This is a genomic window from Rhodococcus shunpengi, assembly GCF_048381395.1.
Lineage (GTDB): Bacteria > Actinomycetota > Actinomycetes > Mycobacteriales > Mycobacteriaceae > Rhodococcus.
The window spans coordinates 206,058-263,728 of record NZ_JBLWIU010000012.1 but is presented as its reverse complement, the minus strand read 5'-3'; the positions used below and the strand labels follow the sequence as shown (position 1 = coordinate 263,728).

Annotated in this window: 49 protein-coding genes (1 of these 49 only partly in view); 27 read left to right on the top strand and 22 right to left on the bottom strand. The window is 67.9% G+C overall.

Going from position 1 to position 57,671, the window contains the following annotated elements:
- Window positions 1-486, top strand: partial view of an MDR family oxidoreductase gene (locus tag ACNJ7K_RS06435; RefSeq protein WP_120280976.1) — the final stretch only. 513 nt of this gene lie to the left of the window's left edge; the window shows 486 of its 999 coding nt (coding positions 514-999); the start codon falls outside the window, past its left edge; the stop codon is at window positions 484-486.
- 75 nt (window positions 487-561) lie between these two features.
- Here the strand turns inward: ACNJ7K_RS06435 and ACNJ7K_RS06430 are convergent, their stop codons facing one another.
- The 7 genes from ACNJ7K_RS06430 to ACNJ7K_RS06400 form a co-directional block, all read right to left on the bottom strand.
- Complete coding sequence (locus tag ACNJ7K_RS06430) at window positions 562-2,223, bottom strand: catalase (RefSeq protein WP_120280977.1); 1,662 nt, start codon at window positions 2,221-2,223, stop codon at window positions 562-564.
- Window positions 2,224-2,387: 164 nt separating this feature from the next.
- Window positions 2,388-3,647 (bottom strand): glycosyltransferase 87 family protein, encoded by a 1,260-nt coding sequence (locus tag ACNJ7K_RS06425; protein WP_120280978.1) that lies wholly within the window; start codon window positions 3,645-3,647, stop codon window positions 2,388-2,390.
- Between the two features lie 67 nt (window positions 3,648-3,714).
- A complete protein-coding gene (locus tag ACNJ7K_RS06420; protein ID WP_085468679.1) occupies window positions 3,715-4,431 on the bottom strand; it encodes an SOS response-associated peptidase in 717 nt (238 codons plus the stop codon).
- 81 nt (window positions 4,432-4,512) lie between these two features.
- Window positions 4,513-5,235 carry an ABC transporter ATP-binding protein gene (locus tag ACNJ7K_RS06415; protein WP_085468680.1) on the bottom strand — a complete coding sequence of 241 codons (723 nt, stop codon included), beginning with the start codon at window positions 5,233-5,235 and terminating at the stop codon, window positions 4,513-4,515.
- Window positions 5,211-6,098, bottom strand: a complete 888-nt coding sequence (locus ACNJ7K_RS06410; protein ID WP_085468681.1) for an ABC transporter permease — start codon at window positions 6,096-6,098, stop codon at window positions 5,211-5,213. Before ACNJ7K_RS06410 ends, ACNJ7K_RS06415 begins: the two co-directional genes overlap by 25 nt.
- Window positions 6,099-6,127: 29 nt before the next feature.
- Window positions 6,128-7,477, bottom strand: coding sequence for an LLM class flavin-dependent oxidoreductase (locus ACNJ7K_RS06405; RefSeq protein ID WP_487041374.1), 1,350 nt, complete (start codon window positions 7,475-7,477; stop codon window positions 6,128-6,130).
- Window positions 7,478-7,498: 21 nt separating this feature from the next.
- The gene (locus ACNJ7K_RS06400; RefSeq protein ID WP_085468683.1) at window positions 7,499-8,557 is read right to left on the bottom strand and encodes an ABC transporter substrate-binding protein; all 1,059 of its coding nucleotides are present in this window, start codon (window positions 8,555-8,557) and stop codon (window positions 7,499-7,501) included.
- Between the two features lie 242 nt (window positions 8,558-8,799).
- Here ACNJ7K_RS06400 and ACNJ7K_RS06395 point away from each other — a divergent pair, with 242 nt between their 5' ends.
- Window positions 8,800-10,200: a wax ester/triacylglycerol synthase domain-containing protein gene (locus ACNJ7K_RS06395; RefSeq protein ID WP_487041373.1), complete on the top strand. Its 1,401-nt coding sequence runs from the start codon at window positions 8,800-8,802 to the stop codon at window positions 10,198-10,200.
- Here ACNJ7K_RS06395 and ACNJ7K_RS06390 read toward each other — a convergent pair whose 3' ends face one another.
- Both ACNJ7K_RS06390 and ACNJ7K_RS06385 read right to left on the bottom strand, forming a co-directional pair.
- Window positions 10,201-10,956 (bottom strand): FadR/GntR family transcriptional regulator, encoded by a 756-nt coding sequence (locus ACNJ7K_RS06390; protein ID WP_487041372.1) that lies wholly within the window; start codon window positions 10,954-10,956, stop codon window positions 10,201-10,203. It lies immediately after the preceding gene.
- A 5-nt stretch (window positions 10,957-10,961) separates the two neighbouring features.
- Window positions 10,962-12,329 (bottom strand): phosphotransferase family protein, encoded by a 1,368-nt coding sequence (locus ACNJ7K_RS06385; protein ID WP_159417078.1) that lies wholly within the window; start codon window positions 12,327-12,329, stop codon window positions 10,962-10,964.
- Between the two features lie 190 nt (window positions 12,330-12,519).
- Here ACNJ7K_RS06385 and ACNJ7K_RS06380 point away from each other — a divergent pair, with 190 nt between their 5' ends.
- Both ACNJ7K_RS06380 and ACNJ7K_RS06375 read left to right on the top strand, forming a co-directional pair.
- Window positions 12,520-14,172 carry a thiolase C-terminal domain-containing protein gene (locus ACNJ7K_RS06380; RefSeq protein WP_487041371.1) on the top strand — a complete coding sequence of 551 codons (1,653 nt, stop codon included), beginning with the start codon at window positions 12,520-12,522 and terminating at the stop codon, window positions 14,170-14,172.
- Between the two features lie 46 nt (window positions 14,173-14,218).
- Window positions 14,219-15,448, top strand: coding sequence for a CaiB/BaiF CoA transferase family protein (locus ACNJ7K_RS06375; RefSeq protein ID WP_230789476.1), 1,230 nt, complete (start codon window positions 14,219-14,221; stop codon window positions 15,446-15,448).
- Between the two features lie 49 nt (window positions 15,449-15,497).
- Here ACNJ7K_RS06375 and ACNJ7K_RS06370 read toward each other — a convergent pair whose 3' ends face one another.
- Entirely contained in the window at window positions 15,498-16,184 is a 687-nt protein-coding gene (locus ACNJ7K_RS06370) for a TetR/AcrR family transcriptional regulator (protein ID WP_230789491.1), read from the bottom strand.
- A gap of 229 nt (window positions 16,185-16,413) precedes the next feature.
- Here ACNJ7K_RS06370 and ACNJ7K_RS06365 point away from each other — a divergent pair, with 229 nt between their 5' ends.
- The 11 genes from ACNJ7K_RS06365 to ACNJ7K_RS06315 all read left to right on the top strand — a co-directional run bounded on the left by ACNJ7K_RS06365 (window position 16,414) and on the right by ACNJ7K_RS06315 (window position 28,178).
- Window positions 16,414-16,602: a ferredoxin gene (locus ACNJ7K_RS06365; protein ID WP_016691128.1), complete on the top strand. Its 189-nt coding sequence runs from the start codon at window positions 16,414-16,416 to the stop codon at window positions 16,600-16,602.
- 97 nt (window positions 16,603-16,699) lie between these two features.
- Window positions 16,700-17,560 (top strand): mycofactocin-coupled SDR family oxidoreductase, encoded by an 861-nt coding sequence (locus ACNJ7K_RS06360; protein WP_159417075.1) that lies wholly within the window; start codon window positions 16,700-16,702, stop codon window positions 17,558-17,560.
- 37 nt (window positions 17,561-17,597) lie between these two features.
- Window positions 17,598-19,070: an aldehyde dehydrogenase family protein gene (locus ACNJ7K_RS06355; RefSeq protein WP_230789494.1), complete on the top strand. Its 1,473-nt coding sequence runs from the start codon at window positions 17,598-17,600 to the stop codon at window positions 19,068-19,070.
- 34 nt (window positions 19,071-19,104) lie between these two features.
- Complete coding sequence (locus ACNJ7K_RS06350) at window positions 19,105-20,322, top strand: cytochrome P450 (RefSeq protein ID WP_230789497.1); 1,218 nt, start codon at window positions 19,105-19,107, stop codon at window positions 20,320-20,322.
- A gap of 55 nt (window positions 20,323-20,377) precedes the next feature.
- Window positions 20,378-21,565 (top strand): amidohydrolase family protein, encoded by a 1,188-nt coding sequence (locus tag ACNJ7K_RS06345; protein WP_230789500.1) that lies wholly within the window; start codon window positions 20,378-20,380, stop codon window positions 21,563-21,565.
- A gap of 26 nt (window positions 21,566-21,591) precedes the next feature.
- On the top strand, window positions 21,592-21,852 hold the full coding sequence (locus ACNJ7K_RS06340; protein ID WP_037189688.1) for a hypothetical protein: 261 nt from the start codon (window positions 21,592-21,594) through the stop codon (window positions 21,850-21,852).
- Complete coding sequence (locus tag ACNJ7K_RS06335) at window positions 21,849-22,799, top strand: DUF7065 domain-containing protein (protein WP_487041370.1); 951 nt, start codon at window positions 21,849-21,851, stop codon at window positions 22,797-22,799. Before ACNJ7K_RS06340 ends, ACNJ7K_RS06335 begins: the two co-directional genes overlap by 4 nt.
- Before the next feature lie 56 nt (window positions 22,800-22,855).
- The gene (locus ACNJ7K_RS06330) at window positions 22,856-23,602 is read left to right on the top strand and encodes a Clp protease N-terminal domain-containing protein (RefSeq protein ID WP_487041369.1); all 747 of its coding nucleotides are present in this window, start codon (window positions 22,856-22,858) and stop codon (window positions 23,600-23,602) included.
- Window positions 23,603-23,688: 86 nt separating this feature from the next.
- Entirely contained in the window at window positions 23,689-24,345 is a 657-nt protein-coding gene (locus ACNJ7K_RS06325) for a superoxide dismutase family protein (protein ID WP_085468696.1), read from the top strand.
- A 136-nt stretch (window positions 24,346-24,481) separates the two neighbouring features.
- Window positions 24,482-25,963: a carboxylesterase/lipase family protein gene (locus ACNJ7K_RS06320; protein ID WP_230789509.1), complete on the top strand. Its 1,482-nt coding sequence runs from the start codon at window positions 24,482-24,484 to the stop codon at window positions 25,961-25,963.
- Window positions 25,964-26,060: 97 nt separating this feature from the next.
- The gene (locus ACNJ7K_RS06315; protein ID WP_230789512.1) at window positions 26,061-28,178 is read left to right on the top strand and encodes a catalase; all 2,118 of its coding nucleotides are present in this window, start codon (window positions 26,061-26,063) and stop codon (window positions 28,176-28,178) included.
- 129 nt (window positions 28,179-28,307) lie between these two features.
- Here the strand turns inward: ACNJ7K_RS06315 and ACNJ7K_RS06310 are convergent, their stop codons facing one another.
- The gene (locus ACNJ7K_RS06310; RefSeq protein WP_487041368.1) at window positions 28,308-29,351 is read right to left on the bottom strand and encodes an FAD-dependent monooxygenase; all 1,044 of its coding nucleotides are present in this window, start codon (window positions 29,349-29,351) and stop codon (window positions 28,308-28,310) included.
- 67 nt (window positions 29,352-29,418) lie between these two features.
- On the opposite strand from ACNJ7K_RS06310, the gene ACNJ7K_RS06305 reads away from it, so the two are divergent.
- From ACNJ7K_RS06305 to ACNJ7K_RS06295, 3 genes are all read left to right on the top strand, one after another.
- Entirely contained in the window at window positions 29,419-30,003 is a 585-nt protein-coding gene (locus tag ACNJ7K_RS06305; RefSeq protein WP_487041367.1) for a TetR/AcrR family transcriptional regulator, read from the top strand.
- 301 nt (window positions 30,004-30,304) lie between these two features.
- The gene (gene gltB, locus ACNJ7K_RS06300) at window positions 30,305-34,900 is read left to right on the top strand and encodes a glutamate synthase large subunit (protein ID WP_487041366.1); all 4,596 of its coding nucleotides are present in this window, start codon (window positions 30,305-30,307) and stop codon (window positions 34,898-34,900) included.
- Complete coding sequence (locus tag ACNJ7K_RS06295; protein ID WP_060652370.1) at window positions 34,893-36,344, top strand: glutamate synthase subunit beta; 1,452 nt, start codon at window positions 34,893-34,895, stop codon at window positions 36,342-36,344. The genes gltB and ACNJ7K_RS06295 overlap by 8 nt, the downstream gene beginning before the upstream one ends.
- A gap of 180 nt (window positions 36,345-36,524) precedes the next feature.
- Here the strand turns inward: ACNJ7K_RS06295 and ACNJ7K_RS06290 are convergent, their stop codons facing one another.
- Together ACNJ7K_RS06290 and ACNJ7K_RS06285 are read right to left on the bottom strand one after the other, a co-directional pair.
- Window positions 36,525-37,712, bottom strand: a complete 1,188-nt coding sequence (locus ACNJ7K_RS06290; RefSeq protein WP_159417069.1) for an acetyl-CoA C-acyltransferase — start codon at window positions 37,710-37,712, stop codon at window positions 36,525-36,527.
- A 67-nt stretch (window positions 37,713-37,779) separates the two neighbouring features.
- Window positions 37,780-38,724 carry a winged helix-turn-helix transcriptional regulator gene (locus ACNJ7K_RS06285; protein WP_159417068.1) on the bottom strand — a complete coding sequence of 315 codons (945 nt, stop codon included), beginning with the start codon at window positions 38,722-38,724 and terminating at the stop codon, window positions 37,780-37,782.
- Window positions 38,725-38,933: 209 nt separating this feature from the next.
- Here ACNJ7K_RS06285 and ACNJ7K_RS06280 point away from each other — a divergent pair, with 209 nt between their 5' ends.
- The 4 genes from ACNJ7K_RS06280 (at window position 38,934) to ACNJ7K_RS06265 (ending at window position 43,545) form a co-directional block, all read left to right on the top strand.
- Complete coding sequence (locus ACNJ7K_RS06280) at window positions 38,934-40,154, top strand: acetyl-CoA acetyltransferase (protein ID WP_230789534.1); 1,221 nt, start codon at window positions 38,934-38,936, stop codon at window positions 40,152-40,154.
- 16 nt (window positions 40,155-40,170) lie between these two features.
- A complete protein-coding gene (locus ACNJ7K_RS06275) occupies window positions 40,171-41,688 on the top strand; it encodes a carotenoid oxygenase family protein (protein WP_159417067.1) in 1,518 nt (505 codons plus the stop codon).
- A gap of 43 nt (window positions 41,689-41,731) precedes the next feature.
- Window positions 41,732-42,502, top strand: coding sequence for a YncE family protein (locus ACNJ7K_RS06270; RefSeq protein WP_225623682.1), 771 nt, complete (start codon window positions 41,732-41,734; stop codon window positions 42,500-42,502).
- Between the two features lie 200 nt (window positions 42,503-42,702).
- Complete coding sequence (locus tag ACNJ7K_RS06265) at window positions 42,703-43,545, top strand: cutinase family protein (RefSeq protein WP_487041365.1); 843 nt, start codon at window positions 42,703-42,705, stop codon at window positions 43,543-43,545.
- Between the two features lie 3 nt (window positions 43,546-43,548).
- Here the strand turns inward: ACNJ7K_RS06265 and ACNJ7K_RS06260 are convergent, their stop codons facing one another.
- Window positions 43,549-44,460 (bottom strand): SDR family NAD(P)-dependent oxidoreductase, encoded by a 912-nt coding sequence (locus tag ACNJ7K_RS06260; protein ID WP_120280994.1) that lies wholly within the window; start codon window positions 44,458-44,460, stop codon window positions 43,549-43,551.
- A gap of 36 nt (window positions 44,461-44,496) precedes the next feature.
- On the bottom strand, window positions 44,497-45,138 hold the full coding sequence (locus tag ACNJ7K_RS06255; protein ID WP_159417064.1) for an MSMEG_1061 family FMN-dependent PPOX-type flavoprotein: 642 nt from the start codon (window positions 45,136-45,138) through the stop codon (window positions 44,497-44,499).
- Window positions 45,139-45,314: 176 nt separating this feature from the next.
- On the opposite strand from ACNJ7K_RS06255, the gene ACNJ7K_RS06250 reads away from it, so the two are divergent.
- On the top strand, window positions 45,315-45,797 hold the full coding sequence (locus ACNJ7K_RS06250) for a nuclear transport factor 2 family protein (protein ID WP_159417063.1): 483 nt from the start codon (window positions 45,315-45,317) through the stop codon (window positions 45,795-45,797).
- A 58-nt stretch (window positions 45,798-45,855) separates the two neighbouring features.
- Here the strand turns inward: ACNJ7K_RS06250 and ACNJ7K_RS06245 are convergent, their stop codons facing one another.
- The 3 genes from ACNJ7K_RS06245 to ACNJ7K_RS06235 form a co-directional block, all read right to left on the bottom strand.
- Complete coding sequence (locus tag ACNJ7K_RS06245; protein WP_159417062.1) at window positions 45,856-46,455, bottom strand: histidine phosphatase family protein; 600 nt, start codon at window positions 46,453-46,455, stop codon at window positions 45,856-45,858.
- A 44-nt stretch (window positions 46,456-46,499) separates the two neighbouring features.
- Window positions 46,500-49,832, bottom strand: coding sequence for a bifunctional lysylphosphatidylglycerol synthetase/lysine--tRNA ligase LysX (gene lysX, locus ACNJ7K_RS06240; RefSeq protein WP_404817781.1), 3,333 nt, complete (start codon window positions 49,830-49,832; stop codon window positions 46,500-46,502).
- Between the two features lie 104 nt (window positions 49,833-49,936).
- Window positions 49,937-52,051 carry an MMPL family transporter gene (locus ACNJ7K_RS06235; protein WP_174246957.1) on the bottom strand — a complete coding sequence of 705 codons (2,115 nt, stop codon included), beginning with the start codon at window positions 52,049-52,051 and terminating at the stop codon, window positions 49,937-49,939.
- A 46-nt stretch (window positions 52,052-52,097) separates the two neighbouring features.
- Here ACNJ7K_RS06235 and ACNJ7K_RS06230 point away from each other — a divergent pair, with 46 nt between their 5' ends.
- Together ACNJ7K_RS06230 and ACNJ7K_RS06225 are read left to right on the top strand one after the other, a co-directional pair.
- The gene (locus tag ACNJ7K_RS06230; RefSeq protein WP_159417061.1) at window positions 52,098-52,598 is read left to right on the top strand and encodes a MarR family winged helix-turn-helix transcriptional regulator; all 501 of its coding nucleotides are present in this window, start codon (window positions 52,098-52,100) and stop codon (window positions 52,596-52,598) included.
- A 60-nt stretch (window positions 52,599-52,658) separates the two neighbouring features.
- Window positions 52,659-53,435: a putative protein N(5)-glutamine methyltransferase gene (locus ACNJ7K_RS06225; RefSeq protein ID WP_159417060.1), complete on the top strand. Its 777-nt coding sequence runs from the start codon at window positions 52,659-52,661 to the stop codon at window positions 53,433-53,435.
- A gap of 22 nt (window positions 53,436-53,457) precedes the next feature.
- Here the strand turns inward: ACNJ7K_RS06225 and ACNJ7K_RS06220 are convergent, their stop codons facing one another.
- The 4 genes from ACNJ7K_RS06220 to ACNJ7K_RS06205 form a co-directional block, all read right to left on the bottom strand.
- Window positions 53,458-54,276 (bottom strand): anti-sigma factor, encoded by an 819-nt coding sequence (locus tag ACNJ7K_RS06220; protein WP_120281000.1) that lies wholly within the window; start codon window positions 54,274-54,276, stop codon window positions 53,458-53,460.
- On the bottom strand, window positions 54,269-54,841 hold the full coding sequence (locus ACNJ7K_RS06215) for a sigma-70 family RNA polymerase sigma factor (protein ID WP_024102602.1): 573 nt from the start codon (window positions 54,839-54,841) through the stop codon (window positions 54,269-54,271). The genes ACNJ7K_RS06220 and ACNJ7K_RS06215 overlap by 8 nt, the downstream gene beginning before the upstream one ends.
- A gap of 77 nt (window positions 54,842-54,918) precedes the next feature.
- On the bottom strand, window positions 54,919-55,542 hold the full coding sequence (locus ACNJ7K_RS06210; protein WP_120281001.1) for a DUF1365 family protein: 624 nt from the start codon (window positions 55,540-55,542) through the stop codon (window positions 54,919-54,921).
- Window positions 55,532-56,167 carry an alpha/beta hydrolase family protein gene (locus tag ACNJ7K_RS06205; RefSeq protein ID WP_230789547.1) on the bottom strand — a complete coding sequence of 212 codons (636 nt, stop codon included), beginning with the start codon at window positions 56,165-56,167 and terminating at the stop codon, window positions 55,532-55,534. Before ACNJ7K_RS06205 ends, ACNJ7K_RS06210 begins: the two co-directional genes overlap by 11 nt.
- A 171-nt stretch (window positions 56,168-56,338) precedes the next feature.
- On the opposite strand from ACNJ7K_RS06205, the gene ACNJ7K_RS06200 reads away from it, so the two are divergent.
- Complete coding sequence (locus tag ACNJ7K_RS06200) at window positions 56,339-57,013, top strand: fasciclin domain-containing protein (protein WP_120281003.1); 675 nt, start codon at window positions 56,339-56,341, stop codon at window positions 57,011-57,013.
- 30 nt (window positions 57,014-57,043) lie between these two features.
- Entirely contained in the window at window positions 57,044-57,634 is a 591-nt protein-coding gene (locus ACNJ7K_RS06195) for a lipocalin family protein (protein ID WP_268654956.1), read from the top strand.
- The last annotated feature ends 37 nt before the right edge of the window (window positions 57,635-57,671 follow it).

Below are 57,671 nucleotides of genomic sequence, written 5' to 3'. Positions count from 1 at the left end.
GCCGCTGCCGCGGGACACACGGTCGTCGCCGCGACCGGCCGTCCCGAGACCCACGACTTCCTGAGCGAACTCGGTGCGTCGTCGTTCGTCGACCGTGCCGAACTGCAGGGCAAGGGCCGGCCCCTGGGCAAGGAACGCTGGGATGCCGCGGTGGACGCGGTGGGCGGTTCGACGCTCGTGAACGTGCTGTCGCAGATCCGCTACGGCGGCGCGGTCGCCGCGTGCGGTCTCACGGAGTCACCGTCGATGCCCGATGCCACGGTGATGCCGCACATCCTGCGCGGCGTCGCGTTGCTGGGCGTCGACTCGGTGATGGCGCCGACTCCGCTGCGCCGGTCGGCGTGGGATCGTCTCGCCCGCGATCTCCCTGCGAGCACCCTGGATTCGCTGTCGCGGGTCGAACCGCTCTCGGACGTCCCGCGACTCGCCGAGGAGATCCTGGCGGGCAAGGTGCGCGGCCGGGTGGTCGTCGACGTCACCGCCTGAGAACGGTTCCGGAGAACGACCGGTGGGCAGCCACTTCGACAAGTGACTGCCCACCGGGGCCGAGACGGACGGACGCTACGAGGACGCGTGGACCTCGCGCTCGTTGGGCACGCAATGCGTCATCTGCAATCCGGTCACATCACGGGGACCGTTCTTGCCGAGATTCGCTGCGCGTTGCAGTTCGTCCTCGTCGAGGGTCTGGCTCTGCAACGGCGGTAGATCCCGTATGTCGTCGGCACTGATACCGAGTCCGTCGCCGACGCGTTGTCCGAGCTCGTCGTCGCACATGAAGAAATGCCACACCATCCGCTCCTGCACCTCGCGGACGGCCTGCCCGATACCGCCGACGAGATTCTTCACCAGGTCGTCCTTCTCCCACTGCTCCATGAGCTGGTAGCGCTGGCCGGCCTGCTCGTAGTCGTTGGTACGCGGAATACGTTTGCGCGTGAGACGACCCCGGATTTCCGGCCCCTGATCGTCGTGAGTCGGGAACTCGGCTTCGCGCAGACCGCCGGTGATGGACGGTTCGTAGTTCACGTGCGGGTTGTCGCCGACATCGTCGACGCCGTATGCCATCGGTCCGCCCTGCTGATTGGTGGCCACGTGGGCGTTCTTCGCCGAGTTGACCGGAAGTTGCAGGTAATTGGGCCCCACCCGGTAACGCTGCGTGTCGGAATAGGAGAACGTGCGTCCCACGAGCATCTTGTCGTCGGAGAAGTCGAGTCCGTCGACGAGGACGCCGGTGCCGAAGGAGATCTGCTCGTTCTCGAGGAAGTGGTTCTCGACGTTGCGGTCGATCACCATTCTGCCGACCGGCATGGCGGGGAACTCGTTCTCCGGCCAGACCTTCGTGTCGTCCAGGGGATCGAAGTTCAGCTCCGGATGGTCGTCGTCGCTCATCATCTGTACGCGCAGTTCCCATTCGGGGTGGTCACCGCGCTCGATGGCCTCGTACATGTCCTTGCTGGCATGCCCGAGATCGTGCGCCTGAATGGCTGCCGCGTCGTCCTCGGTCAGGCTCTTGACACCGATCTTCGGAATCCAATGGTATTTCACGAGGTGTGTCACGCCCTCGGCGTTGACCCACTTGTAGGTGTTGACCCCGAAGCCCTGCTGAGTGCGGTAATTGGCCGGAATGCCACGGGGACTGAACAGATTCACCAGCATGTGCATCGCTTCGGGTGTCTGCGACATGAAGTCGAAGATGCGTGCGGGTTCCTGCCGGAAAGTGACGGGGTCGGGCTTCAGTGAATGGATGACGTCGGGGAACTTGATCGCGTCGCGAATGAAGAAAACCGCGAGGTTGTTTCCGACGAGATCCCAGTTACCGTCCTCCGTGTAGAACTTGACCGCGAAACCTCGTGGATCGCGGGCGGTTTCCGACGAGTCGCGTCCACCGATGACCGTGGAGAGCCGGATGGCGACGTCGGTCCGCTTCCCCGGCTCGGCGAAGAGTTTCGCGCGCGTGTAGTTCGTGATGGGTTCATCGCCCCATTTCCCGGTGGCTTCGAAATATCCGTAGGCGACGAAACCGCGCGCGTGCACCACTCTTTCCGGAATACGTTCTCGATCGAAATGGCTGATCTTTTCGAGGAACTGATAGTTCTCCAGCGTCGCGGGTCCGCGGGGGCCCACCGTCCTCTGATTCTGGTTGTCGTATACGGGGTGGCCCTGGCGGTTGGTCAACACACGTCGGTCGTCTCTCCGGGCCGGGCCCTGCGACGAAACATCGGTCACGGTGTTCTCCCTCGGATGCAGTTGATGGGCTTTCTCGTAATCGAGTTGTCACCCGTCCTGTGCGACGGCGACATCCCTCTCACTATTACGTTCTTTCCGGGTTCCCGTCGGCCTTTCGCGAACAACGACCCGGATGCCCGACAACCGGCGCACCCTCTACACGATCAGCGCGCGGTCTCCGCGTTCGGCAGTTGTTCCGACGAGGCGGAGTCCGGATCGGTCCGTGGACCGAAGGCGAGCCAGAGCAGGAATCCGAATCCAGCCGTGACGTAGAGCGTGCCGAGCAGGTGCTGCCATGCGGCCCAGCCGAGTTCGAGATCGCCACCCGTGGGGAACAGATGGTGCGGGCCGATCAGGAAGACGAGCGCGACGCCGGCGGCGATCGCCGTGAGCCTCTGCGCATCGGTTGCGCGCCACGCCGCGAGCGCGAGGGCCGGCAGTGCCGGCGCGACCCACACCCAGTGGTGCGACCACGACACCGGCGACGCCAGCAGCACGGCCGTCGCGTTCGCGAACAGGGCGAGCACGAGATCGCCCTGCTCGAGGGCACGCCGGATGGCCACCACCGCGACCAGCAGCATCACCGCGACGGCGAGCAGCCACAGCACGGACCCCATGAGTTCGGGCGGCCCGAAGCGGGAGATCACGGCCTTGAAGGACTGGTTGGTGGCGAAGTACGCCGCGCCGATCCGGCCGGTGTCGGGCAGGGTGTCCAGCCAGTACTTCGTGGAGGTCGCGGGCATCACGGCGAACGCGAGGGCGGTGAACCCGAAGGTCGACGCGATGATGGTGGCGCTGGTCCGCCGGTCGCGCCGCAGCAGGAACAGCAGCAGGAATGCGATGGGCGTGAGTTTGACGGCGGCGGCCAGTCCGATCAGCATTCCGCGCGGCCACTTCGGGGTCTTCACCAGGACGTCGAGGGCGACGAGCGCCATCAGGACGAGGTTGATCTGCCCGAACGAGATCGTCTCGCGCACAGGTTCGAGCAACAGTGCTCCGGCGACCGCGACCGCCGTGACGATCCATGCCGTTCGCGTCTCGAAGTCCGGGCGGAGCCGGTCCAGCACGACCCGCAGGGTGACGACGAGCGCGGCGACCGAGACGAGGGTGAAGACGATCTTGCCGAACGTCACGGGGATCAGCGCCAGGGGAGCGAAGAGCATCGCCGACAGCGGCGGGTAGGTGAACGGCAACGCGAAGTCGTCGGTCACCGGAGGCATCTGCCCGTAGATGTCGGCGCCGTCGAGCAGCACCCGCGCGCCCATCCGGTAGACCAGGAAGTCGATGAGTTCGCTCCTGACGAGGATCGCGACGAGCACACCCACGGAGACGAGCGACGCGATCACCGCGACGGCGGTACCGCGAGGTCCGGTGAGGAACGGAGGCGTCGTCGAACCGATCGGAGTCTGCCGTGATTGTCGCACCCGGCAACTTTAGTCAATTCCGATAATCGTTCCGGTCCGACGTGGGGAATGCCATACGGCCGGAATGTCACGAATCGACAGGTCGCAGCAGGTCGGGGTTGTTGTTCCGAGGTGAATTGACCGCCGTGCTCACCTCGTATGGTTCGAGCGTCGGTTCGGGAATCGAATTCAGCAGGGCGTCGACGTCGTCGCGGTCGTTCAGCTCGGGATCGAGCCACGGACCGACGAAGGTGTCGGGCAGGATCACCGGCGACCGTTCGTGGATGTGCCCGGCGGCGTCGGTCGCGGGACGGGTGAGCACGGTGCACGTCCACAACCAGCGGTCGGGATGGTCCTCCGGCAGCTCCGGGTTCGGCCACAGCTCGTAGAGCCCGGCCATCGAGATCGGTCCGTCCGCGTGCAGGAAGAACGGGATCTTCTTCCCGTCCTCACCCTTCATCCACTCGTAGTACCCGTCGGCGGGCAGCACGCACCGACGCTTCGCTGCCGCGGCCTTGAAGGCGGGCTTCTGGGTGATGGTCTCGGAGCGGGCGTTGATCATCCGCGACCCGATCTTCGGGTCCTTCGCCCAGAACGGCACGAGCCCCCACTTGATCTGCGAGGACACGATGCGGATCGGCTCGGCGTCCGGTTCCTCGCGCGGCGCTCGCTCGAGCACGACGTTCACGCGCTGGGTGGGCGCGATGTTGTACGACGGGGGCAGTTCCTCACCCACGGCCTCGACGGCGTCGTAGGCCGCGAGCAGATCCCCGCGGGTACTGGTGCTGGCATAGCGTCCACACACGATGCATCTCCCGTCGGCGACTCCGGAGCGACGATTCGATTCTCTCTCATCGGTCGCTCCAGCGGAGACAGTGCAGGTCGCTCAGACGGAGACCTCGACTCCCAGTGCCTCGAGCAGGGTGCGGCGGTACTCCGCGATCTCGACGACGTGATCGGCCCGCGGGTGAGGCAGGTCGATGGTCAGTTCGACGGCGAACGAGCCGTGGTCGAGCACGAGCACTCGGTCGGCGAGGGCGATGGCTTCGTCGACGTCGTGGGTGACGAGCAGGACCGCGGGCCGGTGCTTGGCGCACAGTTCCTGCAGCAGTCCGTGCATCCTGATCTTCGTCAGTGCGTCGAGGGCACCGAACGGCTCGTCGGCGAGCAGCAGCTCGGGTTCGCGCACGAGCGACCGCGCCAGCGACACCCGTTGCTGCTCACCACCGGACAGCTCGGTGGGCCATGCCTTCTCGCGTCCGGCGAGCCCGACCTCCGCCAGGGCGGTGCGGCCGCGCTCGGCGGCGTCGTCGCCGTCGAGACCGAGGATCACGTTGTCGAGCACCCGAGCCCAGGGCAGCAGTCGCGAGTCCTGGAAGACCACCGCCCGCTTCTGCGGCACCTCGAGGGTGCCCGAGCCGGGCACGCCGTGGTCGAGTTCGGCCAGGGCGCGCAGCAGGGTGCTCTTGCCCGAGCCGCTGCGGCCGAGCAGTGCCACGAACTCGCCGGGGGCGATCTCGAGGTCGATGTTGTTCAGCACCGCGCGTCCGTCGAAGCCACGGCTCAGGCCGCGGGTGCGTACGGTCAGTTGCCGATCGTCCTGCGCCATGCCAGCGCCTTCCTCTCTGCCGCACGGACCAGCAGGTCGCTGCCGAATCCGAGGATCGCGTAGACCACCAGTCCGACGATGATGATCTCGGTCATGCCGTAGTTGCGGGCCTGGTACATCAGGTAGCCGATGCCGCTCGAGGCGTTGACCTGTTCGACGACCACCAGGGCCAGCCATGCGATGGTCACCGACAGGCGCAGGCCGGTGAAGAAACCGGGCAGCGCCCCCGGCAGGGCGATGCGCCGGACGAACCGGGCGCGGGACAGATCCAGCGTCTCGGCCAGTTCGACGTAGCGGGCGTCGATGCCGCGCAGCGCCGAGTAGGTGTTGATGTAGACGGGGACGAACACCGACAGGGCGATGAGCAGGATTTTCATCTCCTCGCCGATGCCGAACCACAGGATCGCCAGCGGCATCAACGCCAGGGTGGGGATGGAGCGCTTGATCTGCACCGGGCCGTCGATCAACGCCTCACCGATGCGCGACAGGCCGGCGGCCAGTGCGAGCACCAGTCCGAGGACGACACCGATGACCCCGCCGATCAGGGCGCGCTGGACGGAGGTCCACAGGTTCGACTGCAGTCGTCCGTCGCCGATCAGTTCCCATGCGGTGGTGACGACCGTCCACGGCGCCGAGAGGGTCTTCGGATCGAGCACCCCGGTGGCCGAGGTGACGATCCATGCCACCAGCAGCAGCGCCGGGCCGATCGCCAGGCCGAACTTGATCGGCTTGCCCGGGGCGAGGCGGCTGCGGGTCGTGCGCGGCGACAGGTCGGCCGTCGCGCCGGGATCGGGCTTCTGGTCGGTGTCGGCGTCACCGGCCAGGCCACTGCCGAAACGCCGGGGTTCGACGGAGACGCTCATGGCTCCAGTCCTTTCGTCGGTTCGGTCGGTCAGACGCCGGCGGCAGCGAGCTCGCGTGCGTACTGGCTCTCCGGACGCGGCAGGCCGTAGTGGTCGCGCAGCGTGGTGCCGGTGTACTCGGTCCGGAACAGGCCGCGCTCCTGCAGGATCGGCACCACCTGGGAGGCGAACGCCTCGAGACCCTGCGGGTACTGCGGCGGCATGATGTTGAAGCCGTCCGCGGCACCGTTGGTGAACCACTCCTCGATGATGTCGGCGATCTGCACCGGCGTACCCGCGACGACGTTGTGGCCCCGTGCGCCGGCGAGCTTGTGCAGCAGCTGACGCAGGGTCGGCTGTTCGCGCTCGACGATCTTTGCGAAGACCAGGCGGCGGCTGTTGTCGTTGTCGGTGATGTCGCCTGCGCCGGCGAACAATTCGACCGGCACCTTCTCGTCCAGCTCGAGCCGGGACACGTCGATGCGGCCCATCTTCTGGAGCTGCCCGAGGCCGTATTCGACGATGGTGAGCTCGTTGAACTCGCGCTGCAGTTCCTTCGCCTCGGCCTCGGTCGCACCGATGAACGGGCTCAGGCCGGGAAGGATCTTCACGTGATCGGGATTGCGCCCGAATGCCGCTGCGCGGGTCTTGATGTCGGTGTAGAAGGCCTGGGCGTCCTCGATGCGCTGGTGCGCGGTGAAGATCGCCTCGGCGTAGGTCGACGCGAAATCGCGCCCGTCGTTGGAGGATCCGGCCTGCACGAGCACGGGGCGTCCCTGCGGGGAGCGGGCCGAACCGAACGGGCCGCGCACCTTGACGTAGTCACCCTCGACGTCGATGCGGTGGATCTTGTCCGGGTCGGCGTAGACGCCGGCGGCCTTGTCGAGGACGAGTGCGTCGTCCTCCCACGAATCCCACAGCTTGATCGCGGCGTCGACGAATTCGCGTGCGCGGGCGTACCGTTCGTGAACGTCGGGGTGTTCGGTGTACCCGAAGTTCGCCGCTGCGGCGTCGGTCGCGGTGGTGACGATGTTCCAGGCGGCGCGGCCACCGGAGATGTGGTCGAGGGAGGAGAACAACCGGGCGAGGTTGTAGGGCTCGTAGTAGGTGGTCGACGCCGTGGCGATCAGCCCGAGATGCGTGGTGACCGTGGCCATCGCGACCAGCGTGGTGATCGGTTCGAGGCCGTAGTCGGGACGGTACTTCACCTCGGTGCGCAGGGCCGGGCCGTCGGCGAAGAACACCGCGTCGAGCTTCGCACTCTCCGCGAGGCGGGCGAGTTCCTGGAAGTAGGTGACGTCGTAGAGACGCTCGGGCACGCTGCCGGGATGACGCCACGAGGCCTCGTGGTGGCCGGTCGGGTAGATGAAGGCGTTGAGGTTGAGCTGGCGGTTCGTCATGTCGGATTTCCCCTCGGAAGGTCAGCTGCGGGTGTGGGAGGCGCCGGTCTCGGCGACCGCTTCGGTGACGACCTCGTCGAAACGCAGGTCGAAGGCGTCGGCGGCGTCGACGGGCTTGGGCAGTTCACCGGCGGCATCGATCACGTCGATGGTGTGCTGCTGGATCTCGATGAGCTCCTCGTCGAGGTGCGGGAAGGTGGTGATCCCGGATGTGTCGAGGATGCGCTCGCCGTCCTCGGCCGTCAGGCCCTGGCTCTTCACGAAGTAGGTGTCGATGTACGCGTCGGGGTTGTTGTTGGCCCAGTCGACGGACGTGATGTACGCGGTGACGTAGGCGCGGACCGCCGCGGCGGTCGCCGGGTCCGACAGGGCCTTCTTGCTCGAGTAGAGGTACGAGATGCCTTCGCTGAGGTCCTCGATCTCGGGGCGCGGCAGCGACGTCGCGCCCGGTGTCTGCATGTAGCGGGAGAAGACCGGCTCGCTCATCGGGGCGGCGTCGATCTGGTTGGAGCGCAGCGCGTCCGGGAAGTCCGGCAGCGACATCGACACGAGCTCGACGTCGTCGACCGACAGGCCGGCCTTGTCGAGGCCACGGAGCACGAAGGCCTGCTGCGAGGTGCCTTCGGCGTAGCCGATGCGCTTGCCCTTCAGATCCGCGAGCGTCTCGATGTCCGAAGCGTTCGGAGCGATGCCCATGTTGAGGCTGTTGTTCGTCTGCATGGCCGCGACGACCTGCACGTCGTCACCGGCGACCAGCGACTGGACGGTCATGATCTCGCCGGCCCACGCGACGTCGACCGCGTCGGCTCGGAAGGCCTCGAGGATCGCGGGCGCGCCCTGGAAGGTCGCGAACTCGTACTCGAACGGCAGCGCGTCGAGCTGTCCGGAACCGGTGAGGAGGGACAGCTGCCGCTCACCCTGGTCGGCGATGACGAGCTTGGTGCCCGCGGGGATCTCGGTGGGCAGCGCGCTGTCGGAACCGAGGCCGCCGTCACCCGAGGAACCGGAGCTACATGCCGCGACCGCGGTCAGAAGGAGCGCGATGATGGCCGTCGATCCGGCACGACGTAGACGGGGCATGGACTTCCTCACGGTTCTGGCGATGGGGAGCGATCTTCGACGGCGTCGAAGTCGTCACCGATCCTGTGCGATCCGTCGGCGGGGGACCAGGGTTTGCGTCAGCGTGAGCGAAAGGTCCTCGATCCGGCCCATCGGTGCTGTTCGCGGGCCGATATCGCCGGTATTCGCGCATCGCGGCGGTTACCGTGCGAGGGAGACCGGAGGCGGGGGAGGTGGTGTGCATGGGTGCGGACGATCGGCGCATGTCACAGCCGGATCTGATGTCCTGGCGGATGGAGAAGGACCCCGTCCTGCGGTCCACGATCGTCGCGGTGGCGCTGCTCGACCGGTCACCCGACCAGGAGCGCTTCGTCCGGATGATGGAGCGCGGAACACGTGCGGTGCCGAGCTTCCGTCGCAAGCTCGTCGAATCCCCGTTCGGGCGGACTCCACCACGGTGGGTGGACGACCCCGACTTCGATCTGTCCTGGCATCTGCGGCGCATCGCGCTCCCGCATCCCGGGGGACTGGACACCGTGCTCCCGCTCGTGCGTGCCGCGGCGATGTCGGCCTTCGACAAGGACCGTCCCCTCTGGGAGGCGACGATCGTCGACGGCCTCGACGACGGTCGCGCCGCGATCGTCCTCAAGGTGCACCACTCGCTCACCGACGGTATCGGCGGCATCCAGATCGCGAACGAGATGGTCGACTTCGAGCGCGACGGTACCGACCGCGGGCCACTGCCCGAGGATTCGCCGGCCCCGGCTCCGGCATCGGACCTCGCCGATTCCGTGGGCTGGTACCTCTCGACGGCCGGCGAGATGGTGGGGAGGGGTGTGCCGTGGCTCGTGCGTTCCGGTCTGCGGTCGGTGACGAATCCGGTCGCGGCCCTGCGCAGCGTCGTGGACACGGCCCGTTCGACGGCCCGGTTCGTGCAGCCGGTGTTCACGACGCTGTCTCCGGTGATGGTCGGCCGCAGCACGGTTCGGGAGGTCGCGGCCCTCGATCTGCCGCTCGACGCGTTGCGGCGGGCCGGACGGGCAGCGGACTCCTCGCTCAACGACGCCTTCCTGGCCGGAATCCTGCTGGGGCTGAGGCACTACCATTCCCGTCACGGTGCGCAGGTCGCCGAACTGAGGACGACGCTGCCGATCAGTCTCCGGCGCGAGAGCGACGCGATCGGAGGCAACCGGATCACCCTGGCGCGGTTCGCGCTTCCCCTCGACATCGCCGATCCGGTCGCATCGATGCACCGGGTGGACCGGATCGTCCGGTCGTGGCGGGACGAACCGGCCGTGCCGCTCTCGTCCGCCATCGCGGGTGTGCTGAACGTGCTTCCGGCCGGTGTGCTGGGTGGAATCCTCGAGCACATCGACTTTCTCGCGTCGAACGTCCCGGGTTCCCCGATCCCGCTGTACATGGCCGGGGCGGAGGTGCTGAGGTACTACCCGTTCGCTCCCACCGTCGGCTCGGCCGTCAACATCACCCTGATGTCGCACACGAACCACTGCTGCATCGGAATCAACGCCGACTCCGCCGCCGTCCCCGACCTGCCCGTCCTCGTCGAGTCGCTGGTCGAGGGCTTCGGTGAGGTGCTCGCGGTGGGAGGCGAGGGCACGCGCATCGAGACCACGCTGTCCGCAACGGCGGTCTCGCACCCCTGATCAGTCGAGGAGATCGCGCACCGGTGTGCCGGCATCCCCCTCGAGCGTGAGCAGCCGGGATGCGTACATGTGCCGCTGCCAGTGCTCGAACGCACCGTCGCCGTCGCGTAGGCGCAGCAACCGGATCAGACGCCGCAGCGATCGCACGAGCAGCATGAAGTTCTCCGCGGCATCCGGATTCGCGAGCGACATGCGTTCGCGTGCCACCTCGCCGGTGTGCCGGGCGAAGATCTCGTGGAGCATTCCCGCGATGAGCGCCAGCGTCGCGTTCCCGGACAGTTGCACCATCCGCAGATGGAACCGTGCGGCCGCCACACCGAGATCGCGGGTCGTGAACGCTGCGGGGATCTCCTCGTCGACGAAGCGCTCGAGTTCGTCGAACGCCGCCTCGGTCCCGGTGATCGCGAGGAGACGTGCGGCGGGAGGTTCCACCGCCTCGAGAGCATCGAACACGTCGGCGACTGTGGCACCGGACAATTCGAGCAACAACGATGCCGGTCGCGCGACGACCTCCGAACCCGGAACCCGGACCCGCGCTCCGGCTCGGGAACCTCGCCGCACCTCGACGAGACGTTCGGCCTCGAGCACCCGGACGGCCTCGCGCAGGGTGGGCCGGCTGATCGCGAAGTGCTCCATGAGTTCTGCCTCGTGCGGCAGATGATCGCCGTCGACGAGGGCTCCCTCGACGATCATCCGACGCAGGGTCCGCGCCACCACTTCCGCGGCCTTCGGGCTGCGGATCGCTCGGGTCTCCACGGTGACTACAGGACGTCGAAGTGTCGTTCGGCGAGAACGCCCATGGCCGAACGCAACTGCTGGGTGCGCCCGGCGATCTGGCGGGCGAACACCGTCAGGACGTCGTCGATGGGGATCTCACCGGCGAGGTGCCGTTCGACCAGCACGGTGGTGCCGTCGACGACGGTGTCGGGTCGCGATCCGAGCGCGGTTTCGAGATCGTCCAGATCGCGCTCGGTGATGCGATCTGCGTACCGGTCCGCGTCGCGGAGATACTTCAGGATGCGGGCGAGTCCCTTGCTGCGCTGGATGACGAAGGCGTCCTCGCTGCGCGGCACGATGATGTGCCGGATCTGTTCGAGGGCGGCGTCGTAGAGCCATTCGCGCTCGGTCGATTCCGCCTCGACGTCGTTCGGCGTGTCGAGGTCGATGCCGAGGACGTCGGCGAGGGCCTCGACGAGCAGGCGGCGGTGCAGAAGCCCGTAGGGCAACGCATTTCCCACCTCGGCCAACGGATCCGGATGGGCGGCGTTCCCCTGCCCGAGGATCACGATGCGCAGTTCCGCGAGCACCCGGTAGTAGCGCACCCGATCGAGGTCGACCGTGGTCCCGGATGCGCGTTCGTAGTCGGCGAAGCGATCGTGGATGTCGGTGAACGGCTCCTGGACCGCGCGGGTCGTGACCCAGGCGAGGTCGTCGTGAGGGTCGCCGAGATGACCGAGTTCGAGATCGAGAACTGCGGTGACCCTACCGTTCTCGTAGAGGAAGTTCCCCGGACCGGTGTCGCCCTGGACGATGACGACGGGGCCGTCGACGTCCGGGATGTTCCGCTTCACCCAGGTCAGTGCGAGTTCGATCAGCGGATCGGCCTTCCCGCCGGCGTCGCGGTAGACGGTCTCCCAGGTGTCGATCTCCTGCGCGACCAGCTGTCGCAGTCCCGTCTCCGGATGCTGGTCGGGCAGCTGCAAACGGTGCGGGTCGACGCGGTGCATCTCGGCCAGGATACGCATGAAATCGGAAGCCACCGACACGCGTTCGTCCTCGTCGCGGATCCGGGAGAACCAGGCCTGCCCGGGAACTCGCTCGGACAGGATGGCCTGTTCGGTGGGGTGGACTCCGACGATGCGGGGCACCGGCACCGGGGAATCGGCGAACGCGCGGTAGAAGTGCGCTTCGCGGTGCAGGGTGAACGGGTCTCCGCGTTGCGCCGGATCGAGCCGGTCGTAGCGCAGGAAGAGCGGAAGGATCGTGCCGTCGCCGGTCTCGACGTCCACGATCCACGCCTCGCGGCGGCCGCCGCCCGGTCGCCGGTCGATCTCCACGATGGTTCCGCCGGCCGTCTCGGACACCCACTCCAGCAGGGCCGGTTCGAGTGCGCCTCGGTTCTCGGTCATGTGCGTGCCCTGCTCCTTCGTGCGCTGTCACCCCGATGGTTGTGCACTAGGTTATATATCTCGATGCGGTCTGGGTAGTGTTCGGCACGCTTTCCCACGAGCTTCGGCATGGATGGTGACGTGGGTCATAGTCGGTGCTAGCATCCGTCCCCAAGTTGTCTAACTTGGTGATCGGACAGGGAGGATATCTGTGGGAGCGTCCCGAAGACCGTTGCCTCAACCCACCCTGACCACAGCGGGGTTCTGGGCCTCCGGCGCCGACGGTGTCCTGAGGGTCGCACAGTGCGATGCCTGCGGAAAGCTCATGCATCCCACCGCGGTGCTGTGCTCGGAGTGCGCATCGCGCGAGATCTCGCTGCAGCCCGTCTCGGGTCGCGCCGTCGTCGTCGGCGCGACCGTCAACGCCCAGCCGTGGCTTCCGGATCTCCCACCGCCCTACGTCATCGCGATCGTCGCGCTGGAGGAGGACCCGAGCGTCCGGCTCACGACGAACATCGTCGGATGCGAACCGGGCGAGGTCGCGGTGGGCGACCGTGTGCGGGTCGTCTTCGAACAGGCCGCCGACGACATCTGGTTGCCGCTGTTCGAACCCGACCCCGAGGCCGGCGACGAACCCGGCCCGTTGCCGGAACCCGAGGACGTGCGCGCGCATGTCCGGACCCCGGTCTCGACCGACAGATTCGAGGACCGGGTCGCGATCACCGGTGTCGGCCAGTCCGCCGTCGGCCGACGCCTCATGGTGGATCCGCTGACCCTCACCGTCGACGCGTGCCTGCGCGCCGTGGAGGACGCCGGCCTCACGCTCGCCGACATCGACGGCCTGTCCACTTATCCCGGCGCGGCTCCCGGAGGCATCTCCGAGGGCGGCATCATGCCGGTCGAACAGGCCCTCCGCATCCGCCCGGTGTGGGTGAACGGCGGCGGCGACCTGCCGGGGCAGAACGGTTCGATCGTCGCGGCGATGCTCGCCGTCGCATCCGGTCTGTGCCGTCACGTGCTGTGCTTCCGCACCGTCTGGGAGTCGACGCACTCCGAACTGGTGAAGGCCGGGAAGTGGTCGGGCGGGGGCGGCAGGGCTTCGGGCATGCTCGAATTCCGGCACCCCTTCGGCGCGGTGTCCGCCGCCAACTGGATCGCGTGCCAGGCCTCGCACTACTTTCACCGCTACGGCGACGCCAAGGACGCCCTGGGCGCGATCGCCGTCACGGCCCGCGACCACGCATCGGCCAATCCCGAAGCAGTGTACCGGGATCCGATCACGATGGACGACTACTTCTCGGCCCGCGTCGTCTCGACCCCCTTCGGGCTGTACGACTGCGACGTGCCCGTCGACGGGGCCGTCGCCGTCGTCGTCTCCGCGATCGACGCCGCCGCGGATCTGCGGCACGAACCCGTGCTCGTCGAGGCCGTCGGTACCCAGATCACGGAGAACCTCTCCTGGGACCAGGGCACGCTCACACACCTCCCGCAGTCGCTCGGCCCGGCCGCACACCTGTGGAGTCGCACGGATCTGCGACCCGACGACGTCGACGTGGCCCTGCTGTACGACGGCTTCACGTTCAACGCGCTGTCGTGGCTCGAAGGTCTCGGTTTCTGCGAATTCGGTGGTGCCGCCGACTTCATCGACGGCGGCAAGGGCATCTCCGTCGACGGTGTGCTGCCCCTCAATCCGCACGGCGGTCAGCTGTCGGCCGGTCGCACCCACGGCTACGGCTTCGTCCGCGAGGCGGTGCTGCAGTTGAGGGGACAGGCCCCCGGGGTGCAGGTCGCCGACGCGAAGGTCGCCGTCGTGACCGCCGGCGGTGGCGTGCCGTCCGGCGCGATGCTCCTCCGGACCCGCTAGCGAAGAACATCCCGAACACCCGTACCCGATCAGGTCAGGAGTCGTCATGGACCGTCCCTTGGAGGGCATCCGCATTCTCGAGGTCGCACAGTTCACCTTCGTTCCCGCCGCCGGCGCCGTGCTCGCCGACTGGGGAGCCGACATCGTGAAGGTCGAGCACGCCGAGAACGGTGACGCCCAGCGCGGACTCGTCCGTGTGCTCGGGCTCGACGCGAGCAAGGCGGGATCGTCGTTCGCGCCGATCATGGAAGGACCCAACCGCAGCAAGCGAAGCATCGGAATCGACCTCGCCAACCCCGAGGCGCGACCGGTCCTCGAGGAGTTGATCCGGCGCAGCGACGTCTTCCTGACCAACTATCTTCCCGGACCGCGCGCGAAGCTCTCGATCACCCTCGAAGACGTCCGCGCCATCAACCCGAAGATCATCTACGTCACCGGAAGCGGTTTCGGTACCGAGGGTCCCGACGCCGACAAGGGTGCCTACGACGCCACGGCATTCTGGGCGCGCGGCGGAAGCGCCGACGGTGTCATGCCGCCGGATGCCGACCACATGGCGTTCATGCCGTCCGGCGCGTACGGAGACAACATCGGTGGCATGACCATCGCGGGCGGGATCGCCGCCGCGATCGCCGGCCGGGAACGCACGGGCCAGCCGTCGGAGGTCGACGTCTCGTTGCTCGCGGTGGGAGCCTGGGCCACCCAGTTCTCCGTCAACCTCTCGTTGTTCACCGGTGGTCCGCTGCCGAAGGTGCAGCGCAAGACCGCCGCGCCCGGCAATCCGCTCAGTGGCTCGTACCGCACCGCCGACGGGCGCTGGCTGCAGTTCTCGATGCTCCAGCCCACGCGCTACTGGAACGAATTCGTCACCGCTCTCGGTCTCGAGCACCTCGTCGACGACGAGCGCTTCGCGTCGATGGAGGCGATCTTCCAGCACGCCGAGGAGATCGGTGGCTGGTTCGCCGACGCGATCGCGCAACGCGACTACGACGACTGGCTCGAGGTGTTCGCGTCCCTGACCGGGCAGTGGGCGCCGGTGCAGGACGGTTGGGATCTCGGGCACGACGAAGCGCTCGTGGCGAACGGGCGGATCGTGGAGGTGGTCGACGCCGACGGCAAGCCGCAGAAGCTCGTGGCGAGCCCGGTGAAGTTCGACAACGCGCCGGTGAAGATGACGCGGGCACCCCAGTTCGCCGAACACACCGACGACATCCTGCGCGAACTCGGGTTCGACGACGACAAGCTCATCGAACTCAAGATCGCCGGGGCCGTCACGTAATACGGTCCACGACCATCCCGTGACGTCAGGATCACCCTGTAGCGTCACGTCATTCGGTGGCGTCGTGCCTCAACCTGCGTGCCGCGCGGTTCGCGACGGCGAGCGCCTCGGTGGCCGCCTCGAGGGCCTTCTCGAGGTCCTCGCGTGCGGCATCGCCACCGTCCTCGGAGGGCTGAGGGCGTAGGGCGGGGACGACATATCTGCGGAAGCGCAGGCGTGCGGCCTCGTCGGAGCGCTTGGGGTCCTCGGCCGCGAGAAAGGTCTGCTCGATGAGGTATTCGAGCAATTCCTCCAGCGGGATGTCGGTGCGGATGAGTCCTGCCTCCTGTCCGGTGCGGAGCAGGGGCTCGGAGACCGCCGAGGTGACGGCGAGGATGTCGGGATGGCGCGCCGACGCCGAATGCTGAGCCATGAGAGCGACGATCACCGGGTCCTCGGGGAGTTCCCGGGCGTTGTAGGCCATCGTGTCTTCCATCTTGGCGAAGATGTCGCCGTGGCCGGCCGAGCGGTCGAGTGCGCGTTCGATATGACGCTCGGCGCGAAGCAGCCCTACCTGGACGATCATCTCCTGGGCCCCGCCGAGCTGCCGGAACGCCGTCGCTCGGGAGACACCTGCGCGTTCAGCGATCGCGGTCATGCTCACGGACACGGTGCCGCGGTGCCGGATCTCCTCGTCGGCGGCGCGGACGAGGCGCTCGCGCAAGCTCATCTCGTTGGTCGTCACGGACTCGTCCATCGGCACCACCTCACCCTAACGGTGGTCACTGCACGTCGTCCGGGGCACGCACACCGCGACATAGTAAACTTGGTAAAAAGTGTGATCCAGGTCTCGACTTACGCATCCGATGTTGCTACGGTGTGTCCAATGAGTCTCAGGCAGTGAGACCGATCGGGGGATTCGGTCTCACGATCTGCCGCGACCGTCAGTACTTCGTCTCTTTCGTCCACGTCGAAAGCAGGGCTTCATGAGACTTACGATCGACACCGCCAAATGCTCCGGCCACGCGCGCTGCTGGGAAGCCGCCCCCGAGGTCTTCGATATCGACGACAACGGATACGCCCTACCGCTCGACCGCGAGGTCTCCGAACCCGTCGATGCCGCGGTGCGCGCCGGCGTCGCCGCTTGCCCCGAGCGGGCCATCACGCTCTCCTGAATTCTCGTTACCTATGTGAACAGTCTGCACGACAACCGATCTCGTCCGTTTCTTCACACCTCCCCTCCCACCGGATCCGAAGCAAAGGACACCCCTCATGGGCCGTTTGCAGGACAAAGTCGTCTTCGTCACCGGCGTCGCCCGCGGTCAGGGACGCACTCACGCAGTGCGTCTGGCGCGCGAAGGCGCGAAGATCATCGGCGTCGACCTCTGCGACAACATCAAGACCAACGCCTACCCCCTGGCGTCGCCGGAGGATCTCACCGAGACCACCCGCCTCGTCGAGGAGGCCGGCGGCACACTGCTCACCACCGTCGCCGACGTCCGCGACCGCCAGGCCCTGTTCGACGCCGTGCAGCGCGGTGCCGAGGAGTTCGGCCGGCTCGACGGCATCGTGGCCCAGGCGGGAATCTGTCCCTTGGGAACCGACGATCCGCAGGCCTTCATGGACGCCTTCACCGTCGACTTCGTCGGTGTCGTCAACGCGGTCGAGGCCGGCCTTCCGCACCTCGCCGACGGCGGGTCGATCGTGGCCACCGGCAGCCTCGCGGCCCTGCTCCCCGGCGCCACCGACAATCCCACCAACGGCACGGGCGGACTCGGTTACTCCCTGGCCAAGCGGATGATCTCGTCTTTCGTCAACGACCTGTCGGTCGTGCTGGGACCGAAGAAGATTCGCGTCAACGCAGTACACCCCACGAACTGCAACACCGACATGCTCAACAGCGAGGTGATGTACCGGCAGTTCCGGCCCGATCTCGAGTCGCCCACCCTCGAGGACGCCCTGCCGGTCTTCCCCGTCATGAGCGTGATGAACGTGCCCTACGTCGAACCCGAGGACGTCACCGACACGGTGCTGTTCCTGCTCTCCGACGAGTCGCGGTACATCACGGGCATGCAGATGCGCGTCGATGCCGGCGGCTACGTGCGCAATCGTCCCGCCACCCCGGCCTTCTGAGCTGCGCACGCAGTTCCTGCCCAGTACGGAGAATCCTGTGACACACGACTTTTCCCGGCTGTTCATCGACGGTGCCTGGGTCGACAGCGACGGCGGCGAGATCCTCGACGTCCACAATCCCGCGAACGGCGAACTCGTCGGCCGCGCCCCGCAGGCCACCGTCTCCGACGTCCGCCGGGCGATTGCCGCCGCCCGGCGCGCGTTCGACGAGGGACCATGGCCGCTCATGACCCCGCACGAACGCGCCCAGGTGATGCTGCGCATGGCCGACGCCCTCGACAAGCGCCGCGCCGAACTGGTCGACCTGAGCATCGCCGAGGCCGGTTCCACCCGGGCACTCGCCGAATACCTGCAGGTGGGTATTCCACTGCAGCACTTCCGCGACATGGCCGAACGCATCCTGCCGTCCTTCGATTTCGAGAAGCCCGTGCTCCCGACCATCGGACAGGGCATCGGGCAAGGCGTCGTGCTGCGCGAACCCGCCGGTGTCGCGGCCCTGATCTCGGCGTACAACTTCCCGCTCTTCCTCAACATCATGAAGGTCGCGCCCGCGCTCGCCGCCGGATGCACCGCGGTCCTCAAGCCGGCACCCACGACGCCTCTCGAGGCGCTGATCCTCGGCACGATCGCCGAGGAGGCCGGGCTCCCGCCGGGCGTGCTCAACATCGTCACCGGCGACACCGAGGCCGGCCGCGAACTCACCACCAGCCGCGACGTCGACCTGGTGAGTTTCACCGGCTCCGACACGGTGGGCCGCGCGGTCTACGAACAGGCCGCCCCCACCCTGAAGAAGGTCGTCCTCGAACTCGGCGGCAAGTCGGCCAACATCATCTGCGAGGACGCCGACCTGGCGAAGGTCGCCGAATCGGTGATCGGCAACATGGTCACCCACTCCGGGCAGGGATGCTCGCTGTTCACCCGCACTCTCGTGCACCGTTCCCGCTACGACGAACTCGTCGCCTACGTGACCGCGGGACTGGGGACCATCACGGTCGGCGACCCCGCAGATCCGAGTGTCATGATGGGTCCGCTCATCAGCGAGGCGCAGCGCACCAAGGTCGAGAAGCTCATCGCCCGCGGGGTCGAGGAAGGCGCGAAGATCGCTTTCGGTGGAGGTCGCCCCGCCGGACTCGACAAGGGTTACTTCGTCGAACCGACCCTGTTCGTCGACGTCGACAACTCGATGGACATCGCGCAGAAGGAGTTCTTCGGCCCGGTCGGTGTCATCATCCCGTTCGACGACGACGATCACGCCGTCCGTCTCGCCAACGAGAGCGAATTCGGACTCGGGGGAAGCGTATTCGCCGCCGACCCGGCGCGCGCCTACGGCATCGCCAAGCGCATCCGCACCGGTTTCGTGTCGATCAACGGAGGCGGTGGGGGAGTGACCCCGCACGTTCCGTTCGGTGGCTACAAGCAGTCGGGACTCGGACGCGAATGGGGCGCAGCCGGACTCGACGAGTACCTGGAAACCAAGGCCGTCACATGGAGCGCCGCCAGCGGCGGCTGAACCCCCTCACACTTTCTCTTCGTAAGGATCTGACATGACCCGAGCCGAATCCGACCGAGCCACCACCTCCGGTTGCCCCGTCCACAACTTCAACTACACCGAGCTGCAGAAGGCCGGCACGTGGTTCGAGAAGTACGACGAGCTGCGCAGTGAATCCGCCGTCTACCGGAACGAATTCGGTCCGGGTTTCTACTCGGTGGTGAATTACGAGGGCATCCTCGACCTGCTCCAGCGGCCCGACACCTTCTCGAACAGCGTCGTCACTCCGCTCGACCCGAACCCGGCCTTCAGGTGGATCCCGGAGATGCTCGACGGCGACGAGCACCACCAGTGGCGACGGCAGCTCGGCCCACTGTTCTCACCCAAGTGGGTGGAGTCGCTCGAACCACACATCCGTGAGTGTGCCGCGGGACTGGCCGACGAGATCGCGTCGCGGTCGGACAACCAGGTGGACTTCATGCGCGAGTTCGCGCAGGTCTTCCCCGCGACGATCTTCCTCGAACTCATGGGCATGCCGGTCGAGGAACTCGACCAGTTCATGGAGTGGGAACACGCGATCCTGCACGCCACCGCGGACGATCTCGAAGCCCACGGGGAGCGTCAGTTCGCGGCCATGCAGGCCGTGATGGGACGGTTCGCCTCGATCATCGCCGAGCGGCGTGCCGAACCCAAGGACGACATCGTCAGCAAGGCACTGACCTTCGAGATCGACGGTGAGCCCGTCAAGGACGAGGATCTGCTCTCCTTCTGCCTCCTGATGTTCATGGCCGGACTCGACACGGTGGCCGCGACCCTGGGATGGACGTTCTATCACCTGGCGTCGCATCCGGAGGATCGGGCGCGCATCGTCGAGGATCCGTCGATCATCCCCAGTGCGGTCGAGGAGTTCCTCCGCGCCTACGCGATCGTCGTTCCGGCCCGGAAGGTCATGCACGACACCGAACTCCAGGGTGTGCAGCTGAAGGCCGGCGACATGGTGAACTTCCCGCTGAGCGGCGCGACCCGCGACGAGGAGGCCTTCGACGGTGCTGCGGAGGTCGACATCGAACGCTCACCGAACAACCACATCGCCTTCGGTGCGGGTCCGCATCGCTGCCTCGGATCCCACCTCGCGCGACGTGAACTGCGTATCGCTCTGGAGGAGTGGCACAAGCGGATTCCGGAGTACCGCCTCGTTCCGGGTGTCGAGCTCACCGAGACCGGCGGTCAGCTCGGTCTCACCTCGCTGCCGATCGAATGGGACCGGGCCTGAGTTCGCCGGCCGCGAGCTCCCCGCACGGCGATCCCCGCACATCCAGGAGGACGTAATGCCATTGCAGGACCACATGCATCTGATCTCCACCGACGATCACCTGATCGAGCACCCGGCGTTGTGGTCGGACCGGTTGCCGTCGAAGTTCCTCGACGCCGGCCCGAAGATCGTCGAGAAAGAACTGCCGAAAGCCATCCACGTCGGCGACGGCGACCGCGCGCTCGACGCCGCGACCAAGATCGCGCAGGTGTGGGAGTACGAGGGGCGTATCTACCCGTACATCGGCCTCAACGCCGTGGCGGGCAAGAAGCCCGAGGAGTACGGCGTCGAACCCACGCGGTACGACGAGATGCTGCCGGGCTGCTACGACCCGAAGGCCCGTGTGCAGGACATGGACATCGACGGTGTGCAGGCCACCCTGTCGTTCCCGTCCTTCCCCCGGTTCGCCGGCACCGTCTTCCTCGAGGGGCAGGACAAGGAACTGGCCCTGCTCTGCGTGCAGGCGTGGAACGACTACATCCTCGACGAATGGTGCCCCACCGCACCCGAGCGCCTGATCCCGCTGACGATCCTGCCGCTGTGGTCGGTGGAGGAGGCCGTCAAGGAGGTGCACCGCACCGCCGCGAAGGGTTCGCGCGCCATCTCGTTCGTGGAGAACCCCGTCCCCCTCGGTCTGCCGTCCTTCCACACCGATCACTGGGATCCGCTGTTCTCGGCGGTGGAGGAGACCGGCCAGCCGCTGTGCGTGCACTTCGGCACATCGGGTCAGGCGCCGATCACCGCTCCCGAAGCACCGATGGCGGTGATGATCGCGCTCTTCGGCTGCAACTCGATGTACGCGACCGCCGACCTGCTGTTCTCGCCGGTCTTCCACAAGCATCCGCGCCTGAAGTTCATGCTCTCCGAGGGCGGCATCGGCTGGGTGCCCTACATGCTCGAGCGGATGGACCAGACCTGGCAGAAGCACCGCTACTACCAGAACATCAACCAGAGTGTCCGGCCGTCGGAGTTGTTCGCGAAGCACATCTACGGCTGCTTCATCGACGACCAGTTCGGTGTCGACAACCGCGCGGCCGTGGGCATCGACAACATCACCTGGGAGGGCGACTACCCGCACTCCGACTCGAACTGGCCCAACAGTCGCAAGGTGGTCCAGGAGCAGATGCGCCTGGTGCCCGACGAGGACGTCCACAAGATCGTCGAACTCAACGCGCGGGGGCTGTTCGATTTTCCGCGTACGTGATCCGGCCCGACGAGAGGGAATCCGACATGGAGGAACCGATCACGCAGATCCCGGAGGACGACTGGGCCGATCAGGATCTGCTGACCCGCGATCTGGCGGGATCTCTCCTCGACGAGGAGATCGAGGCCGAACGCGAACGCCTCGCGAGGCTCGACCGAGGTGAAGGGGGAGACGACATCGTGATGTCGCGGGAAGACATGGAGCGCAGACTCGCCGCGATGATCGCCGTGCGCGATCGCGTGCGCGGCGAGGGTCGGCCGGCTCCGTTGAGAGGACTTCCGGAATGACGGATCCCACTGTTGCCGAAGAATTCACGACGGATGGTGGTTTCACGGCGGAGGACGACGGTCTGCATCCCGTCTCCGACAACTTCTACGAGACGGAGACCTTCTGGTTCTCGTTCTTCGTGCCGGAGCGCAACATCGGCGCCTGGGTGTACGTGAGCGTCCGGGCCAACGCCGGCACGACCGGTGGGGGATTGTGGTTGTGGGACCACACCGGTAGCGAACCGTGGAATGTCCCCTTCTTCGAAGGGTTCTCGCACCTCAAGCCGCCGAAGTTCGAGAACGGTGTGCTGACGAGCCCTACGGGAGTGACGATCACGGTCGTGCAGCCGGGGATGGAGTACTCGGTCCGTTACGACGATCGCGACCGCATCACCGCCGACCTGCACTTCGTCGGACTCGAACGGCCGGTGCCGCTGCGCAGCGGGTCGCCGCCGTATCCGTCGGCGTCGCACTACGACCAGACCGGTCGCGTCACCGGAACCGTCGTGCTCGACGGCGAACGCATCGACATCGACTGCTACGCGATGCGCGACCGTTCGTGGGGCGCGCGGACCGAACGCGGTTACCGCCGTGTCGGTTACACGTGGCTGGCCGATCCGCAGCTCACCCTCCTCACCTATTCGGCACCCACCGGCGACAGCGACGACATCCACTCCGGGTACGTGCGCCGGGGCGAGGACGTCGTCGCGGTGCGCGGCGGGCACCGGAAGGCCGGTCGCGATCCCGAGCGGGGCTGGATCGAGTCGCTGGATCTGGCCGCGGTCGACGAGAGCGGTGCCGAGATCACCGTGAGCGGTCGCGCTCGAAGCCGTCTGATCCTGCCGGGATCGACGAACATCTGCATCAACACGTTGCTCGAGTTCGATGTGGACGGCCGCATCGTCTACGGCGAGGACCAGGACGTCTGGCCGATCAAGGAGTTCCGGGCAGCGGTACGTCCCGGCTGACGACCGGTCGTCAACCTATGGTTGACGGGTTCCATGCGTCAACTTAGAGTTGACGCATGGAACCCGTTCGTCCTTCCCATCCCATCCGGCTCGACGACCTCATCGATGCGATCAAGAAGGTCCACGACGATCCGCTCGAACAGCTCTCCGATGCCGTCATCGCGGCCGACCACCTCGGCGAGGTCGCCGATCACCTGATCGGGCACTTCGTCGACCAGGCCCGACGATCCGGCAAGTCGTGGTCCGAGATCGGCCGGAGCATGGGCGTGTCCAAGCAGGCAGCCCAGAAACGGTTCGTATCGAAGAACGACAACGACCTCGACCCCGAACAGGGGTTCTCGCGGTTCACCCCGCGCGCACAGAACACCGTGATGGCGTCGATGAACGAGGCGCGTGCCACGGGAAGCCCCGAGATCACGCCCGTCCACCTGGTCCTCGGGCTGCTCGTCGACACCGACTCGCTCGCCGCCCGTGCCCTCACGGCCCAGGGCGTCGACTTCGCGGCGTTGCGCTCGGCCGCCGTGGCGACGCTCCCCGAACCGTCGAGCGACGTCCCCGAACTCGTCCCGTACGACGCGGGTGCCCGCAAGACCCTCGAGCTGACCTTCCGCGAAGCCCTGCGACTCGGGCACAACTACATCGGCACCGAGCACATCCTCCTTGCGCTCCTCGAACTCGAGAACGGCGACGGCGTGCTCTCGGCGGCCGGCGTGAGCAAGAGCGCCGTGGAGAAGAAGGTCGCGGAGGATCTCGCCGCGATCGTCGAAGCCCAGCAGGCCGAGGACGGCGGGACCGGGTCGTAGAACCGAGCGGGGCCTGCGCGCCCGCCACGCGGGCACCTTCCCTGCGGCCAGGTTCGCCGACCGCCCCCTCGGGGTACGTCGAAGTCATGAACACACGCCACGCATGTCTCGTCGCGGGCTTCTCCGTCGCCACGCTCGTGGCCGCCGGGTGCAGCAGCGACGACTCGTCCACCGACACCGAGACCACCGTCGAGACCCCACCCACTTCACTCACGACCACCACCACCGACTCCATGCCCACGCCGCTGCCCGGAATGAGTGGCGACGCCTTCGGTCTCCCGAACGAGGGAGGTGACGACGACAACGCCTTCACCTACGACGAAGCGGCCGTGCCGGTCGGCGCGACCTTCGACGTCGAATCCGAAGAGGAGAACGGCCGGACCACCGTCACCCTCAGGGTGATGGGTCTGCAACCCGATCGGGACTTCGGGGCGCACGTCCACACGCAGCGGTGCGGGCCGAACCCGCCCGATTCGGGGCCGCACTACCAGAACCAGGTCGACCCGGCGGCGAACCCCGACTCGCCGTCCACCGATCCCGCCTACGCCAATCCTCAGAACGAGATCTGGCTCGACATCACCACCGACGCGCAGGGCAACGCCGAGGCGTCCACGACCGTCGATTGGGAGTTCCGCGACGACGAGGCCAATTCGGTGGTGCTCCACGCCCAGCACACCATGACCGCACCGGGTGAGGCAGGGCAGGCCGGCGACCGGCTCGCCTGCATCGACGAGGACTTCTGACCCGGACGACGCAATGACGACCCGACGGTCCGGTGGGTGACGGCCACCCGCCGGACCGTTCTCGTGCCGTGAATCGGGCTCGGGCGAACGACTTCCGTGCCATGCTGACGCCGGAACCGGTGAAGGAGGAGCGTGGATGGAACCCGTCGTCGACACCACCGGCGGACGAGTACGCGGTACGACCGTCGGCGGCACGGCCGTCTTCAAGGGCATCCCGTACGCCGCCGCACCTTTCGATGAACTGAGATTCGCGGCGCCCGCACCTGTTCCCCGGTGGGACGGCGTGCGCCCCGCGACCGAGTTCGGTCCCACCGCCCCGAAGGCGCCGTACGCCCCGCCGATCGACCAGCTCCTGCACGAACCGTCGATCCCTGGCGAGGACGTCCTCGGCCTCAACGTGTGGAGTCCCGATCTCTCCGGCTCGCTGCCCGTGATGGTATGGATCCACGGTGGTGCGTTCGCGCACGGCAGCAGCGCGGTGGCGCTGTACGACGGTGCGAACTTCGCGCGCGACGGTGTCGTCTTCGTCAGCATCAACTACCGACTGGGCGCAGAGGGATTCGCGCTCCTCGACGACGCGCCGGCGAACCGCGGTCTCCTCGATCAGGTTGCCGCCCTCGAATGGGTCCGCGACAACATCGCGGCCTTCGGCGGCGACCCGGATCGAGTGACGATCGCCGGTGAATCGGCGGGGGCGATGAGTGTGGTCTCCTTGCTGGCGATGCCCGCCGCCCGCGGGCTGTTCCGTCGCGCGATCGCCCAGAGCGGCGCCGGACACTCGGTGATGTCGGCCGGCACCGCGCGGACGGTCGCCGGCGCCCTGGGCGACATGCTCGGCGTCGCCCCGACCCGCGTGGCGTTCGCCGGGATCGACCCGAAGGTGCTCGTCGACGCGCAGGAACGTCTCACGGCCCGGATCCGCGCTGAACGCGACCCGGCGACATGGGGTGAGATCGCCACCGATTCGATGGCCTTCGAACCGTGCGTGGACGGGACCGTGCTCCCGGGCCGGCCGATCGACCTCGTGGGGAAGGGCGCGGGATCCGACGTCGATCTGCTCATCGGCCACAATGACGACGAGATGACGTTGTTCTTCGTGCCTCTCGGAGTCGACGGACTGCTCGACGAGGCCGCTGCGCGCGGACTCGCCGCCGCCTACGGCCTCACCGATCCGGAGGCGTTCGACGCCTACCGTCGCGCTCGGCCCGATGCTCGTCCCGGCGAGACGGCCATGCACATCGTGCGCGACTGGATGTACCGCATCCCGGTGCTCCGCGTCGCGGAAGCGCGTGCCGCACACGACGCCGAAACCCATGTCTACCGGTTCGATTGGAAGTCGCCGCTGTTCGACGGCCGGCTGGGCGCGACCCACGCGCTCGACATCGGTTTCGTGTTCGACACTCTCGATCTCCCTCAGGCCGCGGCGCTCGCGGGATCCGCACCTCCGCAGGAACTGGCGACGCGGATGCACCGGGCGTGGGTGGACTTCGCGACCACGGGCTCGCCGGGATGGTCGCCGTACGGGGACGAACGCACCGAGATGCTCTTCGGTGACACGTGTGCGACCGTCGACGACCACGAGGCCGATCTGCGAACGCTGTGGGACGGAATTCGCTGACCGAGTTTGATCTTTGTTCCCACGGGTAGTCGTGGGGAAGACGTGTCCAGCCCCGGATATCCACTCGACAGACGACAGCACACGAATCGGAGTTCCCATGCCCGCCGACACCCCGAAGATCCCCGGTGTTCCCTCGTCCACCGTGCCGCCCGTGGAGGAACCCACGACGCCCACGACTCCGCCCGAGCCCAAGCCCGATCAGGCCGAGCCCGAGGTCAGGACGGCCACCGGCACTCCCGCGGATCTGCCGCGCGGACGTGCCCAGCAGGGGGAGTACCTGACGACGGCTCAGGGTGCGCGGCTGACGGATACCGACCACTCCCTCAAGGCCGGTCGGCGCGGACCGATCCTGTTGCAGGACCATCACTTCCGCGAGAAGATCACCCACTTCGACCACGAACGCATCCCGGAGCGTGTGGTGCACGCCCGCGGCGCCGGCGCCCACGGCGTCTTCCGCGCGACGGGCGCGGCGAGCTCGATCACGCGTGCCCAGTTCCTCCAGAAGGACGTGGAGACACCGGTGTTCGTGCGGTTCTCGACGGTGCTCGGTTCTCGTGGCTCGGCCGATACGGTGCGCGACACCCGCGGTTTCGCGACGAAGTTCTACACCGAGGAAGGCACTTTCGACCTCGTCGGCAACAACATCCCGGTGTTCTTCATCCAGGACGCCATCAAGTTCCCCGACATCATCCACGCGGGCAAGCCGCACCCGGATCGTGAGATCCCGCAGGCGCAGAGCGCCCACGACACTTTCTGGGACTTCGTCTCGCTCCACACCGAGGCCACGGCCCACACGATGTGGAACATGTCCGACCGCGGCATCCCGCGCTCCTACCGCATGATGGAGGGCTTCGGCGTCCACACCTTCCGCGTGGTCAACGCCGAGGGCGACACCGCGCTGGTGAAGTTCCACTGGAAGCCGCGCCTCGGCGTGCACTCGCTGGTGTGGGAGGAGGCCCAGCTCATCAACGGTTTCGACCCGGACTTCCACCGCCGCGACCTCGCCGACGCGATCGAGGCCGGTGCCTACCCCGAGTGGGATCTCGGTGTGCAGGTCTTCCCGGACACCCCGGAACAGACTTTCGAGGGGATCGACCTGCTCGATCCCACCAAGATCGTTCCCGAGGAACTCGCGCCCGTGCAGATCATCGGCACGATGGTCCTCAACGCCAACCCCACCAACTTCTTCGCCGAGACCGAACAGGTCGCCTTCCACCCGGGCCATCTCGTTCCGGGCATCGACGTCACCGACGATCCGCTGCTGCAGGGCCGTCTGTTCTCCTACCTCGACACCCAGCTGACGCGACTCGGCGGACCGAACTTCGGGCAGATCCCGATCAACCGTCCGCACGCACCCGTCAACGACATGTTCCGCGACGGCTTCCACCAGCACGCCGTCCACACGGGTGTCGCTCCGTACAAGCCGAACTCGCTCGACGCGGGATGCCCGTTCATGGCCGGTGTCACCGAAGGTGCCTTCGTCGATCTGCCGGTGGAGGTGCCGGCGGCGAAGAAGGAGCGTGAGGTCTCCCGGTCGTTCGACGACCACTACACGCAGGTCCGCCAGTTCTACCTGAGCCTGTCGGAGATCGAGCAGGACCACGTGGCCTACGCCTACACCTTCGAGCTGGGCAAGTGCTACGAGCAGTCCATCAAGGAACGGCAGCTGCAGATCCTGGCGAACATCGACACCGGACTGTGCGCGAAGGTGGCGGCCGGTCTCGGTCTGCCGGCTCCGAAGCCGACCGTCGAGGTCTCCGATCTCCCTCAGAGCCCCGCGCTGGCGCAGGTCGGCAAGACGTGGCCCGTGCAGGGCCGATTGATCGGCATCGTCGCCGACGACACCACCGACGTCGACCAGGTGCTCGCGGCCGTGCAGGCCGTGGACGCGGCCGACTGCGTCCCGCTGGTCGTCGCCCCGCACGGCGGGATGCTCGGGGGAGTCGTACCGATCTCGCGTACCTTCCTCACGGCCCGATCGATCGAGTTCGACGCCGTGATCATGGCGACGACCGTTCCCGACACGAGGGTCCGGATCCTCGTCGACGAGATGTTCCGGCATCACAAGGCGCTGGCCGCGTGGGGCGCCGGTGCGGCGGCACTGGAGGAGCTGAAGGCACCGGGTGTCGAGATCGTGGACGGACCGGAAACGGCCGTCGCGCAGGTGCTGGAGCTGCTGGGTACCCACCGTGTGTGGGATCGAGACGCCGTGTGACAGACCTCACCCGAGCTCGTCTTCCGAAGTTCGGGTGCCCCAAGTTATTCTTTCGTTACCTCTGGCCGCAGCTGATTCTCATCGCTGCGGCCAGTTGTTATTTACGCCCAGGTCAGGGCACGAATCGCATCATCGGGTGAATCGCGCTGCCGCGCCCACGAACGGGTCGCGCAGAGCCGTGAACCGGCGTGCGGTCGCCACCCGGGCAAGGGTTCGGGACGCGCGCACCAGCCGCTGGGTGCGGCGCCGCCGGGTGCGGTCGTATCGCTCCAGCGCCTCGGTCACCGGATGCTCGGACAGCAGGACCGCGAGTGTCGCGCCGTCGATCATCGCCTCGCACGCGCCGCGACCGAGATTCGGTGCCATCGCGTGAGCGGCGTCACCGACCAGTGCGACGTTGCCGTGGGCGAAGGACGGCAGCGGGGGTGATTCGTACAGATCGTGGTGCAGCACGTCGTCGGGGTCGATCCGGTCGAGCACGTCGCGGACGGCCGGGTGCCAGTCGCGGTAGCGCTCGCGCAGTTCGTCGATGCTCCCCGCTCCGCCGGCCGGAGTACGCACGGCGGCGAACCAGTTGGTCAGATCCCCGTCACGCGGGGTGATGCCGAACAGCGCGCCCGGTCCCCACGACTCGCTTGTCGTCGACACCGTGCCCGGCACCCAGCCGCGCCACGCCGAGTAGCCGGTGTACACGGGACGGTAGGCGGGACCGAACAGCCGGTCGCGCGTCGCGCTGTTGATGCCGTCCGCTGCGATCACGACGTCGTAGGCGGCGAGATCGGGCAACCCGGGTGCCGGCGCTCCGAACCGGACGAGATCGGACGGGAGCCCCTCGGCCAGGATCGTGAGCAGTCTCGGCCGGGAGAGCAGGACCACCGGTCGCGCCATGGTGCGGATGCGTCCGATCACCCGCCCGTCCCATCGCAGGAAGGCCGCACCGTCCTGCAGCACGCCGAGCTTCTCCACCTGCCCGCCGAGGCCGGAGCCGCAGCCGGCGGTCGTCAGGGCGTCGAGGGCCTCGGCCCACATGCCGAGCGCGGTGCCCGTCTCCGGGAGGGAGGGTGCGCGTTCGAAGACGTCGACGTGCCAGTCGCGCCGGACGAGCGCGTTGGCGACGGTGAGCCCGCCGATCCCTCCGCCGAGGATCGCTGCTTTGCCGTGTCGTGCGGTCACGACCCGACCGTACTACGGATGTAGTGTCGTGTCACTACTCCTGTAGTGAATTTCGTAGGATCGAGTCGTGACCGACGAACGCCCTCGGGTGGCAACCGACAAGCGCACAGCGGTTCTCGACGCTGCGATCCATCTGGTGGGGACCGAAGGGCTGCGCGCTCTCACCCACCGCCGCGTCGATGCCATGGCGGGTGTGCCGGCCGGATCCACGTCGAACTACTTCCGCACCCGCCAGGCTCTGGTCGAAGGGGTGCTCGACAGGCTCCTCGAGCAGGACCGGGCCCAGCTCGCGGCGATCGGCGCCGCGTTGCCGGGAGACGCGCGTGAGCTCGAAGACCTCATGCACGGTTATGTGATGTTCGTGACGGGGGACGACCTCGTGCGAACCCGCGCACGCTTCGCGATGTTCGTCGAGGCGATGGCGACGCCCGAACTGCGTGCCGGGGTCGAGACCCGCCGCAGCGAACTGCGCGGATGGATCGGGACGGTGCTCGCGGGCCTCGGCGTCGACGATTCCGCCACCGCCGCGCGGGTTCTCATCGACTACCTGGACGGACTGATCCTGCATCGTTGCACCTCGCACGACGACGGACCGGACCCGCGCGACGGTGTGTCCCGGATGGTGCGAATGCTCCTTTCCACGGCAGGGTGACGTCCGCGATTCCGGTGCGTTACGGCTGCGTTTCCCCAGGTGGGCGGGAGAATAGGGCAGGCTTGCTTGCATTACCCCCCGCCACCTGGCATATCGTTCGTTTCGAAGACGGTGGGACCACGACGTCCCACCGGTCGCCGGATCCACGCTCGTGCTGCCGAAAAAGGCACCCGCACCGTCGCGGATGAGCGGATACTGGCGATGTCGAAGGTATCGGGCACCCGGCCGATACCCGTCTACGGCAGTAGATGGCCATCAGCGCTGCTGGTCGTCGGTGCTATCGCATCAACGAAGGCTAGGTATGACTCATCTCCCCGGGCCTCGAGGGCTCTACCACCCGGCGAACGAGCACGACTCCTGTGGCGTCGCGTTCGTCGTCGACATGCACGGTCGTCGCAGTCGCGACATCGTGGACAAGGCGATCACCGCCCTGGTGAATCTCGAACACCGCGGTGCAGCGGGAGCGGAACAGAACACCGGCGACGGCGCCGGCATCCTGATCCAGGTCCCCGACGCCTACTTCCGTGAGGTCGTCGACTTCGATCTTCCCGCCGAAGGCGCATACGCGACCGGTATCGCGTTCCTGCCCAAGGACACAGCCAAGGCCGACGCCGCGGCCGCCGAGGTCGACCGCATCGTCGCCGAAGAGGGCCTCGAGGTCCTCGGCTGGCGCGAGGTGCCGATCGACGAGTCCGAGCTGGGCTCCATGGCCAAGGACGCCATGCCCACCTTCCGGCAGATCTTCATCGCCTCCGGCGCCCGCGCGCTCACCGGCCTCGAACTCGAGCGCCGCGCGTACGTCGTGCGCAAGCGCACCGAGCACGAGCTCGGCCACCACGGCGCGGGCGAGGACGGTCCCGGCAGCGAGACCGTCTACTTCCCGAGCCTGTCGGCATCGACCTTCGTCTACAAGGGCATGCTCACCACGCCCCAGATGAAGGGCTTCTACCGCGACCTGCAGGACGAGCGCGTCGTCTCGGCCCTCGGCCTCGTGCACTCGCGGTTCTCCACAAACACGTTCCCGTCGTGGCCGCTCGCGCATCCCTTCCGCCGCGTCGCGCACAACGGCGAGATCAACACCGTCACGGGCAACGCCAACTGGATGCGCGCCCGAGAGGCACTCATCGACACCGAGGTCTTCGGCGGTCGCGACAAGCTCGAGAAGATCTTCCCGGTCTGCACGCCGGGCGCGTCCGACACCGCGCGTTTCGACGAGGTGCTCGAACTGCTGCACCTCGGTGGCCGCAGCCTGCCGCACGCCGTGCTCATGATGATCCCCGAGGCGTGGGAACGCCACGACTCGATGGATCCGGCACGTCGCGCGTTCTACGAGTACCACGCGGCCCTCATGGAGCCGTGGGACGGACCGGCCTCGGTGTGCTTCACCGACGGCACCGTCATCGGCGCCGTGCTCGACCGCAACGGCCTGCGCCCCTCGCGTGCCTGGGTCACCGACGACGGCCTCGTCGTCATGGCCTCCGAAGTGGGTGTGCTCGACATCCCCACCGAGAAGATCGTCAGCAAGCGCCGCCTGCAGCCGGGCCGCATGTTCCTCGTCGACACGGCCAAGGGCCGCATCGTCGAGGACGAGGAGATCAAGCGCGAGCTCGCCGCCGAGCATCCCTACGAGGAGTGGGTCGCCAACGGCGTCACCCGTCTCGAGGATCTGCCCGAGAGCAAGTACACCTACATGTCGCACGAGCGTGTCGTGCTGCGGCAGCAGGTCTTCGGCTACACCCGCGAAGAGGTCGACCTCCTCGTCAAGCCGATGGCGGCCTCCGGCGCCGAGGCGCTCGGCTCGATGGGCACCGACACGCCGATCGCCGTGCTGTCGTCGCGTCCGCGTCAGCTCTTCGACTTCTTCTCGCAGCTGTTCGCCCAGGTCACCAACCCGCCGCTCGACGCGATCCGCGAGGAGATCGTCACCAGCATGGGCGGCATGCTCGGCCCCGAGGGCGACCTGCTGAACCCGACCGAGGCGTCGTGCAGGCAGATCCTCATCGGTGCGCCGGTCATCGACAACGACGACCTGCAGAAGCTCATCCACGTCAACGACGAGAAGCAGTTCCCCGGCTTCAACAGCGTCATCATCCGCGGCCTGTACCCGGTCGCGGAGGGCGGTGAGGGTCTGCGTCGCGCGCTCGCCTCGATCCGCGAGCAGGTCTCGCAGGCCATCGAGAAGGGCGCACGCCTGATCGTGCTGTCCGACCGCGAGTCCGACGAGAAGCTGGCGCCGATCCCGTCGCTGCTGCTCACCTCCGCGGTGCACCACCACCTCGTCCGTGAGAAGACCCGCACCAAGGTCGGTCTGCTCGTCGAGGCCGGCGACGCCCGCGAGGTCCACCACATCGCCGCCCTGTGCGGTTTCGGTGCGGCCGTGGTCAACCCGTACATGGCGTTCGAGAGCATCGACGAGCTGCTGCAGAACGGCGACCTGCCCGAGGGCATGACCCTCGACAAGGCCATCGCCAACTACATCAAGGCGGCCTCGAAGGGCGTGCTCAAGGTGATGTCCAAGATGGGCATCTCCACGCTCGCCTCCTACACCGGTGCGCAGCTGTTCCAGGTCATCGGCCTGTCGCAGGAACTCGTCGACGAGTACTTCACCGGTCTGCAGTCGCAGCTCGGCGGCGTCGGTCTCGACGAGATCGCCGCGGACGTCGCGGCCCGTCACCGCACGGCCTTCCTCGACCGCCAGTCCGAGCGCGCGCACCGTGAGCTCGAAGTGGGCGGCGAGTACCAGTGGCGTCGTGAGGGCGAGTACCACCTGTTCAACCCGGACACGGTGTTCAAGCTCCAGCACGCGACCCGCACCGGCCAGTACTCGATCTTCAAGGAGTACACGAAGCTCGTCGACGACCAGTCGGAGCGACTCGCGTCGCTGCGCGGTCTGTTCGAGTTCAAGAAGGGCGTGCGCCCGCCGGTGCCGCTCGACGAGGTCGAGTCGGCGAGCGAGATCGTCAAGCGCTTCTCGACCGGTGCGATGAGCTACGGCTCCATCTCGGCCGAGGCGCACGAGACCCTCGCGATCGCGATGAACCGTCTCGGTGGCCGCTCGAACTCCGGTGAGGGCGGCGAGCACCCGAGCCGCTTCACCCCGGACGAGAACGGCGACTGGCGGCGCTCGGCGATCAAGCAGGTCGCCTCGGGTCGCTTCGGTGTGACCGCGCACTACCTGAGCAACTGCACCGACATCCAGATCAAGATGGCGCAGGGCGCGAAGCCCGGTGAAGGCGGCCAGCTGCCGCCGCACAAGGTGTACCCGTGGGTCGCCGAGGTCCGTGGTTCGACGCCGGGCGTCGGCCTGATCTCGCCGCCGCCGCACCACGACATCTACTCGATCGAGGATCTCGCGCAGCTGATCCACGACCTCAAGAACGCCAACCCGAAGGCCCGCATCCACGTGAAGCTGGTCTCCGAGCTCGGTGTCGGCACGGTCGCCGCGGGTGTGTCGAAGGCACACGCCGACGTCGTGCTCATCTCGGGTCACGACGGTGGTACCGGTGCGTCGCCGCTGACCTCCCTCAAGCACGCGGGTGCTCCCTGGGAGATCGGTCTCGCCGAGACCCAGCAGACGCTGATGCTCAACGGTCTGCGCGACCGCATCGTCGTGCAGGTCGACGGTCAGATGAAGACCGGCCGCGACGTCGTCGTCGCCGCTCTCCTCGGTGCCGAGGAGTACGGTTTCGCGACCGCGCCGCTCGTGGTCTCGGGCTGCATCATGATGCGCGTGTGCCACCTCGACACCTGCCCCGTGGGTGTCGCGACGCAGAACCCGGTGCTGCGCAAGCGGTTCACCGGCAAGCCGGAGTTCGTCGAGAACTTCATGCTGTACATCGCCGAAGAGGTGCGCGAGTACCTCGCCGAGCTCGGTTTCCGCAGCCTCGACGAGGCCATCGGCCAGGTGGACGTCCTCGACACCCGCAAGGCCGTCGAGCACTACCGCGCGTCGAAGCTCGACCTGTCGCCGCTGCTCGAGAAGGTCACCTCCCCGATCTACGGGGAGCAGGACATGCACTGCACCAAGGAGCAGTACCACGCTCTCGACAAGGCACTCGACAACGAGCTGATCGCGAAGGCGCAGCCCGCTCTCGAGTCGGGCACGCCGGTCTCGTTCGACACCCCGATCACCAACGTCAACCGCACCGTCGGCACGATGCTCGGCCACGAGCTCACCAAGAAGTACGGTGCGGAAGGGTTGCCGGACAACACGATCGACATCACCTTCACGGGTTCGGCCGGCAACAGCTTCGGTGCGTTCGTCCCGCGCGGCATCACGATGCGGCTCAACGGCGACGCGAACGACTTCGTCGGCAAGGGCCTGTCGGGTGGTCGCATCATCGTGCGCCCGCCGCACAATGCGGCCGAGGGTTTCGTGCCCGAGGACAACATCATCGCCGGCAACGTCATCCTGTTCGGTGCCACCTCGGGTGAGGTCCTCATCCGCGGCATCGCGGGTGAGCGCTTCGCGGTCCGCAACTCCGGAGCCACGGCCGTCGTCGAAGGCGTCGGCGACCACGGCTGCGAGTACATGACGGGTGGCAAGGTCGTCATCCTCGGCAAGACCGGCCGCAACTTCGGTGCAGGCATGTCCGGTGGCGTCGCGTTCGTGTACAACCCGGACAAGGACTTCGAGAACAACCTGAACACCGAGCTGGTCGACCTCGAGGATCTCGAGGGCGAGGACTTCGCGTGGCTCAAGGGCGCCGTCGAACGGCATCGTGACGAAACGGGCTCCGAGGTCGCAGCCCGCATCCTGGCCGACTGGTCACAACAGGTCAGCCACTTCGCGAAGGTCATGCCTCGCGATTACAAGAAGGTACTCATGGCTATCAAGGACGCCACCATCCGTGGTGCGAACGTGGACGAGGCGATCATGGAGGCTGCTCGTGGCTGATCCCACCGGTTTCCTCAAGCACGGTTCCCGCGAGACGCCGGTCCGCCGGCCCGTCCCGCTGCGACTCCTCGACTGGAAGGAGGTCTACGAGCCGTTCCCGCTCGACACCCTCCGGACCCAGGCAAGCCGTTGCATGGACTGCGGTATCCCCTTCTGCCACAACGGTTGCCCGCTCGGGAATCTCATCCCCGAGTGGAACGACCTCGCCTACAAGGGCAAGTGGGAGGACGGGATCGAGCGTCTCCACGCCACGAACAACTTCCCCGAGTTCACCGGCCGGCTCTGCCCGGCGCCCTGCGAGGCGTCGTGCGTGCTCGGCATCAACCAGGACCCGGTGACCATCAAGCAGGTCGAGGTCGAGCTGGTCGAGAAGGCCTTCGACGACGGCCGCGTCAAGCCGGTTCCGCCGTCGAAGCTCACCGGCCGCAAGGTCGCGGTCGTCGGTTCCGGGCCCGCGGGCCTCGCTGCGGCACAGCAGCTCACGCGTGCCGGTCACTCCGTGACGGTGTTCGAGCGGGCCGACCGCATCGGTGGTCTGCTCCGATACGGCATCCCCGAGTTCAAGATGGAGAAGCGCTTCATCGACCGCCGTCTCGCGCAGATGGAGGCCGAGGGCACCGTCTTCAAGCCGGGCGTGAACGTGGGTGTCGACATCACCGCCGACGAGCTGCGCGAGCAGTTCGACGCCGTGGTGCTCGCCGGCGGCGCGACCGTCGCCCGCGACCTGCAGATCCCCGGACGCGAACTCGACGGCATCCACCAGGCGATGGAATTCCTGCCGATCGCCAACCGCGTGCAGCTCGGCGACCTGCCGGCCCCGACCATCACGGCCGAGGGTAAGAAGGTCGTCATCATCGGCGGTGGCGACACCGGCGCAGACTGCCTGGGCACCTCGCACCGTCAGGGTGCGGCGAGCGTCCACCAGTTCGAGATCATGCCGCGGCCGCCGGAGCAGCGCGCCGAGTCCACCCCGTGGCCGACCTACCCCCTCATGTACCGCGTCTCGTCGGCGCACGAGGAGGGCGGCGAGCGCGTCTTCTCCGTCAACACCGAGGAATTCGTCGGTAAGGACGGCAAGGTCACCGCGCTCAAGGCACACGAGGTGCAGATGGTCGACGGTCGCTTCGAGAAGGTCGAAGGCAGCGACTTCGAACTCGAGGCCGATCTGGTGCTGCTCGCCATGGGCTTCACCGGTGCCGAGAAGCCCGGTCTGCTCACCGATCTCGGTGTCGACTTCGACCAGCGCGGCAACGTCGCCCGCTCGTCGGAGTGGGCCACCAACGTCGACGGCGTCTTCGTCGCCGGCGACATGGGTCGCGGACAGTCGCTCATCGTCTGGGCGATCGCCGAGGGTCGCGCGTGCGCCGCTGCGGTGGATCGTTTCCTCGAGGGTGAGACGGCACTGCCGGCGCCGATCGCGACCACCACGATGCCGCAGCGCTGAGCGCGGAAATCTATCGGCGTCCGAGTGGCGCCGGAGAGTTGAGCGCTCCAGCGTCGCAGCGCTGAACGAGGTACGACCACTGGGCCGCACACCGGAAGGTGTGCGGCCCAGTGGTGTTCGTGGGTCCAGATCTCGGTGGATCCGCCCCCGTTTTCCGGGGTTGGATCCACCGAAATCCGTTCAGCACCGCCGCAGGATGAGCGCCGCTCCGAGACCGAGTGCCGCGGGGATCGTGACGAGCGCGTACTCGCCACCCGTCCGCTCCAGCCGGTCGAGGGCCCGGGCGACGAGGATCCCACCGGTGGCGCCGAGCGGATGACCGACGGCCAGCGCGCCACCGAAGGTGTTGACGCAGGCGGGATCGAGATCCAGTTCCTCGATCATCATCAGGGGAGTGACCGCGAAGGATTCGTTGACCTCGACGACGTCCAGGTCCGCCGCCGTGATCCCGGCCCGTTCCAGCGCACGCGTCGAGGCGTCGACGGGTGCGGTGAGAAGCGGTGAGCGGACAGCGCTCTGGGCCGCGGCGACGATCTGTGCCCGAGGCTCCCGCGACAGTTCGGACCCCACCTCGGCGTCGCCGATCAGCACCGCGGACGCACCGTCCACCAATTGCGGTGCGGTGGCCACGGTGTGCAGTCCCGTCGCAGGTCGCGGTGAACCGGGCAGGTGCCGCGCCACGCGTTCCCAGGCGGGATCGTCGCCGAAGAGAGCGGGTAGTGCCGCGAGATCGCCGACGGTCACGTCGGCTCGAACGCCTTCGTCCGAATCGAGTTCCACATCACCGGCTTTCGTCGCGACCAGGGACGAGCCGGCCGGTGCCTGCGCGGCGCGGTGGTGCGAGGACACGGCGTACTCGTCGAGTTGTTCCCGGGTGAAGCCGTAGCGCGCCGCCGTGAGATCGGCCGACACGCCGATGGTGACGAAACCGGTGCGCTCGCCGAGTTCCGGATCGACGGCGATCGGTGGCGAATCGGCGAACATCGGTACGCGCGACATCGACTCGACACCCCCGGCGACGACGGCGCGCGCGTTGCCGGTGGCCACGCGCATCGCACCGGTCTCCACGGCGTCGAGCCCGGAACAGCACAGTCTCGACACGACGCCACCGGAGACGTGATCCGGCCAGCCGGCCCACTGCACCGCGGCCCGTGCGATGTTGCCCGACTGTTCGCCGGTGACGGTGCTGATGCCGAGCACGACGTCGTCGACGACATCGGAGGCGCCGCACCGTTCGTCGAGTGCCTCGAGCAACCGCCCGATCAGTTCGACGGGCGGAACACCCGCGAGGGTGCCCCCGCCCTTCCGTACGCGCGCCCGGGGGAGTCGGACGGCGTCGTAGACGTAGGCGGGATTGTTGCTGTTCACCGTTATCGACTCCGACCGACGTATTCACTACAACTACCGAAGTGATACCGGTCTCCCGCGGACGGTGTCAAGCGTGGGGACGCGGCACGATCGACTCGATACGCGCGGACTCCCGATTCACGGGACCGTCGCAACCCCGGCACTGGAGTTCGGGACGCAACAGACCGCCGCAGTCCCGATGCAGGACCTGCAGCGGGCCTGGCACCTGCGGAAACGCCTGCATCGACCACCGGATCAGGAAGACGAAGACCCCGAACAGTGCGCGACCCCGCGGTGTCAGGCGGTACTCCCGCTCGGAGCCGGCCGGACGCTCCAGGATCTCGACGGCGCACAGGCGGGCCAGCCGGTCGGTGAGTGTCGTGGGGGAGATGTCGAGCGCCGACCGGAACCGGCCGAAACGGCGGGTGCCGGCCAGGGCCAGGCCGGTGATCGCGCCGCTCCACCGGTCGCCGATCGCCTCCATGACGGCGTTGAACTGCATGTCCGCGCCCGCGGCGCCGCGAGCCGGACCTCGGGTGGATCGTCGCCGCGCACCCGAGGTGACGGTCCAGATCGCTTCGGCATCCATCTCGATGTCGGTATCGGCGCCGGTCACCGGGGTGCCGCACGCCCCGCACCGGATCGTGGCCGGACCGCGGTGCCCACACGCGGTGTGGACGAGATCGGGCTGCCATGCCCCCTCGGGTGTCCACTCCCGCTGCCAGCCCCAGATGCACACGAGGATCGGCCAGGTCGCGTTCCCGAGTTCGGTCAGCAGGTAGTCGTGACGATCCGAGCCGGCCGACTGCGGTGAACGTTCCAGCACACCGGCCTCGGCCAGCGAGTTCAGCCGGTCGGTCAGCACCGACGGCGGTGCGCCGGTCAGCTCGAGCCACCGGGTGAAGCGGGTCGTGCCGCTCACGAAGGCGTGCCCGAGCAGCGCGAGGGTCAGGCGGTCTCCCAGCAGGTCGAGGGTGGCCGCGACCGGATTGACGGCAGCGCGGGTCTCGTCCGGTGTGTTGTTCGGATCCACGACCGACCTCTCTCGGATGCGTGACCGTCGTTGCGGGCCCTCTGTCCGAATGCTTCAATAACTGTACTGATCGAGGCGGGGACACCCGCCGTGAACCCACTCTTCCAATTCGACCCTTGCGGAGTCGAACCGTGCGGGACGGAGCCGCACAGGTCGAACCGCCCGGGACGGAACCGCACAGGTCGAGCCGAACCGGAGAGCGAGACGACATGACATCGACGCAGGTGTGGATCGCCGGCGGGCACCAGAGCGACTTCGCGCGGAACGTCACCCGCGAGGGCCTCGACATCGCAGATCTCACCGGCGAGGTCGTGCGGGGAACCCTCGTCGACGCCGGGATCGAGCCGGAGCAGGTGGACGTCGTCCACGTCGGCAACGCCTTCGGGCAGTTGTACACCGGTCAGGGTCATCTCGGAGCGATGCCCGCCTCGGTGATCCCCGAACTGTGGCACGTGCCCGCGAGCCGTCACGAGGGTGCGTGTGCGTCCGGTTCGCTCGCGATCCTCGCGGCGATGGCCGACCTCGAATCCGGCCGGTACGACTGCGCACTCGTGCTCGGGGTGGAGATCGAGAAGTCGGTGCCCGGCGACATCGGGACGGACTACATGAGCCCCGCCTCCTGGGTCGGCCACGAAGGACAGGACGCGAAGTACATCTGGCCGTACATGTTCGCGCGCATCGCCGACGAGTACTCGGCGCGCTACGGGCTCGACCCCGAGCACCTGTGGGCGATCTCCGAACTGAACATCCGCAACGCTCGGCGCAACCCCCTGGCACAGACCCGCACCCGTACGTATCCGTCCGGGGCGTTCACCGCCGACGACACCGCGAACCCGATCGTCGAGGGCAGCCTGCGCCGGATCGACTGCGGCCCACTGACCGACGGAGCCGTGGGCCTCGTGCTCGTCAGCGACCGCTTCGTCGACCGGCACCCGGACTTCGGTTCGCGGCCCCGCTCCCGGATCCTCGGCTGGGGACACCGCACCGTCGGGCTCGCCCTCGACGACAAGTTCGCCCGCACGTCGGGCGACGAGCTGATGTTCCCGCACCTGCGCGCCACCATCGACGATGCCTTCGGACGGGCCGGCATCGGGGACGTCGACGATCTCGACCTCATCGAGACGCACGACTGCTTCAGCATCAGCGAATATCTCGCGATCGACCACTTCGGCCTCACCCCACCGGGGAAGAGCGGTCGCGCCGTCGAGTCGGGTGATCTCGAGATCGGCGGGCGGATGCCGGTCAATCCCAGCGGTGGACTGATCGGTGGTGGGCATCCCGTCGGCGCGACCGGTGTGCGGATGGCGCTCGACTGTCACCGGCAGGTCACCGGCACGGCGGGCGGCTATCAGGTCGACGGTGCCCGGCGCGCCGCCACGCTCAACTTCGGTGGCAGTACGACCACCACCGTGTCCCTGATCATCGGTTGATTCCCAAGGAGCATTGATGGACCTCGAGATCCTCGGCCGCGCGCTCTCCACGCTGCCCGCCGACGACGATCACCCCTATCGCACCGGTCCGTGGCGTCCGCAGACCACGGAGTACCGCGCCGACGACCTGGAGGTGATCGGAGATCTGCCCGACGACCTGGACGGCGTGTACATCCGCAACACCGAGAACCCGGTGCACCCCGCCCAGCAGGGGTTCTACCATCCGTTCGACGGCGACGGCATGGTGCACCTCGTCGGATTCCGGAACGGGAAGGCGTTCTACCGCAATCGCTTCGTCGAGACGGACGGTTTCCTCGCCGAGCAGGAGGCCGGCCGGGCCCTGTGGGCGGGTATCGCCGAGAAGCCGCACAGGTCGGAGCGACAGGACGGCTGGGGTGCCCGCGGCAGGATGAAGGACGGTTCGAGCACCGACGTCGCCTTCCACAACGGTGTCGCGCTGACGAGCTTCTGGCAGTGCGGCGACCTCTACCGGATCGACCCGATCTCCCTCGAGACCCTCGGCAAGGCCGACTGGAACGGCGCCTTCCCGTTCGATCTCGGTGTCTCCGCGCACCCGAAGCCGGATCCGCACACGGGGGAGATGCTGTTCTTCAACTACGGCACCGACGCCCCGTACATGCACTACGGCGTCGTCGACTCGTCCGACAACCTCGTCCACTACACGGGAATCGAGCTGCCCGGACCACGCCTGCCGCACGACATGGCATTCACCGAGAACTACGCGATCCTCAACGACTGTCCGCTGTTCTGGATCCCGGAGGCACTCGAGGCAGGCAAGTACCACTCGAAGTTCCACCCCGACATGCCGATGCGGCTCGGCGTGATCCCGCGTCGCGGCGACGGCAGCGAGATCGTCTGGTTCGAGGCCGAATCGACGTACGTCCTGCACTGGACGAACGCCTACGAGGACGGCGACGAGATCGTGCTCGAGGGCTTCCACCAGGAGACGCCCGAACCCGAGGACACCGGGCGGGGATCGATCTACGAACGGGCCTTCCGCGCTCTCGCCCTCGACCGCCTGGGGACCCATCTGCACCGCTGGCGGATGAACCTGCGCACGGGAACGCTGAAGGAGGAACGTCTGTCCGAGAGCATCACCGAGTTCGGGATGATCAACCCGGCGTACGGGGGCCGCCCGCACCGGTACACCTACGCCGCGACCGGGGTCCCCGGCTGGTTCCTGTTCGACGGACTCGTCAAGCACGACACCGTGACCGGCACCGAGGAACGCTACGCACTGGGCGAGGGAGTCTTCGGCAGCGAGACGGTGATGGCACCGCGCATCGGATCGACGGGCGAGGACGACGGCTATCTCGTCACCATGACCGTCGACATGAACCGCGACCTGTCCGAATGCCTCGTCTTCGACGCGCAGCGACTCGCCGACGGACCGCTGGCGCGCATCCGGTTGCCCGAGCGGATCAGTTCCGGCACCCACTCGACGTGGGCGTCGGGCGCGGAGATTCCGGGATGGCGGATCACCGACCGGCCGGAGGACGCTCTGCGCTTGTGACATTTCCGTGTCGCCGGGCGTCACACCCGTTATGGTTCTGCGCATGACGGCTACGAGACGGGCACTGGCGACGGTCGTGATGGGTGCGGGTGCCGTCGTGGCCGCCGTCGCGGCGGCTCCCGCCGCGGCCGCGGATCCTGCGGACGCGTGCATCCGCAACGGTGGTGGGCTCGTGACGATCGACGGCGCCGAGCCCGTCCCACCGGTTTTCGGATTCGACGGTCCCCGCCTGCTCGGACTCCAGGGCGGGGTCGGCAACGCGTGCATCACCAACGTGGGTCCCGGCGCCGTGACGGTCACGCATCCCGAGGGACGTGTCCCGGGACGCACCGAGGTGTCCACCGCGCTCGTGGAGATGCGGGTCGACGGCGGGCTCGGCAACGTCGCCGTCACCAACGTCGGTACCGGTGCGGTCACGGTGCACCGGACGGAGGTCACGCCCGAGCCCGTTGCGGCGCCCGCACAGGCTCCGCTCCCCGGGATGCCGGAGCTGATCCTCGACGCAGGAACCGACGGCGTCTTCGTCACGAACGTCGGTACGGGCGGTGTCACGGTCGTCGACCGTGCCGTCGCGCCGGCGGAGCTCCCGGCCCCGCCGCCGCCTCCCCCGGGTGCGGTCGTCACCGATCCGTTCAGCGGAAACATCTATGTTACAAACCTCTTCGGGCCCGACATCGTCGTCGCGGAACCCGCCTCGACCGCCGAAGGGAGCGTGGTCGAGCGGCCGGTTCCGGGAACGGCGGTCGACTACGGGACGGGCAACGTCTTCGTGACGAACATCGGCGGGGGACAGGTGACCGTCATCCGCGGCTGATCCGCCGGCCCCGTCGTTTCCCGACAACGTTCCGGACTCGGATACATCACATCCGGTTCACGAATATGTCATCCTTCTACTCGATACTGCCGGGGAGGGACGCGGCACCAGGACAGTAGCGGGGCGGGGGCATGGCTATGAGAAGAGTGTGGGCGGCAACGGTGGCCGCAGTGGCGGCATGTGCAGCAGTATTCGTCGCAATGCCTGCGGCCCAAGCGAATCCGCCCGCATGCCCGACGCTGAACGTGGTCGCGGTGCCCGGAACGTGGGAGACCTCGAACACCCCCGACCCCGGCCGCGGGAACGGCATGCTCGCCCAGGTCACGTCCGATCTTCCCGCCGGGGCGCGCGTCGACTACGTCGCGTATCCCGCCACGGCCTTCCCGTGGGAGGGCGACGTGTACGCGGCCTCCCGCAACCGCGCCGTCGACAATGCGCGCGGCATCATCGCGGCCACCGCCGAACGGTGCCCCCTCACGAACTTCGCCCTCGTCGGCTACAGCCAGGGTGCCGATGCCGCAGGTGATCTCGCCGCCGAGATCGGCACCGGGCTGGGAGTGGTCGGTCCGCACCGCCTCGTCGCGGTGGGTCTGCTGTCCGATCCGCGCCGCTCCGAACTCGACCCGTTCGTCGGTCCGCCCGTCGCCGGCACCGGTGCCGGAGGTGCCCGCGCGGGAGGCTTCGGATTCGTAACGCCCAACGTGCGCACCATCTGCGCGGTGGGCGACCTCTATTGCTCGACGCCGCCGGAGGACTTCGTCACGCGACTGGCCGGCTTCCTCGCCATCTCGGCGGGCAGCCCGTTCGAGCAGCTCGAGAACTACCGCGACGAGGCGACCGCGCTCTACAACGACATCATGACCGCCGGGGGCATCCCGATGCTGCAGCTGCAGCTCACGCCCGAGGCGAACGAGCTGCGCGAGCAGAAGATCCGCACCTTCTACGAGTCGCAGATCCACCAGGACTACTCGAACTACGTGGTCGACGGTCGCGGAACGACGGCCACACGGTGGCTGCACGACTGGATCGCCTCCAAGGCCTGACCATCAGTCGATATCGAATCGTGCGCCCACACGCATGACACGGGGCGCGAAGCGCATCAGCCACTTGCGGACCTTCGCACCCGGGGCGACCGTCACCACAGGTTTGTTGTGACGGACCGCCCCGACGATCGCCTTGGCCACCTTCTCCGGCGCGATGTGCAGGCGCCGGTACATCGCGAGGGTGCGGGTGCGTCGCGCTGCTCGTAGTTCCTTGTTCGGCGCGACGTACTCCGTCGCCCGGGTGAGGTTGGTGTCCACCAGGTCGGGACACACGACGGTCACGCCGATCCCGTGTTCGAGCAGTTCGGCGCGCAGGCACTCCGACAACATGAACACCCCGGCCTTGCTCGTCGTGTAGGCGGCGAGGTTGCGTTGCGGCATGTACGCCGCCGCCGACGAGACGTTGACGATCTGCCCGCCCGTGCCGGCTTCGATCATCTGCTCGGTGAAGGCACGGCAGCCGTAGACCACGCCCCAGAAGTTCACGTCCATCACGTTCTCGAAGACGCTCTGCGGGGTGTCGGCGAAGGCACCGATGACACCGATGCCCGCGTTGTTGACGAGCACGTCGGCGACGCCGTGCCGCTCGCGGACGGTCTGCGCGAACTTCCGGACCTGCTGTTCGTCGGAGACGTCGAGTTCGTAGGCGTGGGCGGCGCCGCCGAAGACGGCCTCGGAACCGCCGGCGCCGGGAGCCGGGACGTTCACGAGCGCCACCGTCTCGCGGGCACTGTCGAGATCCTTGTCGGCGACGACGACGATGGCGCCTTCGGCGGCGAAGGCGATCGCCGACGCCCGGCCGATCCCGCTACCGCCGCCGGTGACGACGACGAGGGCGCCGGTCAGGTCGCGCAGACGGCTGCGTAGTGCAGCGCCGGCGCGCCAGCGGCGTATCTGAGCGATCCGAGAGGGCACCCCACCATCGTGACGCACTCGCCGCGTGTGGTCCGGTCAGTACAGGAACTCGCGGTAGAGCTCGCGCTTGCCCGGCTCGGCGTCGGCCGGGATCTCGATCGAGTGGAGTTCGGCGTGCATGTCGCGCATCGACGGGACCGCCGCGCGGTCGGGATAGGTCGACGGATCCCACAGTTTGGCGCGCAGCAACGCCCGCGCGCAGTGCAGGAAGACCTCGTCGATCTGCACGATCACAGCGAGCTGCGCCGGCTTGTTCTGCAGCGACAGCTTCTCGAGCAGGTCGGGGTCGGTCGACAGGGTGGCACGGCCGTTGATCCGCAGCACCTCCTCGTCGCCGGGGACGAAGAACAGCAGCCCGACGTGAGGATTCTCGAGGATGTTCCGGTACGAGTCGGCGCGGCGGTTGCCGGGCCGGTCGGGCAGCGCGATCGTCTGGTCGTCGAGGACGAGCACCGCCGACTCGATGTCGCCACGCGGCGAGCAGTCGCAGTTGCCGACGGCGTCGGCGGTGGCGATCGTGAAGAACCGCGCCAGCGACAAGAAATGCCTGATGAGCGGGGTCAGGTGTGGTCGTGCCTTGTCGACGATCGCCGGGTGCGGAATGCCCAGGACGGCCTCGAGCTCGCCCTGTGTCCGTATCCCGCCCTGTACGAGCTCGTCGATCCTGTCCGCATCCATCCGGTGCACCTCCGGCGGTGACCGTACCAATCCTGCGGGCGAAGATCACGTCGGCATCCGGATCGTGCCTGATCAGGTGGTGGTCGCCGGAGCTTCCGGTCACCGGGACAGACCGGGAGCGCACGCTCCCGATCCCGGTAGAACGGAAGGCGATGCCCCCGTCCGGAAGGATCGAGATGACCGACTCCGCCCTGCTGGCCTCCCTCCTCGAACGCGTACAGCTCCTCGAGGACAAGGCTGCGATCCACGAGGTCCTCACGGCCTACGGCCCGGCCGTCGACGCCGGTGACGCCGAGGCGGTGGGGGAACTGTGGACGCAGGACGCCGTCTACGACATCGACATCCGCTTGATGGAGGGGCGCGACACGATCATGGAGATGGTGCGCACCCGGCCGCACCAGGACTACATCGAGGAGGGCTGCGGTCATCTGCTGGACCCGGTGCACATCCGGGTCGACGGCGACACCGCCGTCGCGACCTGTCACTCCCTGCTGCTGCGCCGCAACGCCGATTCGGATTCGTTCCGGGTGTGGCGGGTGAGCGCCAATCGATTCGAACTCGCCCGGATCGACGGCAGTTGGAAGATAGCGCGCCGCACGTCGCGGTTGCTCGACGGCAGCACCGCCGCCCGCGACCTCTTCGCGAGCGCACGGCGCTGAACCCACGACTCGTGGGTGGGCGCTGGGGGCTCACCCACGGGCCGGCTGCCGGAGGGGCTCAGACGCGCAGGGTGTCGCGTACGTGCCCGGTCTCGTTGATCGACGCGACGCGGCGCGCGCCGCTGCGTGAGACGAGGATGCGCGTCACCGACGCGTACTCGATGGGGAACATCAGCGGCCGGGGCAGCTCGAGCAGGTGCTGCAGCACGATGTTCACGACCCCGCCGTGGACGAACAGCGCCACGGTCTCGGCGTGGTCGCACGAGCCCACCACCTGGTCGATCCCGCGCAGCACCCGTGTGCGGAAGGCGTCCCCGTCTACGAAATCGGGTAGGTGACCTGCCAGGATGCGCTTGTAGGCAGCCGGTGCGACGTCCTTCGCGGCGTCGATCGTGAAGTAGTGATCGTGGCCGTAGTCGTACTCGGCGATGTCCTCCATCTTCTCCACGTCGAGCCCGCGTCGTTCCGCGACCGGCTCGGCCGTCTGCAGGGCCCGCAACTGCGGGCTCGAGAACAGGCGGGTGATGTTGTAGGGGGACAGCGCGTCCGGTAACCGCGACGCCTGGAGACGACCGGTCTCCGTGAGCGGCGGGTCGGCGACCCCGGTCTCGGCGCGGGCGTTGTTCGGCTCGGCGTGGCGGATCAGGAGTAGCTGCACGACCTCACGATGCCAGGTGGAGCGGTTTCACGTGAAACGACCCGTCAGGAGCGTCGCGGCTTCGTGAACGGGAACGCCAGCGACTCGCGGATGCTGCCTCCGAGGACGAGCATCACGATCCGGTCGACACCCATGCCGAGACCGCCGGTGGGAGGCATCGCGTATTCGAGTGCTTCGAGGAAGTCCTCGTCGAGTTCCATCGCCTCCTCGTCACCGCCCGCGGCGAGCAGCGACTGCTCGGTGAGGCGGGCACGCTGGTCGAGGGGATCGGTGAGCTCGCTGTAGGCGGTCCCCAGCTCGACACCCCAGGCCACCAGGTCCCACTTCGCTGCGACACCCGGTTTGCGGGGGTGCGGCCGGGTCAGCGGCGACACCGAGGTCGGGAAGTCGGTGTAGAAGGTGGGGAACTCCGTCTTCGATTCGACGAGGTGCTCGTACATCTCCTGTGCGGTGGCGCCGGCGTCCCAGGCCGGGTTGTAGGGGATCTCGTGTTCGTCGCACATGCGTCGCAGGACGTCGACGGGGGTCTGCGCGTCGACGAACGTCCCGAGCGCCTCGGAGATCGCGTCGTGGAAGGTCTTGACGGGCCACTCGCCGGAGATGTCGATCTCGACCGGGGTGCCGTCGGGGCCGGGTCGCAGGATGATCTCGCGTCCGTGTGCCGCGCGGGCCGCTGCCTGGATCAACTCGCGTGCAACGACCCGCATCTTCTCGTAGTCGCTGTGCGCCTCGTACGCCTCGAGGATCGTGAACTCCGGGTTGTGCTTGAAATCCGCACCCTCGTTGCGGAACACCCGGCCGATCTCGAAGACCTTCGCCATGCCCGCGACGCACAGCCGCTTCAGGTACAGCTCGGGGGCGATCCGCAGGTACAGATCGGCGTCGTAGGCGTTGATGTGCGTGACGAACGGTGCGGCGTTCGCGCCGCCGTGCACCGACTGCAGGATCGGCGTTTCCACCTCGAGATAGCCGCGGGCCTGCAGTTCGTCGCGCAGCGACCGCACCACCGCGCTGCGAGCCGCGAGGTGGTCGCGTGCGCCGCGGTCGATCGCGAGATGCAGATAGCGTTGCCGCACGCGGGCTTCCGGGTCGACGAGACCGTGGTACTTGTCGGGCAGCGGGTGCAGGCACTTGCCGTCGATGCGCCACGAATCGGCGAGCACCGAGATCTCGCCGGTGCGGCTGCGTCCCGTCTCGCCGGACACCTCGACGAGGTCGCCGAGGTCGAACAGGAAGCGTTGTCCGGCAACCCGTTGCCGATCGACGAGGATCTGGATGTCACCCGACCAGTCGCGCAGCACCGCGAACAGCACACCGCCGAAGTTGCGGATGCGCAGCAGGCGTCCCGCCACGGTCACCGGAGTGCCGGGCTTCGCGGCCCGGGCCTCGGCGGCGGTGTGGGTCGGGGGATGCGCGACCGGATAGGGATCGACACCGTGTTCGACGATCCGCTGCAGGGTGTTCATCCGCACCTGGACCTGCTCGGGGCGGCGACGTCCGTGCGAGACGGCGGGCGTGCCGTCGGCGAGTTCGACGCCGGGTGCGCTGCCGTCGTCGTGCAGTTCCGCCGCGACCACCTGGTCCTCGGGGAACGCCGAATGTGTTCCCGTGTGCTGCCGGGTGTTCCGGCGACCGAAGGTGGGGAGGGTGAGGAAGCCCTCGGCGATCGCCGACGCGAGCGCGACGCGCGGGATGAGCCGGTTGTCGCGGAAACACAGGAAGCGGGGCACCCACTCGGGGTGGTACTTGACGTTGGACCGGTACAGCGCCTCGAGCTGCCACCACCGCGAGAAGAACAGCAGGATCGACCGCCACAACCGCAGGATCGGGCCGGCGCCGATCCGCGCGCCCTCCTCGAAGACCGACCGGAAGACCGCGAAGTTCAGCGAGATCCGCTCGACGTCGAATTCGGCACCACGTGAGGCGAGCTCGGAGACCATGAGTTCGACGACCCCGTTGGGTGCCTGCGGGTCGCGGCGCATCAGGTCGAGCGACACCCCGTCCGATCCCCACGGCACGAGCGACAGCATCGCGACGACCTTGCCGTCCGCGACCGCTTCGACGAGCAGGCAGTCGCCGTCGAGTGGATCACCGAGCCGGCCGAGGGCCATCGAGAAACCGCGCTCGTTCTCGGTGTCGCGCCAGGCCTCGGCGCGCTGGATCGCCGCCGACAGCTCGATGGGCGACAGTTCGCGGTGACGCATGATACGTGCGGTTACACCGTGTTTGCGAGCGCGGTTGACGGCCTGCCGCACCGGTCGCATGTCGCGTCCGGCGAGACTGAAGTCGCGGGTGAGCAGGACGGCCTCGTCGCCGAGCTGTAGCGCGTTCAGGCCCGCCCGGTGATAGGCCGTCGCGCCGTCCTCGCTCGCCCCCATCACCGCGGGTGTCCACCCGTAGGCGCGGGCGAGATCGAGCCATTCGTCGATGGCGTGCGGCCACGCCTCGGGGTTGCCGATCGGATCACCGCTCGCGAGGCACACACCGAGTTCGACGCGATAGGTCACCGCGGCCTTGCCACTGGGGGCGAACACCACGGCCTTGTCGCGGCGCGTCGCGAAGTAGCCGAGTGAATCGTCGCTGTGGGCGAGCAGGCCGCGGATGGCCGATTCGTCACTGCCGGTGAGCGCATTGCTCGCTCGCTGCGAGCGGAACAGCACCACGACGGCCGCGAGCACGGCGAGCGCGCCGAGCAGGCCGAGGACCGTGTTGACCAGCCCGTTCGGGCGACCACCGAACTGGTCGTTGTCGATGAAGGTCAGCGCGGTGACACGGTTGAGCGCCCACAGGAACCGGTCGGGAGCGGGCAGGGTGCCGGGGAACAGCTCCACCAGACCCCAGCCGATCAGCGTCGCGACGGCCAGGCCACCCACGAGCACACCGAGTGCGGCCCAGACGTTTCCGCGCCGCACGCGCGTGTAGAACTCGGGATAGGACAGCAGCAGGAGCGCGACGATCAGCAGGTGGACGACCAACGCGACGAGGTGGTTCGGGTCGCGCTCGACGATGCTCATCACGAGATTGGTGATGGTGAATCCGCCGAGATAGATCGTCAGGATCCACCACGCGATGCGCTTGCGGCCGGCGACGGCACCGGCGAGCAGGCCCAGGACGAGAGCGAACGACAGGCTCGTGTCGGGAGCGTCGAAGTAGTACTCGTCGAGATATTCGCGCGGAGCGTGGATCCAGTAGCGCAGGGTCGGGGAGATCGACCACAGCGCGACCACCACCGCGTAGATGCCCAGGATCAGGCCGAGGATGTGCGGTACGGCGGACAGACGCCCACCGACGAGGTCGGTCGGCGATGGACGGGAGGGCGCTGGGTCGTCCTCCACCGGACGCGGGCGCTCGACAGGAGCGGTGGAATCCGCAGACATGGAATAGAACGGTAACGGGCAAACGCGGCAGACGTGGGACGAACGGCCGCGGGACCGGGTCGCATTCCCGGTCCCGCGGCCGTTCTCATCCGTTCATGCGCCCGTCAGGAACGGGGTGCTCCCGCGGTCGCGACGTCCTCGGTGGCGTCGGGCTCGGACGGTTCGGTCCGCGCCAGCTTGCTCGGCCACCAGATCTTCTTGCCGATGTCGATCGTCAGTGCCGGCACCACCAGCGACCGCACGAGCAGTGCGTCGAGGAGGACGCCGAAGGCGACGATGAACGCGAGTTGCGCCAGGAACAGCAGCGGGATCACCGCCAGCGCCGAGAACGTCGCAGCGAGGACCACGCCGGCGGACGTGATGACACCGCCGGTGACGGTCAGTGCCCGCAGTGTGCCGGCGCGGGTACCGACCTTCTTCGTCTCCTCGCGGACGCGAGTCATGAGGAAGATGTTGTAGTCGATACCCAGCGCCACGAGGAAGACGAACCCGAACAGCGGCACCACCGGGTCGGCGCCGGGGAAACCGAGCAGGTCGTTGAACACGAGCGACGAGATGCCGAGGGTCGCCGCGAACGAGACGATCACGGTCAGCATCAGCAGGATCGGTGCGACGACCGCCCGCAGCAGTGCGATGAGCACCAGCAGCACCACGAGCGTCACGGCCGGGATGATGACGGTGCGGTCGCGGGTCGCGGTGTCCTTCGTGTCGAGGTCGACGGCCGTGGGTCCGCCGACGAGTGCCTCGGCGTCGGGCACGGAGCCCACCGCGTCGCGGATGCGTTCGACGGTCTCCTCGGCGGCGAGGGAGTCGGCAGGATCCGACAGCGTCGCCTGCACCGCGACCAGTCCGTCGACCACGCGCGGCGCGCCGTCGGGGCCGGGGACGGGCTGGACGGTCGTCACGCCCTCGACGCCTTCGGTGGCGTCGACGACACCCTCGAGCGCGCCTTCGCGGGCGACGACGATGCTGGGCGAACCGGTGCCGGCGTCGAAGTGCTCACCGAGCACCTCCTGGCCGGACTTCGAATCGGTCTGCAGGAGGAACAGATCCGAGGACGCGACACCGCTCGCCTTGAACTGCGGTGCCAGCAGGGCGAAGGCGACGAGCACGAGGCTGCACACGATCCAGATGGGACGCGGCTTCGACCCGACGAAGTCGGCCACCCGGCCCCACACCTTGTGGGACTTCTGCATGTCGTCGGCATCGGCGTTCGCGTCGTAGACCGGGCGGGTGGGCCAGAACGCGACGCGGCCGAGCAGCACGAGCGCTGCGGGCAGGAAGGTGAGCGACGCGAGGAACGATGTCGCGATGCCGATGGCGGCCACCGGGCCGAGACCGCGGTTGGAGTTCAGGTCCGACAGCAGCAGGCACAGCACGCCGAGGATGACTGTGCCGGCGGACGCAGCGATCGGCTCGATCGAACCGCGGAGCGCGCTGCGCATCGCGGCGTACTTGTCCTGCTGCAGTCGCAGTTCCTCGCGGTACCGGGAGACCAGTAGCAGTGCGTAGTCGGTGGCGGCACCGAACACCAGGATGAACATGATGCCCTGGCTCTGGCCGTTGAGCGCGATCGCTCCGGCATCGGCGAGCACGTAGACCAGCAGGCTCGCGAGGGCGAGTGCGAACAGCGCCGAGATGATGACGACGAACGGCAGGATCGGGCTGCGGTAGACCACCACGAGGATGACGAGAACGACACCGCCCGCGACGAGCAGGAGCAGTCCGTCGATGCCGCCGAAGGCAGACGACAGGTCTGCGGCCTGCCCGGCGGGGCCGGTGACGTAGACGGTCAGGCCGTCCGGGGCGCCTTCGAGGGCCGTCCGGAGTTCCTCGACGGCCTCCTGGACCTCCCCGGAGGCGTCGAGTGGCACGATCATCTGCGCCGCTGCGCCGTCCTCGGACGGGATCGGCGGCGGTCCTGCGGATTCGGTGGCCAGGAAGGCGAGGTCCTCGTCGGTGATCCCGCCGTCGCGTTCGGCGACGACGATCGCGGGGATGAACTCGCTCTCGTTGAACTGCGCGTACAGCTCGTCCGCGCGGGTGGATTCGGCGGAAGCCGGGAGGAAGGTGCTCGCGTCGTTGGAGGCGACCTCGCTGAGCTTGCCTGCGAACGGACCGCCGCCACCGGCGGCCACAAGCCACGCGATGAGCAACAGGGCGGGTAGGAGCCACCGCCATCGGCTGGTTCTGCGTGGGGGCTCGGTAGCAGTGCTCAAGATTCCTCCTGGCGTGAGCGAATGTGTCGGAACTAGATTATTCAGCGTGCTGAACGATGGGGGTGGAGACGACCTCGACGAGTGGCCCACCGGACGTCTGCTGTCCACCGCGGCCCGGCTCGTCGAGCAGGCCTGGGAGCAGTCCTTGCGACGGCGAGGGCTCACCCACGCGGGGGTGATCGCACTGCACGCGGTGGCCCACGCCCCGCTGTCGCAACGGGAGATGGCGCGCGCATGCCGGGTGACCGACCAGACCATGAGCCGGACCGTCGACCATCTCGTCCGCGGCGGTTTCGTCACGCGCGCGGTCGACCCGGAGGACGAACGGAGGATGCGGGTGGAGATCACGCCGTCGGGCGTGGACGCCTACCGGCGCGTGATCGAACTCGAACGCGACGACGAGCCCGGCGGTGATTCTCCGGTCGCGGTGTCGGACCCGGCTACCCTGCGCCGGCTCCTGCTCGAAATCGTTCGTTCGCACAGCACTCCTCGTGACAGCGCCGGGAGTACCCACGATCGGGAGAGTCCACCCCTCGGCGGGATGTGAGCTGCCACCCTCTCCGGAAAACGAGAAGATCCGTCCGGAGCGCGCGCGGTAGGGTGCCGCATGGTCTCCGCCCCCCGGACCCACGCCGACGTCGTCTCCGCACTGCGAGCAGCCGGGTGCGTGTTCGCCGAGGAGGAGGCGCAGCTGCTCGTCGAAGCCGCTCCCACACCCTCGGATCTGGAGCGGCTCATCGCGCGGCGGGTCGGCGGCGAACCCCTCGAACACGTACTGGGACAGGTCTTCTTCCACGGCAGGCGCATCGCGGTGCGAGAAGGGGTGTTCGTCCCCCGTCGCCGCACCGAGTATCTGGTGGACTGCGCGATCGAACTCGCGCGGCCCGGTGCCGTGATCGTCGACATGTGTTGCGGGTGCGGTGCCGTCGGTGCCGCGCTCGCCACCGCCGTCGAGGACTGTGAGGTCTACGCGGCCGACATCGATCCCGTCGCCACCGCGTGTGCCCGCCTGAACCTGCCGCCCCACCGGGTGTTCGACGGCGATCTGTTCGACGCCCTGCCGGGCACGCTGCGCGGTCGCGTCGACGTGCTCGTCGCCAATGCACCCTACGTGCCGTCGGGGGCGATCGGGTCGATGCCGCGGGAGGCGCGCTGCAGCGAGCCGCGACACGCACTGGACGGCGGACCCGACGGACTGGACGTCCACCGCCGGCTCGTCGCCGACGCGGGCCGGTGGCTCACCGACGGTGGGTCGCTGCTCGTCGAGTCGGCCGCGTCGCAGGCACCCGTCGTGCGCGACCTCGTGACCCGGGCCGGACTCGACGCCGACACGCGGGGTTCCGAGGAGTCCGACGCGACGGTCGTCATCGGCACCCGTCGATGACGTGCTCGCTGCCGCGAACATGTCAGTCGAGCGGTAGCTGAGCGAAGATCGCGGTCGGCTGGGTCGACCCGCCCGTCGGTTCGACGCTGAAGGCGAGCGCGGTGGCACCCGAGATGTCCTCGAGCACCGCGGTCGTCGACGGCGCGACGTCGTCGGGTGTCATCGTGCCCGCGGGCTCCATGCCCTCGGGCCCGACCAGCCACATCTGGTAGACGCTGCCCTCGGCCGGCGGGGCGACGTTGTTCATCACCAGCACGCCCGCGTCCTCCTCCTTGGAGAACACCACGGTCGCGGTGCCGCCACCGTCGAGCTCGCCCGACGAGGTCCGTACGTCCTCGGCGGCGAAGACCCGCTCGCTCGTGCCCGGCTCGGACGTGGTCTGCCACTGACCGGCCACCACGACCCCGCCGATCGCAACGATCACGGCCGCTGCCGCGGCGAGCAGGAAGTTCCGCCGTCGGGCTTGGCGGCGCTCGTCGAGGGAGACGGGCGGGGGAAGGTGATCGTCCTCCGCCCGAGGTGCCTCGGTCGCCTCCGGCTCACCGGGTCGTTCCGTGTGCGTCTTCTCGGCGGGCGCCTTCGCGGTGAGTTCGGCGTGGACCAGATCGAGCAGTCGCACCCGGAGTTCGGGCGGCGGCTCGGTCGCGGTACCGGCCGACATCGCCGCGAGGGTCTCGTGGACCTCGCGGACCTCGGCGTCGAACCGTTCGACCACCTCCGGGTCTGCTTCCGCGAGTCGCTCGGCGAGCTCCCGACGCTCGTCGGGCGTGACGGCATCCAATGCGAAGACGGGTGCCATGTCGAGCAGATCGCGCGAGGAATCGTTCGCCTCATCAGCCATCCACAGTCACCCCCAGACAATTCTTCAGTCGTTTCAGGCCGTCCCGGATGCGCGACTTGACCGTCGGCAACGGGGACGAAAGTTCTTCTGCCACTTCGGTATACGTAAAGCCTCTGTAGTAGGCGAGCTCGACCGAGCGTCGCTGCAGTTCGGTGAGCGAACCCAGACACTCGTTCACCCGGCGGCGATCGTCGCGCTGCGCGACCTCCTCGCTCACCGAGTCGAAGGCCGCGTCGACGTTCGTCGAACCGTACTGCGACTCGCGGTCGGCTCCGGACTGTTCGCTGCGGACCCGGTCGACGGCGCGCCGATGGGCGAGCGTGATGATCCACGACAGAGCGGAACCCTGACGCGGGTCGTACTTGTCGGCCGACCTCCACACCTGGAGGTAGACCTCCTGGGTGGTCTCCTCGCTGTAGCCGGGATCCCGCAGGACCCGCAGCACCATGCCGAAGACTCGGGAACGCGTCGCGTCGTACAGTTCGGCGAACGCCGTGGGGTCTTGCCGGGCCACCCGCCCGAGCAGTTCGCCGAGGGTATCGGTATGGCCTCCGACGCCGGTCATCGGCTCAGTCCGCTCATCGGAGGAAAGCCTAGCCGGGACATTCCCTCCACTCAAGGCAACCGTGTCGACCACGAGCGTCACCCCATCCACATCCGAGCACGGAGAACTGTCGTGAGATCGACGGGCAGCCGTTCGCCGCTGACGGTCGCGGTGAACACCGGGACGCCGGGCCGCCGCAGGGCGACCGAAACCGCGAACATGTCGCCTGCCCGGGTGATGATGTCGATCTCGTCCGAGCGCAGCGTGTAGCAGTGCCGTCCGTTCCGGCGCGAATGGATCTCCGCGACCACACAGGCCAGGGAACCACTCGGATCGTGGCACCAGAACAGGTTCAGCGGATCCGATCCGAGACCGAGACGCCGGATGTTCAGCAGCGCCGTGATCCGCCCGCCCGGAACCCGCACCCCGTCGGCCACGAGCTGGTCCTCGACCCGGCCGCGGAAGGTGTCGGAATCGCTCGCGACGAAGTGGTCCCACGGCTCGAACCGCATCAGCGTACGCAGCCACCAGGACGAGGGCGTCGTCTCGTCGACGTCCATGACCCAGCTGAAGCCGCGGTACTCGAGCGAGGGGCGCTCGGCCGAGCCCTGCGCGTGGCGGACGAAGGTCCGGTAGATCGCCGGCGCGACCGCTTCCCGGCCACCCCGGAACTCGACGTCGTCGCCGATCATCGCGACTGCGCGGGGAAGGTCAGGATGCATGGTCGTCTCCGGGGCACGTGGTCGGTTTCCCCGCCAGTGTGCACGTGAGGAAATCGGCCGTGGTGTCGGCCCACCAGCGCGGGTCGGTGAGGAGGAAATGTCCGGCTCCGGGCAGGGGCCGCCAGCGCGTGTTCACGCCCCGGTCTCCCGCCGCCATCGTCTGGCTCTGCGCCATCCGTGGATCGGTCCTGGTGTCCTCCGTACCGTGCGCGACCAGCAGGTGCCGGCCCGCAGGGATCAGGTCGGCGTCGTCGGCCGGCCACCACGGAGCCAGGGCGACGAGCGACTCGACGCCGTGCTGGGCCGCGAGATGCGCGATCGCCCGCGCACCCATCGCGTGCCCGACCAGCCCGAACCGGACGTCCCCGCGACGCCGGATCACCGACTCGATCGCCCGCAGACCGTCGCGGACCGGGCTCATGTGATCGTCGTTCCACCCGCAGTACCGGTAGTCGACGAGGTCGACCGCGATGTCGTACGTGCTCAGCCTCAGGCGCAGGGCATCGGTGAACAGACGCATGCGCAGCTGCGACGGATGCCACGGACGTGGCGGTGTGGTGCCGACCGGACGCCCACCGGGCAACACGAGTACGTGAGCCGGTCGGAGATCCTCGACGTTGTCCATGACCTGCATTCGGAGCCGACCGCGATCCGGATGGGTCGAACACCGGATACCGATCCGAAAAAAATTCTTTCGATCCGACCCATCCGCACCGCCCCGGGGATCGAATGCTCAGTGACACACCTGGTCGACGTGGCCGCTTTCCGGCCACGGCATACGAAGGGAACCACGATCATGAACATCACTGCGCGCAAGAGCCTGGCCGCCGTCGGAATCGGTGCGATGTCCCTGCTGGGTGTCGCGGCATGCTCCGACGATTCGGGGAGCGACACGAACGAGACCACGATGGAGGAAACCGTCGAGGAGACCATCGTCGAGGAAACCACCACTGCTGCAACGGGAACCGCTGCTCCCGCTGCCGGCCCCGTCGGCCCGGGCTGTGCCGACTACGTCGCCGCGAACCCGACCGGCCCGTCGTCCGTCGAGGAACTCGCGAACCAGCCCGTCGCCGAGGCCGCCGGAAACGTGCCGATCCTGACCACTCTCACGCAGGCCGTGTCCGGCCAGCTCAACCCCGACGTCAACCTGGTCGAGACGCTCAACGGTGGCGAGTTCACCGTCTTCGCACCGGTCGACGACGCGTTCGCCGCCCTGCCGCCGGAGACCGTCCAGACGCTGCAGACGGATTCGGCTCTGCTCACCGACATCCTCACCTACCACGTGGTTCCCGGTGAGCTGACCACCGCCGACATCGCCGGCACGCAGACCACCGTCCAGGGTGGCACCGTCGAGGTCGCCGGCGAGGGTGAGATGTGGACCGTCAACGACGCCAACGTCATCTGTGGTGGCATCGAGACCGAGAACGCCACCGTGTACCTGATCGACGGCGTTCTCATGCCCCAGCAGTAACCGATACCGGACGACGGAAAGGTAGAAGACATGCGTTGGTCCCGACACGGCGTTCGGGGGCTTGCGGCGGCGTTCATCGCCGCCGCAGGCGCGCTCCTGTTCGCCACGCCCGCCGCCGCAGCCCCGCTCACCCCGGTTCCCGAGCTCGACGTGAACCGATATGTGGGGCAGTGGTATCAGCTCGCCGCCAATCCGGCTCCCTACAACATCGACTGCGCTCGCGACACGACGGCGTTCTACACGCTGCTCGACGAACGCAACGTGCGCGTGGAGAACTCGTGCACCACGTTCACCGGTGATCGTCGCGGGATCATCGGGAACGCCCGCGTGAACGACACTGCCGCACTGCACGTGTCGTTCCCGGGGGTGCCGTTCCAGGATTCGCTCGACGGACCGAGCAACTACATCGTCACGTATCTCGCGGACGATTACTCGTGGGCATTCGTCGGTGACCCGACGCGCATCTCCGGATTCGTGCTGTCGCGTTCGCCCGTCGTGAGCGACGACGCGTGGCGCGAGATCCGGAACGTCGTCGAGGCGAGCGGGTACAACTCGTGCCTGATGCTCACCTCGCCCACCACCGAGGGACTGCAGGACATCAAACCGCTCTGCACCGTGTAACTCCCGGAGGCGATCGGGGTGGTGTGCGGATCCCGAG

Coding starts and splice junctions, on each gene's coding strand:
- ACNJ7K_RS06415 (WP_085468680.1), bottom strand. CDS start 5,235: ATGGCGCAGGACGATCGGCAACTGACCGTACGCACCCGCGGCCTGAGC.
- ACNJ7K_RS06410 (WP_085468681.1), bottom strand. CDS start 6,098: ATGAGCGTCTCCGTCGAACCCCGGCGTTTCGGCAGTGGCCTGGCCGGT.
- ACNJ7K_RS06405 (WP_487041374.1), bottom strand. CDS start 7,477: ATGACGAACCGCCAGCTCAACCTCAACGCCTTCATCTACCCGACCGGC.
- ACNJ7K_RS06400 (WP_085468683.1), bottom strand. CDS start 8,557: ATGCCCCGTCTACGTCGTGCCGGATCGACGGCCATCATCGCGCTCCTT.
- ACNJ7K_RS06395 (WP_487041373.1), top strand. CDS start 8,800: ATGTCACAGCCGGATCTGATGTCCTGGCGGATGGAGAAGGACCCCGTC.
- ACNJ7K_RS06385 (WP_159417078.1), bottom strand. CDS start 12,329: ATGACCGAGAACCGAGGCGCACTCGAACCGGCCCTGCTGGAGTGGGTG.
- ACNJ7K_RS06375 (WP_230789476.1), top strand. CDS start 14,219: ATGGACCGTCCCTTGGAGGGCATCCGCATTCTCGAGGTCGCACAGTTC.
- ACNJ7K_RS06370 (WP_230789491.1), bottom strand. CDS start 16,184: ATGGACGAGTCCGTGACGACCAACGAGATGAGCTTGCGCGAGCGCCTC.
- ACNJ7K_RS06365 (WP_016691128.1), top strand. CDS start 16,414: ATGAGACTTACGATCGACACCGCCAAATGCTCCGGCCACGCGCGCTGC.
- ACNJ7K_RS06360 (WP_159417075.1), top strand. CDS start 16,700: ATGGGCCGTTTGCAGGACAAAGTCGTCTTCGTCACCGGCGTCGCCCGC.
- ACNJ7K_RS06350 (WP_230789497.1), top strand. CDS start 19,105: ATGACCCGAGCCGAATCCGACCGAGCCACCACCTCCGGTTGCCCCGTC.
- ACNJ7K_RS06345 (WP_230789500.1), top strand. CDS start 20,378: ATGCCATTGCAGGACCACATGCATCTGATCTCCACCGACGATCACCTG.
- ACNJ7K_RS06340 (WP_037189688.1), top strand. CDS start 21,592: ATGGAGGAACCGATCACGCAGATCCCGGAGGACGACTGGGCCGATCAG.
- ACNJ7K_RS06335 (WP_487041370.1), top strand. CDS start 21,849: ATGACGGATCCCACTGTTGCCGAAGAATTCACGACGGATGGTGGTTTC.
- ACNJ7K_RS06330 (WP_487041369.1), top strand. CDS start 22,856: ATGGAACCCGTTCGTCCTTCCCATCCCATCCGGCTCGACGACCTCATC.
- ACNJ7K_RS06325 (WP_085468696.1), top strand. CDS start 23,689: ATGAACACACGCCACGCATGTCTCGTCGCGGGCTTCTCCGTCGCCACG.
- ACNJ7K_RS06320 (WP_230789509.1), top strand. CDS start 24,482: ATGGAACCCGTCGTCGACACCACCGGCGGACGAGTACGCGGTACGACC.
- ACNJ7K_RS06315 (WP_230789512.1), top strand. CDS start 26,061: ATGCCCGCCGACACCCCGAAGATCCCCGGTGTTCCCTCGTCCACCGTG.
- gltB (WP_487041366.1), top strand. CDS start 30,305: ATGACTCATCTCCCCGGGCCTCGAGGGCTCTACCACCCGGCGAACGAG.
- ACNJ7K_RS06280 (WP_230789534.1), top strand. CDS start 38,934: ATGACATCGACGCAGGTGTGGATCGCCGGCGGGCACCAGAGCGACTTC.
- ACNJ7K_RS06275 (WP_159417067.1), top strand. CDS start 40,171: ATGGACCTCGAGATCCTCGGCCGCGCGCTCTCCACGCTGCCCGCCGAC.
- ACNJ7K_RS06270 (WP_225623682.1), top strand. CDS start 41,732: ATGACGGCTACGAGACGGGCACTGGCGACGGTCGTGATGGGTGCGGGT.
- ACNJ7K_RS06265 (WP_487041365.1), top strand. CDS start 42,703: ATGCCTGCGGCCCAAGCGAATCCGCCCGCATGCCCGACGCTGAACGTG.
- ACNJ7K_RS06255 (WP_159417064.1), bottom strand. CDS start 45,138: ATGGATGCGGACAGGATCGACGAGCTCGTACAGGGCGGGATACGGACA.
- ACNJ7K_RS06250 (WP_159417063.1), top strand. CDS start 45,315: ATGACCGACTCCGCCCTGCTGGCCTCCCTCCTCGAACGCGTACAGCTC.
- lysX (WP_404817781.1), bottom strand. CDS start 49,832: ATGTCTGCGGATTCCACCGCTCCTGTCGAGCGCCCGCGTCCGGTGGAG.
- ACNJ7K_RS06225 (WP_159417060.1), top strand. CDS start 52,659: ATGGTCTCCGCCCCCCGGACCCACGCCGACGTCGTCTCCGCACTGCGA.
- ACNJ7K_RS06220 (WP_120281000.1), bottom strand. CDS start 54,276: ATGGCTGATGAGGCGAACGATTCCTCGCGCGATCTGCTCGACATGGCA.
- ACNJ7K_RS06215 (WP_024102602.1), bottom strand. CDS start 54,841: ATGACCGGCGTCGGAGGCCATACCGATACCCTCGGCGAACTGCTCGGG.
- ACNJ7K_RS06210 (WP_120281001.1), bottom strand. CDS start 55,542: ATGCATCCTGACCTTCCCCGCGCAGTCGCGATGATCGGCGACGACGTC.
- ACNJ7K_RS06205 (WP_230789547.1), bottom strand. CDS start 56,167: ATGGACAACGTCGAGGATCTCCGACCGGCTCACGTACTCGTGTTGCCC.
- ACNJ7K_RS06200 (WP_120281003.1), top strand. CDS start 56,339: ATGAACATCACTGCGCGCAAGAGCCTGGCCGCCGTCGGAATCGGTGCG.
- ACNJ7K_RS06195 (WP_268654956.1), top strand. CDS start 57,044: ATGCGTTGGTCCCGACACGGCGTTCGGGGGCTTGCGGCGGCGTTCATC.